This is a genomic window from Paenibacillus sp. FSL M7-0420 (assembly GCF_038002345.1).
GTDB lineage: Bacteria > Bacillota > Bacilli > Paenibacillales > Paenibacillaceae > Paenibacillus_AQ.
Map to the genome: position 1 here is coordinate 6513200 of NZ_JBBOCJ010000001.1, position 57671 is coordinate 6570870.

Consider the following 57671-nt stretch of genomic DNA (forward strand, 5'->3'; position numbering starts at 1 on the left):
GCGAAGGGAAATGTGTCGAAGCCACCAGCGCCTGCAATTCAACAAGAACGGGTCTTGTACCCTCCATGCTGGCTACCACGGCTGACCCGGCCACTCCGAGCGGGCGCTCGGACAGGAACAGCTCCGACGGGTTCTCAACCTCGGTCAGCCCGATTTCCCCCATTTCAAAAATCCCGATCTCATTGGTGGAGCCGAAGCGGTTCTTCACCGCCCGCAGCAAACGGTACGTATGATGGCGCTCCCCTTCAAAATAAAGGACACAATCCACCATATGCTCCAGCATACGCGGTCCGGCAATAGCGCCTTCCTTGGTTACATGCCCTACAAGCACCGTAGCAATTCCCCGGATCTTGGCGATCCGCATGAATCTTGTCGTACATTCCCGCACCTGTGCTACACTGCCCGGCGCACTGGTTACCTCCGGCATAAATACAGTCTGGATCGAGTCAATGACCAGAAACTGAGGCTGAATCTGCTCAATCGCTTCCTCAATGCTCTCCATGTTCGTCTCACACAGAACGTACAATTCCGCAGACAGCGCTCCGAGGCGGTCGGCCCGCAGCTTGGTCTGCCGCACAGATTCTTCCCCCGAAATATACAGTACGCGCAGCCCTTGTGTAGTCAGGGCATGCGAAGTCTGCAGCAGCAGTGTCGATTTCCCGATTCCGGGGTCGCCTCCGACCAGCACCAGCGAGCCGGGAACGATCCCGCCGCCAAGCACGCGGTTAAGCTCACCGATGCCCGTCAGAATACGGGGCTCCTTGTCACTTTCTATATTTATGATCGATTGCGCCTTTTCTTTACTCTGAAAAATAGGTGCATTCATGCCTTGTGTTTTGACTACGCTTTCCGTTTCCTCTACCATCGAGTTCCATTCCTGGCAGCCCGGGCACTTTCCGAACCACTTCGGTGATTCGTAGCCGCATTCGGTACAGAAAAATTTTGTTTTAGGTTTAGCCATGTGTACTCCTTACCGTCCGAACTTGCTAAAATTGCGGATATTTTACTCTTATTCAAAGTTTACCATTTCTACACACTGAACGGAAGGACACTTAAGATCTAGTTTTCATTTGCGTCTTCTTTTGGGCGTGTTAGGGTATGTCTGAAGGGTGGAAACAAATAAAGCTCCCGCCCCTCTATACGGAGGAGCGGGAGCTTTGTTTCATTTTCCGGAGCAATTATTCAGTTTCGACTGTTTTCTCCAGGGAGACCTCGGCCGGTGCTTCAACGGTGGTTACGACCAGTTCGCCGTTCACCTCATCAATGTTCAGGGAATCCCCCTTCTTGATGTTGCCCTTGAGCAGCTCTTCGGAGAGGCGGTCTTCGATATGCTTCTGAATCGCCCGGCGGAGCGGACGGGCACCGAAGGCCGGATCATAGCCCTCTTTGGCCAGGAATGCTTTGGCGCCGTCAGTGAGCAGGAAATCTACATCGTACTCACGCAGACGCTTGCGCAGCTCCTCGGACATCAGAGTCACGATCTCAGCGATATGCTTCTCATCCAGCGAGTGGAAGACAATGATCTCGTCGATCCGGTTCAGGAACTCAGGCCGGAAGCTCTTCTTCAGCTCTTCCATAACCTTGCCCTTCATATTGGTGTAATCGGCGCCTGCATCTTGAACGGCCGTGAAGCCAAGCGTCGAATTCTTCTTAATCGCCTGTGCCCCTACGTTCGAGGTCAGGATGATCAGGGTATTACGGAAATCGACTACGCGGCCTTTGGAATCGGTCAGACGGCCGTCCTCCAGCACCTGCAGCAGAATATTGAACACTTCAGGGTGGGCCTTCTCGATCTCATCCAGCAGTACAACCGAGTAAGGCTTGCGGCGCACCTTCTCTGTCAGTTGTCCGCCTTCTTCATACCCTACATACCCTGGAGGCGCTCCGACCAGCCGGGAGGTGGAATGCTTCTCCATATACTCCGACATGTCGATGCGGATTACCGCATTCTCATCACCGAACATCGCTTCCGCAAGCGCCCGTGCCAGCTCAGTCTTACCCACCCCGGTAGGTCCGAGGAAGATGAAGGAGCCCATCGGACGTTTCGGGTCCTTCAGACCCGCACGCGCCCGGCGGAGTGCCCGGCTGACCGCCTTAACGGCTTCGTCCTGGCCGATTACACGTTCATGCAGCAAGGCTTCCATATTCAGCAGGCGGTCTGTCTCTTCTTCCTTCAGCTTGCTGACCGGAATGCCAGTCCAGCTGGCCACCACCTGTGCGATATCCTCAGGTGTAACCTGGGAATCGGTGCGGCCCTGCTTTTCTTTCCACTGGTTCTTCGTAGTATCCAGCTCTTCACGAATCTTCTGCTCGGTATCGCGAAGTGCAGCAGCCTTCTCGAACTCCTGGCTTTGTACTGCGGAATCCTTCTCCTTGCGGATATCATCCAGACGCATTTCCAGTTCCTTCAGATTCGGCGGGATGGTGTAAGAATTCAGTCTTACCTTAGAGCCTGCTTCATCAATCAGGTCAATCGCCTTGTCCGGCAGGAACCGGTCAGGAATGTAGCGGTCAGACAGCTTGACTGCTTCCACAATGGCTTCATCTGTAATCTTCACCCGGTGATGGGCTTCGTACCGGTCACGAAGACCGAACAGAATCTGTACAGCTTCCTCAGGGGAAGGCTGATCCACTGTGATCGGCTGGAAGCGGCGCTCCAGCGCGGCGTCCTTCTCAATATATTTGCGGTATTCATCAAGCGTTGTGGCACCGATGCATTGCAGCTCACCACGGGCGAGGGCAGGCTTCAGGATGTTGGAGGCATCAATCGCGCCTTCCGCACCACCCGCTCCGATCAGCGTGTGCAGCTCATCAATGAACAGCACGATGTTGCCAGCCTGGCGAATCTCATCCATGATTTTTTTGAGGCGGTCTTCGAATTCACCGCGGTATTTCGTACCAGCCACTACAGAGCCCATATCGAGGGTCATGACACGTTTGTCGCGCAGCGTCTCCGGAATTTCATTGTTGATGATCTTTTGAGCCAGACCTTCGGCAATCGCCGTTTTACCAACCCCAGGTTCACCGATCAGCACCGGATTGTTCTTGGTCCGGCGGCTCAGCACCTGAATGACACGCTCAATTTCCTTGCTGCGGCCGATCACAGGGTCGAGGTTACCGTCCTTGGCATAGGCCGTCAGATCGCGGGCCAGGCCGTCCAGCGTTGGCGTGCTGACGTTAGCCGGAGCTCCGCTGTGGCTGGAGGTGGCTTCACTGCTGCCCAGGAGCTGCAATACCTGCTGGCGGGCCTTGTTCAGGCTAATGCCGAGATTGTTCAGCACACGGGCGGCTACGCCCTCTCCCTCGCGGATCAGACCGAGCAGGATATGCTCTGTTCCCACATACGTGTGACCCAGCTTGCGGGCCTCGTCCATGGACAGCTCGATCACCTTCTTGGCACGAGGAGTATAAGCGATGTTGGTCGGTTGTTCCTGACCTCTGCCAATCAGTGTTTCCACTTCATCCTGTATCTTCTCCAGACCCAGACCAAGTCCGATCAATGCCTTAGCGGCAATGCCGTCTCCTTCACGAATCAGTCCGAGTAAAATATGCTCTGTCCCAATGTTGTTGTGTCCCAAACGTACGGCTTCTTCCTGCGCCAGCGCCAGCACCTTTTGTGCGCGTTCCGTAAATCTTCCAAACATCATATCTCCTGCACCTCCACGGATAATAAATATCTATAATTTAATGTTGTGATCCCAGTGTCTCCCGGAGCAGCTTCGCCCGGTACATATCGCGTTCAGTAGGCGACAGCTCGTCACCGAACAGCTTTTGCAGAAAGCCCGGCTGAGTCTTGACATTCAGCTCATTGAGCACTGAAATCGAAGGCCCTTCCAGAATCCCCAGATCTACACCAAGCCGCAGATCGGAGAGCCGCTGTGCCGATTCTTTCAGTTCCATCACAGCAGCATAGGCCAGAATTCCGTAGGAGCGCTTGATACGGTCCGTAATCCGCAGAGCGGAATCGACCAGCAGGCGTTCACGGGCGTTGCGTTCATGCTCTATAATCTGGGTGACTACGCTGTGAAGATTCTCAATAATCTCATTTTCGGTCTGTCCGAGCGTAATCTGGTTGGAGATCTGAAAGATATTCCCTACTGCTTCGCTGCCTTCACCGTAAATTCCTCTAACGGTAAGCCCCACCTGATTAACTGCGGACAAAATGCGGTTGATCTGATGCGTCATGACCAAGGCCGGCAGATGCACCATAACCGAGGCTCTCAGCCCTGTTCCCACATTGGTGGGACAGCTTGTTAAGTAGCCTCTGCGGTCATCGAAGGCGTAATTGACAGCAGCCTCGAAAATATCATCGATGGCGGTTGCCCTTACCCAGGCTTCTCTGACCTGCAGCCCCGGGAACAGGCATTGAATGCGGAGATGATCCTCCTCATTAATCATAATGCTGACCGACTCGTCCTCATTAAGAATGACTGCCCCGCCTTTGGAATCATCCGCCAGATTAGGACTGATGAGGTGCTTTTCCACCAGTACTTTTTTGTCCAGCTCACCCAGCTCATCCAGTCTCAGCAGCTCGAAGCTGCCGAAGTCGGCCGAAGCTTCACCCTGAAATACGGGGGCAAGCTGCTCCAGCACCTCCTCGGACTGCTCTCTTGAAGCGAGCAGCGGGAACGGAAGATGCTCCAGATTACGGGCGATACGCATACGGCTGCTGATGACAATCTCCGAATGGCTGCCGCCGCAGCGCATCCAGTCACTCAGTGCTTGTTCGGTAAACCGGAGACTTGACATGCCCGGATCCCTCCTATATATCAAAGACTTTACTCTTGTGGCATTTCTTTTTCAAGCTTGCGGATTCTGTCCCTCAGCTCAGCTGCGGTCTCGAACTCCTCCTGCACAATACTCTGCTGCAATTCCTGCTTCAGCTCATCAATCTGGCGCTTGCACATGATCTGTGCGCCCGCCCGCTTGGGCAGCTTGCCAACATGCGCTGTACTGCCATGCACCCGTCTGAAGAGCGGGTCGAGCGTACTGTCGAAATACTTATAGCAGGAGCTGCAGCCGAACCGTCCCAGCTTGCTGAACTGTGAATAGGTCATGCCGCAGTTTTCACACTGCAGACCCTGCACATTCTGTGCTGCTGCCTTGCTCTTGCCTGCGCCTTCCAGATCCAGAAGACCGGAAAGCAAGCTGTGGATAGAGAAGCCTCCCGCAGTTCCGGGAATCAGTTCACCCTTCTCCCGCGCACAGCTTTCGCAGATATGAAATTCCGTCTTCTCCCCGTTCACAATCTTCGTGAAGTGGAGTGTAGCCGGTTTGACGCCGCATTCCTGGCATAGCATGAGCGGTGTCCCTCCTTACCATTTGACAAATTATTTGCCCAATAAAGAGATTAGCATAGCCTTCATAAGCTTGGCACGAATCTCATCCCGGTACGGCAGATTAACCGTCAGGCATTCCCGGGAAACCGCAGACCGCATCAGACACGCTTCACGTTTGGAGAGGAAACGGGCCTCCTCCAGCTGATAAATCAGCCCTTCGGCAGAATTCTGATCAATATCATTCCCTATCGTGGAGTTCAGATGTGCGTATAAGGCCACATTCTGAGGCAGCTCATAGCGTTGAATGCGGATATATCCGCCGCCGCCGCGTTTGCTCTCCACCACATATCCCTTTTCCAATGTGAACCGTGTACTGATGACGTAATTGATCTGTGACGGGACACAGGAGAACTGGTCCGCCAGATCGTTGCGCTGAATTTCCACCGTACCTTCGGGACTTTCATGCAAAATATTCTTCAGATATTGTTCAATAATATCGGAGATATTACGCATCACTCATCCTCCAGTGTGTAAGCATTGGTAAAACCTGTGCTGCGCCAACGCCTGCCGCCCAGAGACATGCTCTTAAGAACTTAACCCTGGCAATGCATTAAGAATCGGCTGCAATAGCCTCTGCACTGCACCTTTTCTCTAAATGTTACATTCTTGAGAACGATGATCTCCGGCCTGCGTTGACTTTGACTTTCTTTGACTTTTTCATATTATAACATATTCTCACTGAATGCCAAGGGGTTACTCTTATTTTTTACGTTTTGGCTGTATTGTATTCCGGTTGCCTGCTTCATTCACTGAATGGAGGCGTTATGTAGTAGGAAAGCTCCTCCCCATCCAAGGGAAGAGGAAGAGCCGTTCTCTGTCAGAAAAAATCGAATAATGCCGTCTCGGCCTGCGGAATCAGCGCTTCAAGCCAAGCTGTCGCCTCCGCAGTCCCGGATAATTGTCCGTACTTTGCCGCCTGAAGCGGACGTTTGTATCCCATCAACAGCACAGTAAGCGTGCCAATACTGCATTCAAGGTCAGCCTCTGACCGCCCGCCCTGAATCCGGTTAAACGTCGCTTCCCCTTGCTCCGACACAGTCCACCGCCATAACCCGTTGTTCCATGACGCATGCTGATCTTCAACATAAAGTACCCGCTCCCGGTCACCCTCCAGCACATTGAAGGTCATGTTCTCCACAAAAGCCTTAGCATTGACGATACGCGCCATGAAGTATGGATAATTCTCCTGTGCAATCCGCGGATCGGGAAGGAGGAAGGGAAGAATATCGTCAGCAGGCACCAGCTTCAGCTGTGCAGCCGTAATCATGGAGTCATGATTGGCCAGGAAGGTCCACAAGCCCTGGCGGGCAAGCTCGTTTCCATAGATGAACTCATCGATGACCAGCTCCTGCTGCACTATTTTATACAGCACATAGCCCTCCGGTTCACCCTGCTCAGAATAAAACACACAGGAATGCGTATCATCATCAAGCACACTTTCCTTCCACCAGGTTTCAGTGCGCTGGAGAGTCCCGTTATACCTCATGGCGAATTGCTCGTACAGCTGCTGGAATACTGCAAGATCCGGGATATCGCGCTTCACGCTGCCCTTAATCTCCTTCTTGTGCGGGAACTTCCCTACCGGAAGGGTGTATTTCTTATACTCACAGTAGATCTCCCAGCCGAATTTACGGTAAAAGGGAATCAGGAACGGATGCAAAAAGGACAACGTCTGACCGGCTTCGTTCATCGTCTGGAGCGCATGGGTCAGCAGATGGGCAACATAACCCTGCCTGCGGTTCTCCGGCCAAGTGGCTACACCGGCGATGCCCCCCATAGAAACGGGCTTGCCTTGTATATATACCTGTAACGGAAGAAGCGTCAGCTTCGCACCTATGCTGTCTCCTTCAAAAATTCCCCAGGTTTGTTCCGGTTTGAAGTTCTCCCTGGCGCGTACTCTATCTTCCGCAGAAACCTTATACTTAAAAGCATACTCGGACAAGCTCAGGCTGTCCTCAAATTCTCCGGCACGTAATTGCCTGATTTCCATTCTGTTCCCCCCGTTACATTCTATAAATTAGCTCCAGATATTTGCTTAATAGAGAGTATAACAAGCCAAGCCGCCGGATGCTAATAAAGGCTGGCCATCCGTTGCAAAAAGAATAGTTATCCACAGCTTTTGCACAGCAAAGCAAAAAACCGGAAAGAGTTTCTTTCCGGCTCAAATGAGTTATCCCCGATTACATTTTATCTATCCACAATATTCACTTTTTATCCACAAAATCGGTGTATTACTTATGTTTTCACTTGACTCATCCACAATATTGTGCGTGATTCCCCCATGATCCGGGGATCATTCTGTTCCTGTAAAGGTATCCACATGTGCGCAACTTTTCTGTACTTCCAGAAATCTATCCACAGCTTTTCCACAGCCCTGCCCGCACGCAAAAAAACCACTGTCGATTGCTCAACAATGGCTCATGTGTGCTTGGCAACGTCCTACTCTCCCAGGACCCTTCGGTCCAAGTACCATCGGCGCTGGAGGGCTTAACGGTCGTGTTCGGGATGGGTACGTGTGGAACCCCTCCGCTATCGCCACCAAACGGGCATTTACAGCGTAAATGCTTCAGGAATTTGATTCCTGAAAACTGAATCCGAAACGAATTTGCGTCTGCCCTTCTTACGGGGCCCCCGGAAAGTACTCGGAATCCGCTTCGTCAGCGTCATCTTCACTTTTTGGGGTAATTTTGGATAAGCCCTCGACCGATTAGTATTGGTCAGCTCCATGCATTGCTGCACTTCCACCTCCAACCTATCTACCTCGTCGTCTTCAAGGGGTCTTACATACTGGGAAATCTCATCTTGAGGGGGGCTTCACGCTTAGATGCTTTCAGCGCTTATCCCGTCCGTACGTAGCTACTCAGCCATGCTCCTGGCGGAACAACTGATGCACCAGCGGTACGTCCATCCCGGTCCTCTCGTACTAAGGACAGCTCCTCTCAAATTTCCTGCGCCCACGACAGATAGGGACCGAACTGTCTCACGACGTTCTGAACCCAGCTCGCGTACCGCTTTAATGGGCGAACAGCCCAACCCTTGGGACCTACTTCAGCCCCAGGATGCGATGAGCCGACATCGAGGTGCCAAACCTCCCCGTCGATGTGGACTCTTGGGGGAGATAAGCCTGTTATCCCCAGGGTAGCTTTTATCCGTTGAGCGATGGCCCTTCCATGCGGTACCACCGGATCACTAAGTCCGACTTTCGTCCCTGCTCGACTTGTAGGTCTCGCAGTCAAGCTCCCTTATGCCTTTGCACTCTGCGAATGATTTCCAACCATTCTGAGGGAACCTTTGAACGCCTCCGTTACTCTTTAGGAGGCGACCGCCCCAGTCAAACTGCCCGCCTGACACGGTCCCCGTACCCGCTAAGGGCACTAGGTTAGAACCTAGATACGATCAGGGTGGTATCCCAACGGCGCCTCCGCAGAAGCTTGCGCTCCTGCCTCACCGGCTCCCACCTATCCTGTACAGATCGTACCCAAATTCAATATCAAGCTGCAGTAAAGCTCCATGGGGTCTTTCCGTCTTGTCGCGGGTAACCTGCATCTTCACAGGTATTAAAATTTCACCGGATCTCTCGTTGAGACAGCGCCCAAGTCGTTACGCCATTCGTGCGGGTCAGAATTTACCTGACAAGGAATTTCGCTACCTTAGGACCGTTATAGTTACGGCCGCCGTTTACTGGGGCTTCGGTTCACAGCTTCGGGTTACCCCTAACCGCTCCCCTTAACCTTCCAGCACCGGGCAGGCGTCAGCCCGTATACTTCGCCTTGCGGCTTCGCACAGACCTGTGTTTTTGCTAAACAGTCGCTTGGGCCTTTTCACTGCGGCCCCCTCGGGCTATTCACCCTACCGAGGCACCCCTTCTCCCGAAGTTACGGGGTCATTTTGCCGAGTTCCTTAACGAGAGTTCTTCCGCGCGCCTTAGAATTCTCTTCTCGCCTACCTGTGTCGGTTTGCGGTACGGGCACCTTCTCCTGACTAGAGGCTTTTCTTGGCAGTGTGAGATCATGACCTTCGCTACTATAATTTTCGCTCCCCATCACAGCCCAGCCTTAATGATGTGCGGATTTGCCTGCACACCAGCCTCACTGCTTAGACGGACATCCATCAGTCCGCGTCACTACCCTCCTGCGTCACCCCATCGCTCATAGCGGATTACGGTGGTACAGTAATTTCAAACTGTTGTCCTTCGACTACGCCTGTCGGCCTCGCCTTAGGTCCCGACTTACCCTGAGCGGACGAGCCTTCCTCAGGAAACCTTGGGCTTTCGGCGGATCAGATTCTCACTGATCTTTTCGTTACTCATACCGGCATTCTCACTTGTATGCTGTCCAGCGCTCCTTACGGTACACCTTCAACCCACATACAACGCTCCCCTACCCCAGATGCAAAGCATCTAGCCATAGCTTCGGTGGTGTGTTTAGCCCCGTTACATTTTCGGCGCAGAGTCACTCGACCAGTGAGCTATTACGCACTCTTTCAATGGTGGCTGCTTCTAAGCCAACATCCTGGTTGTCTGTGCAACTCCACATCCTTTCCCACTTAACACACACTTGGGGACCTTAGCTGATGGTCTGGGCTGTTTCCCTTTTGACAATGGATCTTAGCACTCACTGTCTGACTCCCGGCAAGAAGTAAATGGCATTCGGAGTTTGACTGAGCTTGGTAACCCTTGCGGGCCCCGCACCCAATCAGTGCTCTACCTCCACCACTCCATTCACCGAGGCTAGCCCTAAAGCTATTTCGGGGAGAACCAGCTATCTCCGAGTTCGATTGGAATTTCTCCGCTACCCCCACCTCATCCCCGCATTTTTCAACATGCGTGGGTTCGGGCCTCCAGTGCGTGTTACCGCACCTTCACCCTGGACAGGGGTAGATCACACGGTTTCGGGTCTACGTCCACATACTCAATCGCCCTATTCAGACTCGCTTTCGCTGCGGCTCCGGCTTCTCACCTTAACCTTGCATGTTAAACGTAACTCGCCGGTTCATTCTACAAAAGGCACGCCATCACCCATAGAAAGGGCTCTGACTTTTTGTAAGCACACGGTTTCAGGTTCTATTTCACTCCCCTTCCGGGGTGCTTTTCACCTTTCCCTCACGGTACTGTTTCACTATCGGTCGCCAGGTAGTATTTAGCCTTAGCAGATGGTCCTGCTGGATTCATACGGGGTTTCACGTGCCCCGCACTACTCGGGATCCGTCTCGGAGAGAACACAGTTTGGGCTACAGGGCTTTTACCTCTATCGCGGGCCTTTCCAGACCTCTTCACCTACCCTATTCCTTTGTAACTCCATGTGAGACGTCCCACAACCCCAAGAGGCAAGCCTCTTGGTTTAGGCTGTTCCGCGTTCGCTCGCCGCTACTGACGGAATCACTATTGTTTTCTCTTCCTCAGGGTACTTAGATGTTTCAGTTCCCCTGGTCTGCCTCTGCGTATCCTATGTATTCAGATACGAGTAACTGCGAATTACCACAGCTGGGTTTCCCCATTCGGACACCCCCGGATCAAAGCTTGCTTACAGCTCCCCGAGGCAGTTTCGTTGTTCGCCACGTCCTTCGTCGGCTCCTGGCGCCTAGGCATCCTCCGTGTGCTCTTAGTAGCTTAACCTCGATTTTTCCTTTAGGAAAATATCGGACAATGAATTTCTTCAACGCCTTTATTTCCATCCAGATCATCGCTAGCATCGCCATTAATTCAAAACTTGTTTACACAAGTTCAGCTTAAAGGAATGTTCTAAAACGCAAATTCGTTTCGGTATCCAGTTTTCAAGGATCAAGTTGCTGTTATTATGAAACAATCACGACTGTGATGTTCGGAATAACAGACGATGTATCGAGTATTTCAGACATAACAAATAGATGAAGTTTGTTGGTGGAGCCAAGCGGGATCGAACCGCTGACCTCCTGCTTGCAAGGCAGGCGCTCTCCCAGCTGAGCTATGGCCCCGCAAATTCCATCAAAACCGAACAAATGGAAACGCTCAAGGCTTTACGAAGTAAAGCCTGCTTCAGGAAGCAAGCTTCCTAAAGACTTTTATTTGAATGTCTTCATTGCAGAAGACGATTCTCCATAGAAAGGAGGTGATCCAGCCGCACCTTCCGATACGGCTACCTTGTTACGACTTCACCCCAATCATCTACCCCACCTTCGGCGGCTGGCTCCCTTGCGGGTTACCCCACCGACTTCGGGTGTTGTAAACTCTCGTGGTGTGACGGGCGGTGTGTACAAGACCCGGGAACGTATTCACCGCGGCATGCTGATCCGCGATTACTAGCAATTCCGACTTCATGCAGGCGAGTTGCAGCCTGCAATCCGAACTGAGACCGGCTTTGCTGGGATTGGCTCCACCTCGCGGCTTCGCTTCCCGTTGTACCGGCCATTGTAGTACGTGTGTAGCCCAGGTCATAAGGGGCATGATGATTTGACGTCATCCCCACCTTCCTCCGGTTTGTCACCGGCAGTCACTCTAGAGTGCCCAGCTCAACCTGCTGGCAACTAAAGTCAAGGGTTGCGCTCGTTGCGGGACTTAACCCAACATCTCACGACACGAGCTGACGACAACCATGCACCACCTGTCTCAACTTTCCCCGAAGGGCACCTGATGCATCTCTGCTTCGTTAGTTGGATGTCAAGACCTGGTAAGGTTCTTCGCGTTGCTTCGAATTAAACCACATACTCCACTGCTTGTGCGGGTCCCCGTCAATTCCTTTGAGTTTCAGTCTTGCGACCGTACTCCCCAGGCGGAGTGCTTACTGTGTTAACTTCGGCACCAAGGGTATCGAAACCCCTAACACCTAGCACTCATCGTTTACGGCGTGGACTACCAGGGTATCTAATCCTGTTTGCTCCCCACGCTTTCGCGCCTCAGCGTCAGTTACAGCCCAGAAAGTCGCCTTCGCCACTGGTGTTCCTCCACATATCTACGCATTTCACCGCTACACGTGGAATTCCACTTTCCTCTTCTGTACTCAAGTCACCCAGTTTCCAGTGCGACCTCAGGTTGAGCCCAAGGTTTAAACACCAGACTTAAATAACCGCCTGCGCGCGCTTTACGCCCAATAATTCCGGACAACGCTTGCCCCCTACGTATTACCGCGGCTGCTGGCACGTAGTTAGCCGGGGCTTTCTTCTCAGGTACCGTCACTCCGGCAGCAGTTACTCTACCGGACGTTCTTCCCTGGCAACAGAGCTTTACGATCCGAAAACCTTCATCACTCACGCGGCGTTGCTCCGTCAGGCTTGCGCCCATTGCGGAAGATTCCCTACTGCTGCCTCCCGTAGGAGTCTGGGCCGTGTCTCAGTCCCAGTGTGGCCGTTCACCCTCTCAGGTCGGCTACGCATCGTCGCCTTGGTGGGCCGTTACCCCACCAACTAGCTAATGCGCCGCAGGCCCATCCCCAAGCAGCAGATTGCTCCGCCTTTCATTCTCTCCTCAGGAGAAGAAAGAAATTATCCGGTATTAGCTACCGTTTCCGGTAGTTATCCCAGGCTTGAGGGCAGGTTGCCTACGTGTTACTCACCCGTCCGCCGCTAAGTTTGAAAGGAAGCAAGCTCCCTTTCAAACTCCGCTCGACTTGCATGTATTAGGCACGCCGCCAGCGTTCGTCCTGAGCCAGGATCAAACTCTCCAATTAGGTTTTTCCGAGCGGATACTTCACCCGAATCACTTCGAGGAAATAACCATCCGAAAACTATCGAAAAGAGCGATTGCTCATTTTGAAACTGACGATTCATAAATGAATCTTGTAAAAATTAAAGCGTTCCATTTGTTCAGTTTTCAAAGAACTTGCTCCCGGCATTTCAATCTTATGTATCTTGCACAGGAATTAGATCATATCATTTTATTACGTTTGTTGTCAACTTATTTTTCTTCCGCCGCTCAATTCAGCGTCGATGTCTCATAAGCACAAGAGATAATATATCACGCGTTCCAAACGTTTGCAAGTCTTTTTTGAAACAAAGATTAAGCACCACTTTTTTTGAGTTAATAATGAATAGTTGACCGCTCCCCTGCACAAATTGATTCCCATAATGCTTCATTTGTCGCTACAATAGAATTTATCTTCGTATCCATAGATAACTTACTTATTAACTGTTCCTGAAAGGAGTTCAAATGTCCAACAAGACCCTGCCTCAAGCTCCACCCGGCTCTTTGGGTGAATCACGCAATCTGCAGCAGGCTACCATCTACCGCATTTTGCTTGCTGTCAGCTTTGTTCATTTATTCAATGATTCCATTCAGGCACTGATTCCGGCGATGTTCCCTGTACTAAAGGATAACCTGGTGCTCTCTTATGCCCAGATCGGCTGGATTGCGTTCGCGCTGAATCTCACCTCCTCGGTGATTCAGCCTATTATCGGCTTCGCCGCTGACCGGAAGCCGCGTCCGATCCTGCTCCCGCTGGGGATGTGCTGTACCTTTGCCGGGGTCTTCCTGCTCGCTTTTGCCGGCAATTATGTATTAGTGATTGTGTCCGTAATGCTTGTGGGCTTCGGATCAGCAGCGTTCCATCCGGAAGGCATGCGCGTGGCTCATATGGCTGCCGGTCAGCGCAAGGGGCTGTCGCAATCCATATTTCAGGTGGGCGGCAACGCCGGCCAGGCCTTGGGTCCTCTATTAATGAAGTGGGTATTCATTCCCTTCGGACAGATGGGCGCTCTCGGCTTCACCGTTATCGCCGCTGCCGGGGTGGCCATCCAGGCCTATGTGGCCCGCTGGTACCGCGAGATGCTGGATGCCGGATACACGTTCCGCAAAAAGTCAGCGGCACGGTCCATCGACCCTGCCCGCAGCAAACGTATTCTCATTACAACCGTCATTCTGGTCTTTATCGTATTCGTGCGATCCTGGTACGGTGCCTCCATCGGCGGTTACTATGCCTTCTATCTAATGGACAAATACGGGATGACGCTGGATAAGGCTCAGATCTATATCTTCATCTATCTCGCTGCGGGCGCTGTCGGCACCTTCTTCGGGGGCCCGCTGGCAGACCGCTTCGGCCGCCGTAATCTGATTCTGGTGTCGATGATCGGGACGGTGCCGTTTGCGCTGGCCCTGCCTTTTGTGAACCAGTTCTGGGCCGCCGTGCTGCTGATCATTTCTGGGTTCATCCTGCTGTCCAGCTTCTCCGTAACCGTAATCTACGCACAGATGCTGTACCCGGGCAATATCGGTACGGTCTCGGGTCTAATAACCGGCCTTGCTTTCGGGCTTGGCGGAATTGGTTCTGTCGTGATCGGGCATCTGATCGACACGATCGGAATCGCCACGGTGTTCGTGGCCTGCGGCTTCCTGCCGCTGCTCGGCCTGCTAGCGCTGCTGCTGCCCGGTGACAAGAAGCTGGAGGAATGGGCGGCGGAATAAGCAAATCTATTCATAGCATGGAGAGAACCTTGGAGAACATAGCAGCTGCAAGCCCGCTGCCGGCAGTCATGTAGTTGTCGGGATCAGAGCGGTCGAAACCCATCCATACTGCCGCTGTCCATCTAGGGGTATAGCCTACAAACCATAAGTCCCGGTTGGCCTTGCCGGGAACTCCCGGCAGGTCCAGCTGCGTGGTTCCTGTCTTACCGGCCACCGTAACGTTCATTTGCGCCCGTCTGCCCGTCCCTTCATTCACCGCCTGACGGAGCATCGCTGTCATATCCGCTGCGGTACGTACCGAAATGGCCTGCTGCGGCGCAGCGACATGTGAATACACCACCTGATTCTGCGAATTCCTGATACTACGCACCAGATACGCCTTGTTAAGAATGCCTCCATTTGCAAAGACGGTGTAGGCTTGAGCCATCGTGAGCGGAGAAACCCCGCTATGCAGACCTCCAAGGGCAATAGCCAGATGGTTGTCTTCTGCAGCGAGTTCCATTCCCAGCCTGGCTGCAAACCCACGGGCATAGCTGACCCCCACCTGCTTCAGCAGCCATACCGCTGGGGCATTAATGGACTGCTGCAGGGCAACCCTCATGCTCACCTGCCCACGATATACACCGTTCAGATTAGCCGGACTGTAGCTGCCATAGGTTGTTTTAATATCAGGCAGGAGACTGTCCGGCGTATATTTCCCGCTCTCCAGCGCCGGTCCATAATCTATAATGGGCTTGAGCGCGGAGCCTGGCTGCCGGGAAGGAGTTACGGCTCTGTTCAGACCGCCTGTACGCGGGCTTCGCCCGCCCAACAGTGCGGCCACTTCACCGGTCCGCTGGTCCATGATGACCATGGCTGCTTCTGCTCTCTGGTTTTTGCCATCCGGCGGAAATGCCTCTTCCTGTGAGAAGGCCCGCTCCATAGCCCGCTGCGCCTCAATATTCATGCCCGTCACCAGTGTATAACCGCCTGTGCTTAGCTCCTTTTGCGATAATCCTGTCTGCCGCATCGCTTCCTGAATTGCCGCATCCATATAGGACGCCCCGACAATCTCAGTCTTATCCTTAATCGGAGGTACGTAGGTGCTCTTCATTGCTGCCGTCATCTGCTCGGTTGTTATCAGCTTGTGCTGCTGCATAATCCGCAGGACCAGATCCCGTCTGCCTGTTGACAATTCAATGTTGTCTGCCGGGTTATAGATGGAAGGCCCTTTGGGAATAGCCGCCAGTGTCGCGATCTGTCCAATCTCCAACTGCTCCAGATCAGTTATACCAAAATAACGCTCCGCTGCAGATTTCACCCCATATTGCCCTTGCCCCATATAAATTTGATTAAGATACAGCTGCAAAATCTCATCCTTCGATAACTGCTTCTCCAGCGCCAACGCTATTGAGGCCTCGTTCAGCTTACGCAGCAGATTCTGCCCCCGGTTCAGATACAACCCCCTTGCCAGCTGCTGAGTGATGCTGCTTCCACCCTCCGATACCCCCATACGTAAGGTATTGTTGACTAATGCGCGGGCTATTCCCTGATAGTCCAGACCCTTATGACTGTAAAAGCGGCGGTCCTCAACAGCAATGAAAGTATCGATGAGCAGCTGCGGCATCTCTCCAAGTCCTGCTTTGATTCGGTAGCCTGTCTCAGGTAGCGGTATTCTCCGCAACATTGTTCCGTCAGAGGCCATAATGACACTTGATTCCGGTAAAATCATTTTCTCCGGATAACGATCCAGCATCAGCTTTCCATAATGACTCATATAAATAATTCCTGCTAGCATGAGAATAGCAAGGATGACTGTCAGATCAAAAACGGCATAGCAAATACGCAGCAGCGATCTCCGTCCTGTTCTCATACCTGCCGAGTCCAATGCTCCAGAAGCTTTTCCATTCCCAATGCCTCCTGCTTAGCCATCGCCAGCTGCTGCAAAACTGCAGCAGGGATATTACAGACCTCTTCCTCTGACTCCGCCACTGTCAGTTCCAGCATGCGGATCAACGCCCGTGTCCGCAAAATAAGCGCCATGAATTCTTGTGCATCCGGCTCCGGCATTAGTATTTGCGGTGCAGGGGCCGCTGCTGGCCGCAATCCGGCCTGATGAATCCGGCGCAGACTGGCAGCCAACCGTCTGAATTCCCCACCCGATTGCACCTCAAGGTCCGCAAGCTCACAGGCGCCGTGAACCGCCAGTTGTTCCGCGGCGCGCAGCAGCGCGGTAGTATCGTTGGCTGCTTTTTGTGAACGGAGCAGGAACAGCCCTGCACATACAACGGTGAACATCATGACAGCCGCCGGTCTTGCGCCGATATGATTGATGATCCAATGCATGAAACGGACAAACAGCACAGCCGATTCCGGCGTATACCAGGAGTAGAACATAGTAAAAATCCCCCGCATAAGCAGCAACAGCCCTGCACTAAGCAGAACGCTACCGCAGAATATGTAGAGGTAAAGTGTGCGGATCGTGTGTATTTTTGACATCAGCCAACTTCTCCTGCCTCCCCGGGTCTCATCCCATAGCCCAAGGATATCGGCTAAATCTTAAGAAACACCATTGCCATTTCTTAAGAAATACTGAAGATTGTCAGGAGGATACCGGAAACCGGGTAACAAAGTCAGTCCGGGATCTGGTGCTGTGAGCCGTAATCTCCCCATGGTGCCTTTCCACAATTCCCTTGGCAATCGCCAGACCCAATCCCGAGCCCCCGGTAACCTGCGATCTGGAGCGCTCCGCCCGGTAGAACCGCTCAAAAATATGTGGAAGATCCCCCTCCGCAATCATCTCGCCGAAATTGCTGATCCGCACAACTGCATCGTTACCTTCACAGCTGAGTCCAATCTCAAGCCTTCTTCCATCCTTCCCGTACCGGATCGCATTGGCAATCAGATTCTCATAAGCACGCACCAATTCGTAAGGTGCCGCTTCAATCCACAGCGATTCGGTATCATCCTGCAGTTCATAAGTCATGCCTGCACGGGTCAGTGCCGGAACCGATTCCTCCGCAAGCTGGCGCATAAATGCCTTGAGATCGAGCCGTTCCAGCACTAACGGCAGTCTGCTGCTGTTAACCCGCGTGTATTCAAACAAGTCGTCAATCAGCTTGCGCAGCACCAATGACTTCTGATAGGCAATCCCTACATAGTAACGTATCTCCGCCTCTTCCCGGCAGCGGTCCTGCTCAATATACTCCAAAAAGCCAAGCACCGAGGTCAACGGAGTGCGGAGATCATGCGATACACCGGTAATTAGCTCGTTTTTGGACTCGACAGCCTTGCGTTCTTCCAGCAGCGAATGCTGTAGCCGCTCAGACATAATGTTGATGTTCTCCGCAAGTACCCCCAGCTCGTCCGACGTTCGGACCTCAATCCGGTGCGATTCATCAAGCTTCGTGATCTGCTGGATACCGCTGGTGATCTCTTCGAGGTACGAGACGATTTTACGCGTATAGATGAAAAAGAAGATCAGGAAGCTGGCAATCCCGACAGCGGTCATCAGCGGCGCTGAACCGATATGGTTGATCATCCATTTCAGAGTACGCGAATACAGTGCGGAGGGCTGCGCCGGCTGCAGATAATTTAAAGAGTTAACCAGCCGATAGCCCGCCAAAAGCAGAGCTGCCCCCGACAAAATACTCAGCACAAAGGCCCAGATAAACTTCCAGCGGATGGTGCTTATATATTTGGTGTTCACTACAGTTCCCCTCAGCTTTCAGGATGGATGATCCAGTTTGTAGCCAATGCCCCATACAGTCTGCACATAACGGGGCTGCTTTGCGTCCAGCTCGATTTTGTCGCGGATATTGCGGACATGCACCATCACGGTGTTGCCACCATCCAGAAAAGGCTCATTCCACACTTTCAGATAAATCTGCTCCATACTGAGCACCTGTCCCTGATGCCGCGCCAGAAGTTCCAGGATAGAAAACTCGCGGGGTGTCAGCTTCACCTTGCGATTGTCCACACTTACCTCATGCCGAAGTGTATCTATCAGCAAATCTTCAAAGATCAGTTCGTGCTCATTCGTTCTGGCAGAAGTGTCCCGATTCAATTTATGGTAACGGCGCAGCTGCGATTTGGCCCGCGCCACCAGTTCCAGCGGATTAAACGGCTTGCCCACATAATCGTCTGCACCGATGCTGAGTCCAAGGATTTTGTCCATATCGGCATTCTTGGCGGAGAGCATAATAATCGGCATGTTGCGTTCTTCACGAATCTTCATGCAGGCGGCAATCCCATCCATGTGTGGCATCATCACATCGAGTATAATGAGATCCACCTCTTCCTTGCCAAGGCATTCAAGCGCCTCCCTTCCGTCAAATGCCTTAAGCAGCCGGTACCCCTCATTGCGAAAATAGATATCCAGCAGTTCCACAATCTCCACTTCATCATCCACCAGCAGTATCGTTTCTTGGTTCACGGGCATTTAATCCTTTCCTTAGCTCTTTCCATTAGTCTATAAGAAAAAGTTCAGGGAAGGCAACCATACGGTCGGGCTTGATCGGGGTAATATTATTCAGCGGTGTTTTTTTGCGGTACAATTAGTTAAAACTTAAATTAATATGGTGTTGGACACTTATTCATCAACGGGAGGGACTGCAGGTGAAAAAATTATTGACCGGCATCCGTAAAGGATACGGAAAGAAGCTCGTCTCGATTCACCTGTGGAATGCCTGGCTGGTCTTAATCCTTGCCGTTAGCGGTCTGATGCTAGTGGGCGGCTTCTGGAGAGAGCTGCTGGGCGAGGGCAGAGTGTGGCTGAAATGGGGCCATATCGTATTTGGACTGGCGCTGTTGATCCCTGTGGTCTACTATCTGTTCCTGGCAGCGAAGCACTGGAAGCGGCTGAAGGGTAAACCTGCGCAAAAAGCCAACGTCCTCTTCGTGCTTACGCTTTTGATCGGCTGGCTGATCTCAGGGGTTGTGCTCTGGCAGTTCAGGCTTGCCGGGCCGAGAGCAGCGAATACTGCGTTATTCATTCATGATCTGCTGACCTGGGTCGGCCTTCCAGTTATCATCTATCACTCCATTACCCGGGTGAAATGGTTGAAGGAGCCCCAGAAGCGCACGATTGTGGCAGAAGCTGTCCCCCTTGAAGAGGCCTCTTCACCCGCAGGACGGGCACGGCGCGCGGCTCCTTCTGAAGCCCAGCCTATGTATTCACGCCGTGGTTTCATCAAGGCTGCGGTAGGCGCAGGGCTTGCTGTCACGCTCGGCCCTACTTTTGTCCGCTGGATCGGTAAATCCCTGCAGTTCCCGGGTACAGCCGACTATACGGCAACCAATGCCAATGCATTGATTCCAGATCCTATTCCGCTGGCGGAATCGGCACCTCCTATCGGCGGGGGAGCCGAGGGCAGCTTTCGCGTATATACGGTCACGGCCATTCCTGCGTTCGACAACTCCAACTGGTCTTTTACCATTGATGGGCTGGTGGATAAGAAGCTGAGCTGGAACTGGGAAGAGTTCGTCAAGCTGCAGCGCGAGGTACAGGTCAGTGATTTTCACTGCGTGACCGGCTGGTCTGTGTACAAAAATACATGGGAGGGCCTCCCCCTCTCGAAGCTGCTCGATATGGCCGGTGTGCAGCCTGAGGCCGTCATGGTCAAGCTCTACTCGGGAGACGGTGTCTATACGGACTCACTCACTCTGGATCAGGCGAGGATGGACGATATCATGGTGGCCGTGATGCACGATGGCAAACCTATCCCCAATCAACTCGGCGGGCCGGTTCGACTGGTGACTCCGCAAATGTATGCCTATAAGTCCGTCAAATGGCTGAACCGGATTGAGTTAATCAATGAAGATTATACCGGGTACTGGGAACAGCGGGGATACGATAAGGATGCCTGGCTGCCGGGTGCGAAGCGGGTGTAATGTAGCTTTTGTCCTCTATTCAGTACAAAAACCTCCTTTCCCAATCCGGGATTTGGAGGTTTTTTGGTTCTTGCTTAATGGATCACAGGCTGGTGAAGGAAGCGTCGTACAGGCGGAACATGGTTTTGTAGCCGGACTCGTCAATCTTGATTCCAACATCCAGGCGCCCCGATATCTCCAGCGGACCTGAGGTGTACCGGAGCTTACTGCCTTCAGGAACAAATACGATCATAATCTTGTTCCAGTAGGTCTCATCCCCATTATCAAACGGACATTCGGCACCCGGTTCGGGAATAAGCAGAAACCAGTTTTTCTCAAAAGAAAGGACCTCACCCATGAAGCCCTTAATGGTCACCTGCTGTCCGCTGAGATCCCAGAAGTGCTCTGAGGGCCGGGTCTGATCGTCTCCATCAAAAAAACCACTCCAGTCTATGGCCTTATTCCCTGTGGAGGCAGCACTCACGGTAGCCGCTGCCGCTGGTGCCGCAGACGGAGACAGTGACGGTGACACGCTTAATGCCGGAGCAGATCCAGCCTTGACGGGTTCCGCTACAACGCTGCTCCCCCCGGTATCCTTAACCGCTGCCGCTGGGCGTGGGCTTTGTACAGAAGAAGAGGCGGCCGGGCTCGGGGTAGTAGTTACAGTCTTTCCGGAGGGCTTCCGGGTAGCCGTCCCTACAGGTGCAGCAGTAGGCGCGGGAGACGGCTTGAACGTAACCGTCACCTTAGATCCGGCATCCGTACCTTTGGATGGAGCAGCGGATGCAGCAGCTCCGTCTTTGGCTACTGGAGCAGTGGCCTGCGGAGACGGGTATGAGGATATCTGTGCTTCCTTCGCGACTTCCTCAGTGCTCTGCGGAGCTTCTGACACCGCCGTAAAGGACTCCCCGTTTCCGTTAGTAGCAGCATTCTGGCCACATGCCTGAAGCAGCAGCATACCTGTCACAGCTCCTGACAGCAGAAGCATTCTTCCTTGTAGTCGTATCAATTGAACGTACCTCCTATGATTTGAACAAGGCGAGCGGATGCATCCGGTACATCCGGAAGGCCGGTCCAAGCGAGGACAGCAGACCTATAGCCAGCGCACCAAGCACAATAAGCCCATGCTCCGGTGTCCAGTGGTAGGGCTCGATTTGAATACCCGCCTGCGAGAACAGCATATCCTTAAGCAGATAAGCTCCGAGATGTCCGATTACAAGCCCCACGATAAGTCCGGTTGCTGTTACCAGCAGGCCTTCTGTGGTCAGGGAGAGCCATACGTAGGCCCGTGATTTTCCGAGAAGACGCAGTATTCCGACATCCTTGGTCCGCTCCGAGGCTGCTGCAACAAGAGATAATAGAATCGCAATAGCTGCGAGCAGCACACATATGGCTGTCAGCATCCCAAGCAGCCGGGAGCCCTGATCCACTGCATTCAACACCTCGGACACAGCCTTGCTGGTATACGCCGCCTGGACACCATTGCTGCCATCGAACGCCTGCTTCAAATCATGGGCCCCCAGCAGACTGGCCGGCTTAACGAGCACCGCCGTAATCTCCCGTTCCTCAGGCGCGAGCCCGTGTACAGCCCAGGCATAGTCCACCGTTGTAAAGACCGCACGGTCATCTGGAGTATGGAGCTCTGGAAGAATACCCGCTACCCTGTATCGAAAATCCTCATGGGCATGCCCGCCTGACTCTCCGGCTTCATGTTCCTCCTCATGACCCTCCTCGTGCTCAGCCGCTGCGGATTCGTGGTCTTCTCCCTGCACAAGTCCATGCGCCCCCGCAAAGGTATCGCCTACCTTCAGTCCTAGTGACTGGGCAACATACGAGCCGATAATCGTATCACCGGTATGGGCATACATCTTACCTTCCTGCAGCCTGCTGCCGCCATAGCGGGTGAAGAAGTAACCGGAATCTATCCCGACAATCGGATACCCCTTGTAGTTATCGCCCGTGGTCATCGCAAAGGCGGCTTCCACAGACGGGTCCTGCCGTGCCTCATCCAGAACAGTGAGCGGGATATTCCCGGTTGGTGCGCCGATATGATAAAAGGTATTGAGCACCAGCTGCGTCTCACTTCCCGCTGCTCCTATGACAAGGTCAAAGGGTCCATATCCCTTCTTGGCCCCCTGCTCCACACTCTGCCGGGAGAGGACAAGCAAAACGATAAAAGCAACGGTAATCGCCACTGCACACACGGTAAGAAGAGATAGGAATCGCCGGTGCAGTACATTGCGGAGAGTGAGCCGGAACAGACTCATAGCGAAATCCCCTCCTTGTCCACCCCACTGAGCGAAGAGCGCTGCCGGGATAATGCCTCCCGCCGCACTTCATTGATATCCTGAATGTTCAAGCGGCGTGGAAACCGTTCAGCCATATTGAGGTCATGGGTTACCACGATTAAAGTGTGTCCATGCGCCGCGCTAAGCTCCAGGAGCAGAGAGGATATCTCATCGGCTGTCTCCCAGTCCAAGCTGCCGGTCGGTTCATCTGCCAGCAGAAGCGGCGGGTGATTGACCATGGCCCTTACAATAGCAACACGCTGCTGCTGCCCGCGTGAGAGCTGGGAAGGCAGATGCCTTCCGCGGCCACCCAGACCTACCTGCTCCAGCCAGCCGTCCACTATGCGCCGTCTCTCCTTTTGCGGAAGCCGGGCCGTCATGGCAATCTCGACATTCTGCCGTGCGGTCAGCGAAGGAATCAGATGGAAGTCTTGAAGCACATAGCCGATAGCAGAAGCACGAAAGGCATCGCGCTTCGCCTCAGTTAACTCGTGAAGCGGCTGCCCGTCTACGGTAATTCTGCCGCTGTCTGCACGCATAATGCCGCTGATCAGGTGCAAAAGCGTGCTTTTACCGGACCCGCTGGGTCCGGTAATGGCTACGCACTCTCCCTTTTCAACCTTCCAAAGGGGGATATTGAGAATCGGTACAGCTCTGCCGTCCACTTTGAATTGTTTGGTCAAATTCTGAATCTGAAGCAATAAGAGCCACTCCTATCTGAGCACAATGCGTTCGGATAACGCATCCCAGGTTAAGGTCGTGCCCTTCAACTGGTTGAATGCACTAAGCGGAAGGTAGAGTACGTTGTTATCCACATCCACCGTGTATGCGGCCGCTTTGCTGTTCAGCTTCGCTGTTTTAGCGGTCAGATCGACCTCGATCGTATTCTTTCCAATAGTGAGTTTGGCAGCAGAAGCATTCCCTGTATAGGTTCCTCCAAGCGCCTTAACCAGAGCCTGAGCCGGGTAGAGCACCTCATTGTCGCGGCTGATTTTGAATTTCGGATAGACATACTTCGACTGCAGCTCTGCGGAACGCTTGTTCAGATCCAGTCCCAGTATTCCCGCTCCCATAGTTGCGATCTGCGTATTGTCAATCTGTCCCTTCACCTTGTCAGCAATCGGGCCATACGCCCACACCCCAACATCCACTGCAGAGTGGCCGTGACCCGACCAGCCGACCAGCAGGCGCTTGGAGATCACTGCATTATATGCGCCCTCCCGTTTGTACGAAGATCCGTCACCATTCATAATCTGGGTAACTTCCTCCTCCGTCAGATCCGTGATCCAGGTGTTTGCCGTTACGATCTTGCGGATCTCTTCCGGTGTCTGCGCTGCTTCAAGATCTGCTGCCAGACTCTCGGAGGAGTGCTTCTGCTTGTTCCACAGATCGATGTTGATCTCATAGATATTGTCACGCGAGAGTGAGAGACCGCCTGTCTCATGGTCAGCAGTAACCACTACGGAGGTGTTACCGTTTTTCTTCGCAAATTCAACTGCTGTCTTGAAGGCGGCGTCGAAGTCAAGCGCTTCCTGCACCAGGGTCGGCAGATCGTTGGCATGACCGGCATGGTCGATACGCCCGCCTTCAATCATCATGACGAAGCCGTCTTTATCGGCGGACAGAATATTCAGTGCCTTGGAGGTCATCGCCGAGAGGCTTGGAATTTCCGGAGTGCGGTCTGGCGTGTAAGCCACATGGGAGTTACCGAACAAGCCTAACACCTTGGTATTCTTGGAAGTAAGTGCATTTAAGGCTGCGGTATTCTCAACCACCGTATAGCCTTTGGCTTTGAAGTCAGGCAGCAGGTTCTTATCCGTACGCTTGCCCTTCTCATCCTTGGTCAGGAAAAACTGCTTCCCGCCGCCCATGAGCACATCTACACCGCTCTCCAGATACTGTGAGGCTATCGCCGATTCATTGTCACGGTTACGGACATGGGAAGCATACACGGCTGGTGTGGCGTGGGTGATCCGGGCAGTGGTCACAAGACCTGTGGCCTTGCCTGCACTCTCGGCAGCTTCAATGATGGAAGCAAAGGGCTTGGAGATATCCTCGTTTGAGACGCTGATGCCTGCGTTATAGGTTTTATGGCCTGTAGCAAATGCAGTACCGGCAGAGGCGGAGTCTGTGACGATCCCGGATACGATTTTTCCGCTGTCCTCTCCCCGGTCTGCATATGTAGTAGCTTGTCCCACGTAGTATGGATCGAGATTCAGGTGCTTGACTCCCTTGGTATATTGCTGAAAATATCTTGCCGCAGACACTTGAGCCGGGCCCATGCCGTCGCCGATCAGAACGATAAGATTCTTAGACTGGGCCTTGGCAGCGCCCCCGGAATTAGCCGGGCTCTTGGCCGCCCCTGCAAGTGTTGCTCCTGAGACTACGGCTGCCGCCAATCCTCCAAAAATCATGCCCCTCATTAACTTGTTCATCATATACCCCTTCCTCATTGTGACGGTTCTAATCCCAAGCTTACCTTGGAAAGATTAACTAACTGTCAAAATAAGTATGGAGTTGTATTAAATTATCAAGTGTTCATGTGAAACATATAAAGGCTACTCATATAAAAAGCCCTGTATCCCTCCGCCGTCAGGCAAAGGAAGTACAGGACTCCTGTTCTGTTACATTCAATATCCGTTGATAATCCTTATTCTACATCTCCAGCAGGCGGATCAGCTCGTCTTCATCCTCAATGACTTGAATGCCGAGCTGCTGAGCCTTGGCCAGCTTGCTGCCCGCCTTCTCCCCGGCGATGACCAGGTCAGTCTTCTTGGAGACGCTGCCGGATACCTTGGCTCCCAGAGCTTCCAGGCGTTCGGCGGCTTCCTCGCGGGTCATTTTTTGCAGGGAACCGGTCAAGACAACTGTTTTGCCGCTGAAATAGGTATTCGTATTGACTACACGCGGAGCTTCAGGAGCCTTGGCCTCTACCCCCAGCGCCCGCATACGGTCGATGCTAACCACTACGAACGGGTCGGCAAAATAATTCACGATGCTCTCCGCCACAATCCCTCCGATATCCGGCAGTCCGGCCAGTTCCTCCGCTGTAGCAGACATGACGGCTTCCAGGCTGCGGTAATGGTCGGCCAGCATTCTTGTCGTGGCTTTGCCGGTATTAGGAATGCCGAGTGCATAGAGGAAGGATGCCAGATCTCTCCCTTTGCTGTCTTCAAGTGCCTTCAGCAGATTCGCCGCCTTCTTCTCTCCGAACCGTTCCAGCTTCACCAGTTGGTCGAAGGTTAGCTCGTACAGATCCGCAGGCTCCCGTACACTAAGCTCTTCATGCAGCTGAGCCGCCGTCTTCTCACTGAACGTCTCAATATCCATGGCATCTCTGGAGGCAAAATGCGTAATCCGGCTGACAATCTGCGGCTTGCAGTCAAGCTTGTTGTTGCAGAACAGATGAGCGCCGCGCATCTCCAGCGGGAACCCGCAGGCTGGACATTCCTCAGGGAATAGTATCTCCCCGCCGTCACTCTCTTCTGTCACCTTACCCAGAATCTCCGGGATAACATCATTGGAGCGGCGGATGAATACCCGTGTACCCAGAGCAAACTTCAGATTCTTGCGCTCAATATCGCCTACGTTGTTAAGTGTGCAGTTCTGCACCGTAACACCGGCTAATTCTACAGCTTCTACCCGCGCAAGCGGAGTGACCTTGCCTGTACGTCCGACATTCCAGCTTACAGATTCCAGAATGGTTGTGGTCTCTTCCGCCTCGAATTTATAGGCTACGGCCCAGCGCGGGAACTTGTCGGTATAGCCCAGCGCCTCACGGATGCGGAAGTCCGTGACCTTAATAACCGCTCCGTCAATCAGATAATCCAGACCGGAACGGCTCTCTTCAATCTCTGCCAGCTGCTCGGTCACATCATCGAAATTGCTGAAATAGTTGAGGTAAGGGTTAACCTTGAACTGGTTGCTGCGCAGGAAATCCATCATCTCCTGATGATCGGCGAACTGCACGCCCTCTGCATACCCCACATTATAAAAGAAAGCATTCAGCCTGCGGTCGGCAGTCATCTTCGGGTTCAGGTTGCGCAGCGCACCCGCCGCACCGTTGCGTGCATTCTTCAGCGGCTCTGCTGCGCGGGTATTATAATCCGCCAATACAGACAAATTCATAATTCCCTCGCCCTGCACTTCAATAACGCCTTCCTTGAACGGAATATTCAGCGGAACGGACTTGATCGTCTTCACCTGAGCCAGAATTCCCTCACCTGTCACCCCGTTGCCACGGGTAGCTGCTTGTACAAGCGCCCCGTCACGATAGGTCAGGTTCAGCGTCAAGCCATCGAACTTCAGCTCCACGGCATAACACGGCTCCGGCAGCGGATTGTCCGGGTTCTTGGTGTTATAATCATTCACCAGCTTCAGCACACGGGTGTTCCAGGTACGAAGCTGTTCAATGTTCTGTGCCTTATCCAGACTCCACAGCGGTGCCAGGTGGCGGTGCGGTGTGAACCCCTTCAGCAGCTCCCCGCCTACCCGCTGGGTCGGAGAATGCGGCAACACAATTCCGCTCTCCGCTTCCAGTGCTACCAGCTTATCGTAGAGAACATCGTATTCCTTGTCGCTGATCTGCGGGGTATCCAGCGTATAGTAGTGATAATTGTATTGATTCAGCTCGGCAACAAGTTCTTCCATCGTGAACATAATATCCATCCGGCACATCCCTCCGTCAAATGGGTTTCCTACGGTTAGCGTGATCCAAAAGCACTGCCGTTAATCGCAAGCTTGATTTATTCAACTTTGGTGATCGGCGCAAAGCCGGCCAGCAGGCGCTTGACGCCTACCGGGGCCGGGAAAGCAATCTGCAGCTCCGTATCGTTTCCGCTGCCCTTCACGGCTACAATGGTGCCGATGCCCCATTTGCCGTGGGACACCTTGTCGCCCGCCTTGAAGCCTCCGGCCTCGGCAGCCGCCCCGGCCCCGCCCGTCGTGCGCTGCGCGCCTCCGCTCGTCACCACCACCCGGCCCGCGCCAGGCACCGCGCTTGCCGAGCTGCCGCTGCCGAAGCTGGCGGACCCGCCGCCTCCCGGCGCGTTCCCGGCAGCAGCGGTGCGGCTGCCGAAGTTCCCCCGGCTGCCTCCGCTTCCGCCGAAGCCTCGCCCGCCATAGGCACCGCCTGCCTCCGCGCCTCCGCGCCGGAAGCGGTCCGATTCACGGACGGTATCTTCCTTCAGCTCCTCCGGAATCTCCTCCAGGAAGCGGGACGGCGCATTCGCGTTCGTCCGCCCGAACAACGTGCGCATCCGTGCGCAGCTGAGGAACAGCTGCTTCTCCGCACGGGTAATGCCCACATACGCCAGCCGGCGTTCTTCTTCCAGTTCATCATTGTCCTGGAAGGCGCGGCTGTGCGGGAACACCCCTTCCTCCATCCCGATGATGAAGACGGTCGGGAACTCCAGCCCCTTCGCGCTGTGCATCGTCATCAGCACCACCGCATCACTGCGTTCTTCTTCATCCTTGACACTGTCGATATCCGCAACCAGGGCCAGATCGGTCAGGAAGGAGACCAGTGACTTGTCTTCATTGTTCTTCTCGAATTCCATCGTAACGGACAGGAACTCGTCAATGTTCTCCAGGCGTGAACGGGACTCCAGTGTATTCTCATTCTGCAATTCAAGGCGGTACTGGGACAGCTCCAGAATCTTCTCCGTCAGCTCTGTCACCGAGAGGAATTCCACCATCCGGTGCAGGGCTTCGATCATATCGTAGAATTCCACCAACGTGTTGCGGGTCCGTCCGGCGAACCCGAGATCATCCACCGTCTGCAGCGCCCGGAAGATCGAGACGCCCTGGGCAGCAGCCGCTGCCGCCAGCTTACCGACAGTGGTATCCCCCAGCCCGCGCTTCGGAACATTGATAATCCGCGTCAGACTGATATCATCATCGGGATTGGACAGCAGGCGCAGATACGCCAGCAGATCCTTAATTTCCTTACGGTCGTAGAACTTGATCCCCCCGACGATCTGGTAGGGAATATCCGATTTGATCAGAATTTCTTCTATTACACGGGACTGGGCATTCGTACGGTACAGAATCGCATGGTTCTGGTAGGCCTGTCCCTGCTTCACATTCTTGCTGATCTCCCCGGTAACGAAATATCCTTCGTCATGCTCAGTGTCACCACGGAACACCTTAATCTTCGCGCCTTCATCCGAGTCGGTCCACAACTTCTTCGGCTTGCGGCCCGTATTGAGGGCAATGACGCCGTTGGCGGCATTCAGAATGTTCGAGGTGGAACGGTAATTCTGCTCCAGCAGAATCGTCTGGGCTTCAGGGTAATCCTCTTCGAAGTTCAGAATGTTCGAGATATCCGCCCCGCGCCAGCGGTAGATCGACTGGTCACTGTCTCCGACCACGCAGATCCGGTGGTGGCCTTCAGCCAGCATCCGGCAGAGCATGTACTGCGCCCGGTTCGTATCCTGGTACTCATCGACATGAATATACTTGAACTTCTTCTGATAGAAATCCAGTACATCCGGCTTCTCCTTGAACAGCTCGATCGTCTTCATAATCAGGTCATCGAAATCCAGGGAGTTATTGCTTCTCAGCCGGTGCTGGTATTTGGTGTATACCTTGGCCACCAGACCTTCAAAATAATCGCCAACCTTCTGCTCATACTGCGCCGGTGTAATTAACTCATTCTTGTTCGTGCTAATAACCGCTTGAACGGCCTTCGGCTCGAACTTCTTGGTGTCGATGTCCAGATCCTTCATACAATTGCGGATAACGGACAGCTGATCTGTCGAATCCAGAATGGAGAAGTTCGACGTGAAGCCAATCTGATCAATATCCTTCCGCAGAATCCGCACACACATGGAGTGAAAAGTGGATACCCAAATATCCCGGCCCTCCGGCCCAACCAGCTTGGAGACACGCTCCTGCATCTCCCGGGCGGCCTTATTCGTGAACGTAATCGCCAGAATCGCCCAAGGCGGTGCCTTACGGTTCGCGATCAGCCAGGCAATCCGGTGGGTCAGCACGCGGGTCTTGCCGCTGCCTGCGCCAGCCATAATGAGCAGGGGGCCTTCAGTTGCTTCTACAGCCTGACGCTGCGGGGGATTCAGACGGCTTACGGCGTCTTGTATGTTAACAAGTTGCATGTGTTACATGCTCCTTTCTGAATATAAGCTACGCTCATGATCTATCAATTCTCCCAGTCCATCTGCGGGGTATTCCGCACAGCCTGGACCGTCAACAGCGCTTGTTCCACATTGCTATAAATAATATTGCCGACCACTACTGTATCACATAGTGCGGCTACATGCTTGGCTTCCTCTGCACCTGCAATTCCGCCTCCATAGAAAAGCTGGCTGTGCTCAACCACTTCCCTGACCTCGCGCACAATCTCCAGATCTCCATAGCGTCCGCTATATTCAAGGTAGACCACCGGGAGGTTCATCAGCTTGTCTGCAATCTGCGCGTAGGCCCCCGCACCAGCCGCATCCAGCGAGCAGTCCGCACCGGTCAGGCGCGCAACCGAGGAATCGCTGTTCAGCACAATATAGCCCTCTGTCAGCAGCAATTCCCATGGGATCAGACTGCCGAAGCGTTCAATCGCCCGGCGGTGATGGCCGAGAATCCATGAAGTATCGTCAGTGTTGAGCACCATGGGAATCATGTACAGGTCAAAACCGGGCACAGCGGCCTCCAAATCCGAAATCTCCAGCGCGCAAGGCAGGTCATACTGCCGGATTCTCGCAAGCAGACTCATTGTATTCTCATAAGTCACGCCGGTAGAGCCGCCTACGATGATCGCATCGGTTCCCGACTGGCAGACAGCGGCCAGCTCCTTGTCACCAAGCACACGGTCCGGGTCCAGCTTGAATACATGCCGCCACGGCCTGATCATTTGCCGCATCTCGTTCATCTTTGTCCATCCTCATTGTTCATCTAAGTGAATATACACACTCCTGTGCACGCAAAATCCGTATCTCTAGTCTAAGTCAGTACGAAGGGGAGTGTCAATTTAAAAGAGAACAAAATGCGAACATTTTTTCGCATATTTGCCTTGGACTTCTCCTCGATCAGCGGAGACCCTTGATCCGGTTCAAGTCGTTTTCCGGGACAAAATCAGTATAGAACCCGTCAACCCCCAGCCGGGACAGCTCCAGAATTTCCTTCTCCTCGTTCACGGTATGCACGTAGACTCTGGCACCCGCTTTTTTCAAGTTACGCACGAAGCTCTTGGTAGCCCTGGTTGTCGGCATCGTGATGTCCACGCCGGTCTGCTTGACGAATTCAATGACCACCTCGTCGCTGTCCTCTGTCTGGTATAGGGTATAGATGATTTCCGGAAAAGCGTAAACCTGCTTCACCACCTCCAGCATCTCCCGGCTGTAAATCTGCGGAACGATCCGCTCCAGCAGCGCAGGGTCCTTCTTCCGGGCGGCTTCTACAATGAGCTGAAATTGCTTCGTTACCTGCTGCGGCTCCAGCTCCTTCGTATCCGTTACAATATAGGTATCCGGGTAGATCTCCATCAGATTGACGATTTTCTCAATATCCAGCGGAGAGTAGAGTTCCAGCACCGGGCTGTTCATCACTTCATCGTGAGTCAGCACCTCTCCCTGCTTGTCAGGAGGAAGAACCTCCTGTTGACCCAGCTTTTTACTCATCCCTGTAGTCCATTCATGACGGGCCACGAGCTGTTCATCACTGGTCAGCAGCAGGTCCGCCTCAAAGATCCGGGTCCCCTGCTCATAGTTCGCAATAAAAGCGTCCTTGGTATTGGTATACGCCTTGTCATTGATTCCGCCCATGGCATGGGCAATGACCCTGTGGGCCGCGAAGCCTGTAGCTGGCTGTTTTTCTTTTCCTCCAAGCATCAATACAAGCAGAAGTGCAACAGCCCCGATCATAGTAATAGAAGCAATAAGTTTTGTTCTCTTCATGATGGCAGTCTCCTTTGCAAGTAGTAGAGAGTGTCTGCTAAAAAAGCAAAAACGGCTGTGTCATCCTCAAGGGGCAGCAACCGTTTTTTAGCGGAGAATATAATATAGATAAGACCGTGTATTAATAAGCGTTCTTGAAACCGTTACGAATCGTCTTGGCAATAATCCGGATGTCGAACAGCAGAGACCAATTCTCGATATAGAAAATATCATGCTTGATCCGGTCCTCAATCGAGGTATCCCCGCGCAGACCGTTGCTCTGAGCCCAGCCGGTAATCCCCGGCCGCACATGATGCTTAACCATATACTTCGGAATCTCGCCACGGAACTGTTCTACAAAGAATGGGCGCTCCGGACGCGGACCGACCACACTCATCTGCCCGAACAGCACATTGAAGAATTGCGGCAGCTCATCCAGACTCGTTCGGCGGATAAACGTTCCAAAGCGGGTCCGGCGCGGATCTTCCTTCGTGCTCCAGCCTGTGTCCACTTCACCATCCGTCTGCATTTTCATGGAGCGGAACTTGTACATCATGAAATTACGGCGGTTCAGGCCCACCCGCTCCTGCTTGAAAATCACCGGTCCCGGTGAAGTCAGGCGCACTCCGAGTGCTACAATCAGCATCACCGGAGACAGCATGAGAATGGCGAACAAGGCGAACACAATATCAAACGCACGCTTCGCCATTTTGTTCCCGGCCATATCCAGCGGAATATCGCGTACATTAATCATCGGCATCCCGGCAAAGTTATCGAAATACGGACGGGCCGGCAGGTAATCGAAGAAGTCAGGAATAATCAGCGTCCGCATCCCGGCTTTCTCACAAGTTGCAATAATAGCCGGGTATTTCGAGTGGGCATCCAGCGGCAGCGCCAGAATGACCTCATCGACAGGGAGCATCTCCAGCATAGCCTCCAACTGATCCACTGTGCCCAGAATCGGCTTATACCGTTGCTCTTCAATACCATCCCACTGATGGAAGTCATCCAGGAAGCCAATCGCCTCATAGCCCAGCTCCGGGTACTGCTCCAGGTTGTTATAGAATCTTTTACCCAATGTGCCTGCACCAAGAATCAGGACGAACTGGCGGTTGAAGCCTTTTTCACGCAGCGACTTCAGCATCTTCTTCAGCACATAACGGTATAGCATAATGGATAGAATATTGAAGCCCATGTAGATCGCCAGGTATTGCCGGGAGACATCAATCTCCCTCAGGAAGAACATCAGGCCCAGCAGAATAAAGATCCCCATGGCATGAACCTGAAAAACCTTCAGGAATTCATCAATAAACCGCTTCTTGCGCTTGGGCAAATATAGAGACACTACAATACCGATCAGTACGGCTATGGCCCCGTAGATAATACTCCAGTACCCATAAGATTCTATAGGCAGCGTCCGGTAGGATTCCAGCAAGCCGCTCTTGAACTTCAGCCACCAGGCCGCAAGGAAGGACAACTGGATCACGATAAAGTCGGCTACCATATATAGTTGGGTCAAAAATTTTTGATTCCGGCGAATCATAATCTCACCTCAGCCTTCGATTCATTGCGGATACCAGCTTCCCCGGGAACATTCAGACTCTGTGCGGGTGTAGGTACCTTACGCGGGGCAATCAATGCGTTGCGCAGCAGCGATAGAGTGAACTTAACGCCGACGCCCGCATAGACCGCTCCATTTATCATACTGTTGTAGCGGCTGCTATAATGCTTCTTATGAAATAAAATCATGGCCCGGTGAAACTCATACACAATCTTCAATGGTCTGCGGCGCGCACTGCCACCCTTCAGATGTACGATGGATGTCTGCGGATAATAATAGATCCCCCAGCCCGCTTCCTTGATCCGGTAACACCAATCCAGATCCTCTCCATACATGAAAAAGGTCTCATCCAGCCCGCCCACCTGCTCAATCGTCTCCCGGCGCAGCAGCATGAACGCTCCAACCAGACAATCTACCGGATATTCGTCATCCGGGTCCAGATAGCCGAGCTGATAGCCGTTGAACTTCGGACGGTCCGGGAACAGCTTACTGAAGCCAAAGGCATAATAAAAGGACGCAGACGGTGTAGGAAACCCTCTCCGGCAGGCCTTATCCAGCGACCCATCCGGCAGAATCACCTTACACCCGGACGCGCCAAGATCCGGACGGCTATCCATGAACTCAAGCATCGTCTCCAGCGTATCCTTACGGATCACTGTATCCGAATTGAGCAGCAGCACATAACGCCCGGAAGCGACCTCCATCCCCTGGTTATTCCCCTTGGCAAAGCCTACATTCTCCGAATTGGCGATTAACAGCACCTCCGGGAACTCCTTGCTTATCGTCTCCACCGAGTCATCCTGGGAGTTATTATCTACTAGAATAATTTCATAGGAATACCTTGTCTCCGAATCATACACCGACCTCAGACAATCCATCGTCAGGCGGCATGTGTTGTAATTTAGAATCAATATACTAACATCTACATTCACTGCTATACTCTCCTGACAAATATAGTAATCTATCGACAATTATTATAACACAAAAACCCCGCTGATAGGCAGGGTCTGTTCAGGGAGGTTTTTACAAGCTAAAGGATATAAATGAGAATCTCTAATCGGTCATTGGGGTAAAATCCCGCTTCTAGACGGCGTTGTCCAGATATCAATTTAAAAAATCATTAGTAACTATGATTCTATTTCCTGGTCGGTCTACCCAATATAATTTCTTGCCTACTAGTTCAACCCCCTGACCTGCCCCATATGTTGGCGCTTTAAGCCTTTCAATAAATTCAAATGAATTTCCATTGAATTTATAATGGTCCAAACCTTGTGTATATTTCTCACCGTATTTGTTAGAACCATGAAGATTACCATACAGTTCATTATCTTTGAAAACTATACCTTGATATCCTCCCTCGCCCCCAAACTGTGCAGACAGTGCATAACTAGCTTGATATTCAAAATTACTATTGTATCGCTTAATTTCATTTATATCATGATAAACTACCCAGAAGGACCCCTTATATGTTGCTAGTGACTCTGCAGTGCCCTTTCCGATATCATACTCCTCTACAAGCTTTAAATCAGGTAAGCTATATTTAACAATCCGACTTACACGTTCTTCTTCCGGTGGAGCAGAGTTGAAATTATAAACTGTAGCATACAGATAAGAGCCAGATACAAAACAATCTCCAAAGGACATGAACCGCCCTTTTCCATCTCTGCCTACATAAGCATTCTTTTTTTCTATTATATATTTTCCTGAAACATCATATACAGAAATCGTGTTTGACAGAGTGAAATTTATATCCCTATCAGACGTCACATAAATTCTTTTCTGGTCAGCTCCCACTCCCTGCCATGCTCTAAAATTTTTTTTCATTTGTATAGATTTAGTAACGAGGCCATTTCTACTACCAATTGTTGAAAAAGAAAACAAAGACGTCAAAACAATTATAAAAACAAACGCTTTTCTGATATTTATCACTCCCAGCTCATGAATCTCACAATTATTCGTTATTCTTGATTCAATAAATGAATCTTCAGCAAAAATGATTCCTAAATATTACACTTAAACATTAGTTACAATAAATTCCTAAAAATAATAAATCAAGAAAGCTCCCTAACTCATGCACAGGTTCTATAAATATTCACTTCTCAGGTGAGCAGTCAGCATTAAATTGAAAAAGCATAAACATTATCATCTCCCTCAAAGATCTGAAGGCTGATAATGCCGCTTAAATTTGTATATTATCCCCTATTTCCTGACACATGACCCTCTCCTGAATAAACCGGCGCTTACGCTTCAGGGCAGTTCTCTGTGCAAAGAAGGAGGTCCAGGCTCCTAATAGCTTAGGCTCTTTCAATAGCGAGTAGCCATGTGCGGCGATCTCATAAGGCAGAGAATTTAGCAGAGTGAGCAGCAGCGTGCGGGAGGGCTCGTTCTTGTAGATCATTTTATACCGGTTAATATAGGAGATCCGCTTGATGAACATCGCTTTGCCGCTCCGGCCTGACGTCTTCCAACCCCGCTCATGGTAGCCTATCGCTTCTGCATCATAGTAGGCCTTCCAGCCGAACAATTCTGCACGCCAGGCCACATCCACATCTTCCTTATACGCAAAAAAATCCGCGTCGAAAAACTCCCCCTCCACGCTGATATCCTCAATCATCCGCCGCGCGTACATCGCCGCTGCACCGGAGACACCGAATACTTCACCAGACTCATTCCACTGGTCAGCAGGCTCTCCTGCCCCGCGGTCAAACGCCCGCCGCGCCTTATTCATCCGCAGTCCGGTACTGTCCACCAGCGAATGATCCGCCTTCAGCAGCAGCTTGCCTGTGGCACTCCCAATCCGGGAGTCGGCCTCCATCCGGGCGACCAGCCTGGAGATATAATCAGGGGCCAGCGCAAGATCCGGGTTCAGCACCAGCACATAATCGGTCGTAGTACCGGCAATCGCCTGATTGTGTGCGGGGGCGAAGCCGGTGTTATCTTCATTTTCCAGGAGGACTAGGGTTGGGCTGGGGGGGCTCTCCAAACTTCCTACATAGTTGGCTAATGCTGCGTTATATGATGAGATTACTGCTTCGTCAACGGAGTGTAACGGATCGATAAGCATACGCGCTGATCCCTGGGTAAGCTCATGATAGAACGCCCTCACCGTCTCCGCCGATCCGTCTGTAGAAGCATTATCCACCACCACAATCTTTTTAACCGGATAATCCTGGCTGAGCACAGCCGACAAGCAATCCGCAATATCATCTGCGCTGTTATAAGTAACAATATGCACACTGACCGTTTTAAGTTTCATGGGGTACCTCGAGTTCCATATATTGATTAGTCGAACGTGTTACTCCCCATTATAACGAAAAAAGAGGTGCCGGGCTATGGAAGGTTGTTGAACCGCTCTCATCAAGACTATCGAATTACAATAAGAAACCCCTAACCATTAAGATGGATTAGGGGTGCTTCAACATATCTTGCAGCTATTTCAGCTCCAGCAAAAAATCTCTCAGCCCTTCACGCCATGGACGGATATCCTGGAACCCGTTGGTACGGATCGCCAGATGCTCCATCACCGAGTTGCGTGGACGAGGCGCCGGACGGGGAAATTGCTCCGTCGCACAAGGTTCAAGCTTCGCTGTAAACTTCAGCCCCAGAAGTTCCTCTGCTTCCGCAAAGATGGCCTGGGTGAATTCATACCATGTGCAAGACTCTGTGTTCGAGGCGTGGTACACTCCATACTTTTCAGTCTGGATAAGCTCAAGCAAGAATCTTGCCAGGTCCACCGTGTAGGTAGGTGAGCCCTTCTGGTCATCGACAACCTGCAGCAACGGCTTTTCCTGCCCCAGCTTCAGCATGGTTTTCACAAAGTTATTGCCGTATTTGCCGTAGACCCATGAGGTACGTACGATGAAATACTTAGACGATAGCGACTGGACTAATACCTCTCCAGCCCGTTTGGACTTCCCGTAGATACTCTTGGGATCGGTATTATCATATTCATGGTAAGGCTGTTCCCCCATGCCATCGAAGACATAGTCCGTACTGATGTAGACCAGCTTAGCCCCTGCCTTCTCAGCAGCCAGCGCCACATTCCGGCTTCCTGTAGCATTAATCAGGTACGCTGCATCCACATCACTCTCAGCTGCATCCACTGCCGTATGAGCCGCACAATGAATGACCACATCGGGAGCGAACGCACCAATCGTCTGCTGACACTGGTCCAGATCGGTAATATCCATCTCCTGACGGTCACAGCCCTGCACCTCATAACCCTGCCCTTGAAGCAAAAGCATAAGATCCTGCCCCAGTTGCCCGCCAGAGCCTGTGACAAACACCTTCATCTTCGCCATTACAGGGAATCCCCCAGACGGGTACCGTACTGGAGAGCGGCATATTTCTGGTATTCGCCAGACTGAATGCGGGTCCACCATTCTTTGTTGTTCAGATACCATTGAATAGTTTCCTTAATGCCGGTTTCGAATGTGTGCTTAGGCTTCCAGCCCAGCTCATTCGTAATCTTCGTTGGATCAATGCCATAACGGCGGTCATGCCCGGGACGATCCTGAACATATGAAATCAGCGAATCTGGCTTGCCGAGCTCTTGAAGCACAGTATTCACGATATGCACATTCGTCCGCTCATTGTTGCCGCCGATATTGTACACTTCACCATTCACGCCTTCATGAATAACCAGATCAATTGCGCTGCAGTGATCCTCAACATACAGCCAGTCACGGATATTCATTCCGTCACCGTATACAGGCAACGCCTGATCAGCCAGCGCACGGGAGATCATCAACGGAATCAGCTTCTCCGGGAACTGATAAGGACCATAGTTGTTCGAGCAACGGGTAATGTTAACCGGCAACCCAAAGGTTTCATGATAAGCACGCACGAGCAAGTCTCCGCCTGCTTTACTTGCAGAATACGGGCTGTTCGGCGTCAGCGGTGTCTCTTCCGTGAACAGGCCTGTAGCGCCAAGCGATCCATAGACCTCATCCGTGGACACTTGAACGAACTTAGACACACTATATTTCTTAGCCGCATCCAGCAGCACTTGAGTGCCCAGCACGTTCGTCTTCACGAACACTTCAGGCTCCAGAATACTCCGGTCTACGTGAGACTCGGCAGCAAAGTTAACCACTACATCTACACCGTCACCGATCAGCTTATCCATCGCCGCTACATCAGTAATGTCCGCCTTCACAAACGTGTAGTTCGGATGATTCTCAACAGATTTCAAGTTCTCCAGATTCCCCGCATACGTCAACGCATCCACATTGACGATCTGGTAATCAGAGTGTTGCTGCAGCATGTAGATTACAAAGTTGCTGCCGATGAAGCCGGCTCCGCCGGTGATTAGGAGTTTCATTTGTTGACCACCTTTGACTAATAATGATGATTGAGAGGCTATAGCTCCGAGAGGAAACCGCTGCAAGTCAGTGTCCCAAACGCCAGATCATTTCATAATATGCCACGCTCATGCTCAAGGGAATAACATTCGTTCACTTTGTATTGCACTTGGGTGTTGAGAAGAGTGTTTAGAAATTAATCCGTTCCTTCTCAACTACCAACGGCCGCTTTAAGACCTGTGTATGAATAGAACCAATATATTCGCCAATTATTCCTATAAAGAAAAGCTGAACAGAGGAGAATAAGAATAACCCTATGATGAGAGGCGCTGTACCTAGAGAAAAGTAATTCCAGAATATTATTTTAGCCAGTAAATAACCTACTGCTACCAGCAAGCTTAAAGCAGACATAGTAAATCCTAGCATTGCAGCCAGTCGCAACGGTATTTTAGAATGGTTAGTAATACCAAGCATCGCAATGTCATAAAGTGTATAAAAGTTGTTTTTAGTTATTCCACGTTTTCTAACAGGTTGCACATACTCAATTTTATAGCTTTCAAAACCAATATCAGAAATCAACCCTCTGAAGTAAGGATATGGATCATCAATCTCTTTTAGAATTTGAATAATTTGTTTATCATATAATCCAAAACCAGTATTATTCTTAGTCAGTTCAATCTCTGAAACACGATTAATAAAATTATAATACATCTTTCGTATTGCAAACATGGCCTTACTCTCATGACTTTGCGTCTTCACACCTAGAACAACCTTATATCCCTCTTCCCATTTATTCACAAAATCTTTAATCATTCCAGGAGGGTCCTGAAGATCCGCTACAAGTAAAATAGCAGCATCTCCCCCAGCCTGAAGGAGGGCATGATACGGAGATCGTATATGTCCAAAATTACGTGAATTAACAATGATTTTTGCGTTTGAGTCTTCTTTTGCAATATCTTTTAGAATTGCCACTGTCTTATCTTTTGATGCATTGTCAATAAATATATGCTCATAGACATAACCTGGCATCTCCGCAAAAACCGCCTTTACTTGAGTATAAAGCTCCCTAACATTCTCTTCCTCATTGTAACAAGGCGTTACTATACTAATTGTTTTCATTTTTATTCCTCATTCTTAATTGTTGGTAACCTGACTGGATACTCTCTAAAGAAGTATATCTAGGAAGATAGCCTATAGTTGAGGCCTCTCCATTTAAAGAATAATAGTTACTCTTTGAGCCTGTTATAGAATCGTAAGTGTAGCTAGTGTCAACTTGATATTTCAATCCATGTTCCCTAACAAAATAGTCCAAAATTTCAAATTTAGTCGCTGGCTTGAGAGAATACACATCATATACCCCGTTCTGTATATTCTCGTCCATGCAACTTTGCACAAGAGAAAGAAAATCTTCTGGATGTATATAATCTCTAAGGATATTTTCTGAAGATGTATTGAGTACTTTCCTCATCCCAACATGCTCAATTACATCAGTTAGAAGAAACTTTGAATCCACATCAATAAAAGCGCTAAAAAAACCGAATATCCTAAGGTCGACTATTTTAAACTTTTCTAGACTTCTATGTTTTGCCTCCGTATTCAACTTAGAAATCCCATAGTAATCTTTGAGTGATAAATTATTTATATTCAAATTAAGTAATTTAGTATTTGTTGCAGGTTTTTCAAAATCAGAGCCATATGCGGCCCCAGAACTAAGATTGATATATATAGAATCGGGATTATTTTGTATATAGCGAAGAATCATGTTGTCATATTGTTCTGTAATTTGAAATACACTAAAGGGATTCCGAAGAAGGTCTCCTGGGTTACCTACTCCTATACAATTAATAATAACGTTATAAGTATCTAAATCTTGAAACTGTTTATACTCTCTAAGATGAGTCTTGCCTTGAATGCTATTCTCAAATAAAAAGGAAGTCAGCCTCTCTTGATCCCGAGCGAATAAATATAATTCGTAATGTTCCGAAGAAGAAAGACCAACTATTAAGTTTTTCGCAATATGACCCGTAGCGCCAAATATTGCGATTTTCACACAATCCTTATTAAGCACTCTGAGAACCCCTTTTAAGTAGGAATGTCCATTTCATCAACAAGATCTATTAGCATTATTTTCTTTAACTCTTCCCTATCAAGATATGGGTACATATCTTCAATAGGTCTATTTACAACTAATTTAGGATGTACTTCTGTTTTCTTTTCCAACTTCACCTCAATAAATGCTGGTCCGTTAGTACTCAAGAACTGTTCAAGCTGATGAATATCATCCATTGTATCCATCTGATACGCAGGGATTGTATAAGCCTCAACAATTTTCATAAATGAAGGATTGGGATTCACAGTAGACTGCTGTCTGCCCTCAAAATACAAATCTTGAAATTGTCTTACCATTCCAAGAGAACTATTGTTCATAACAACCATTTTTATAGGTAAATTCAAACGAACAATAGTATCTAATTCTTGTATATTAAGTTGGAAGCCCCCGTCTCCTGCAATAACAAGAGTTTCCTCTCCATTTGCTAAGGAAGCGCCAATTGCAGCCGGTAAGGCAAACCCCATTGCTCCCATACCACCAGAGTTTAATAATCTTTGTTCTCCAGATAATTTGAAAGATTGCGATGCCCACATTTGGTGTTGACCAACATCTAGGCAAACCGCTCCAAACATTTCAGACTTAGACGAGAGTAATTCCATAAAACGGTTTGGTTCAATTTCATTAGCAACTGGAGTAAAAGAATAAGTAGGAAACTGATCTTTCAAAGACTCAATCAACTTCAACCATTTGGAAATATCCGGTTTATTAAAATCTGTAAGTGCTAAATTCATTTTCTCCAAGAACTCAGTAAGATTTGCTTTAACAGCCAGAGTTGCTTCAACCTTACTGTTGAGTTCATTATAATCAATATCAACATGAATTTTTATAGCACCGCGCCCAAACGTATCTGGTCTGGTTCCGGTTTGTCTACTATCTAGTCTTGACCCTAATATAAGTAATAGATCACAGTTGGCCAGGATTAGATTACTATAGCGGTTACCATATGACCCAATTAGACCAGAATATAAAGGATTATCATGTGAAATCACATCAATTCCCATTAATGAGCTTACAACCGGTATTCCCGACTTCTCTACAAACTGTGTAAGTGCTGCTGCAGAATTGCTAACTCTTACACCACCACCTGCCAAAATGAGAGGTCTTTTTGCAGCAGATAACATCTTAATAACATCTGCAATAACAGATTCACTGATTTCTGATTTTTTAGAAAGTTCATTAAAATATTCTTCACTATCATAGAAGCTGGCTAAAGTTTCAGGTTCAATTTGTGCTCTCTGAAGATTCATTGGAATATCTAATAATACTGGACCCGGACGTCCATTTTGGGCTAAATATATTGCTTTTTCCATTTCGTATCTTATTTGATCTGGATCAGTAACCATAGCAGCATACTTCGTTAAAGGTTTCGCTACACTAACAATATCTGTTTCTTGAAACCCAATTTGTCTGACAGGTCTATCGAACTTATATTCATAAGTGTTTACTTGTCCAGTAATGAACAAACACGGAACTGAATCGAAATAGCAACTACCTATTCCAGTAAGTAGATTTAATGCTCCAGGCCCACTCGTTGCCATTGCAACTCCAAGCTTTCCGTTCATTCTGGCATAAGCTTCAGCCGAAAATGCACCCGCTTGTTCATGGCGAACAGATATGCATTCCATATCATCTCTGAAGGAGACAGAATCCAACAAGTGGACTATAGCCCCTCCGATAAATTCAAAAACATGAGATACACCTTCTTGCTTAAGGCAATCTATTACATAATCGGATAGTTTCAACTAACCCCACTCCTTACAAAGACTCTTGGTAGTCCTTTATCTGTTTTACACAAACGTCAATTAGTTTTTCACCTTTCTGGTATGCAATCGTGAACTCTACAATTTTGTCAATCGCCTGCCTCAGGTTCCAGCGCGGGTGCCATTCCAATTCAGCAGCAGCCTTGGAACAGTCCAGTTTTAGATATCGCGCTTCGTGAGGTTGAGCACTGGTATCAACTTCAAAGCTGGCTCCCTCCCATATACTACAAATCTCCCGAACAATCCATTCAACAGGTTTGGCATCATCATCTAGAGGGCCAAAATTCCATGCACTAGCGAATTTCTCGCCATAATTATATAAATTCTCTGCTAATAAAAGATAACCACTCAAAGGTTCAAGTACATGCTGCCATGGTCTAATAGAATTTGGATTTCGAATAATAATTTTTTGATCAGTCAGAATAGACCTAATGATATCTGGCACTAACCTATCAACTGCCCAATCCCCACCACCAATTACATTACCAGCTCTGGCTGAAGCAACAGCAATCTTTCTACCATCAAGATGATTATTTAAAAAGGAATTTCGGTAAGCACTAGTCACTAGCTCAGAGCATGCCTTACTACTAGAGTAAGGATCATGCCCACCCAGTGGCTCGTTTTCTCTATATCCCCAATGCCATTCCTTGTTTTCATAACACTTGTCAGTTGTAACATTAACTACAGAAACAACACTTGGACAATTCCTGACGGCTTCCAGTAAATTGACTGTACCCATAACATTCACTTCATAGGTTTCGACTGGACTCTTATAAGACTCCCGCACTAACGGCTGAGCAGCCATATGGATAACAATTTCAGGTTGAGCCTGGAGCATAGCTCTCTTCAATCTTTCGCCATCTCTAATATCAGCTATCACACTGTTTTTCAATAGATCCTTTATATTGCATAAGTCAAATAAATTAGGTGTAGTAGAAGGCTCTAAAGAATATCCTGTAACTTCAGCGCCCAAGGAACTTAGCCATAAACTTAGCCAAGATCCCTTAAAGCCCGTGTGACCAGTCAGAAATACTTTTTTACCGTTCCAAAATTGCTTGTTTATCATTTTGTTCTCACCGGCTTTGCATCCCAAGTCTTCCATGGAGCCTGCCCGCTACTCCAAAGATCCTCTAAATGGTTTTTGTCTCTCAGTGTATCCATTGGTTGCCAAAATCCATGATGCTTAAAACCAAACAATTCCCCATCACGTGCCAATCCTTCCAAAGGTTCTTTTTCAAAGAAAGTCTCATCACCATCAATGTAATTAAATACTTCTGGTTGTAACACGAAGAACCCTGCATTAATCCAAGACCCGTCACCTTTAGGCTTTTCTTGGAAACCCTTTACTTCGTTGTTGGAATCTATATCTAATGCACCAAAGCGGCCACTTGGTTGCACAGTAGTTACTGTTGCGAGACGTCCATGTAAGTTATGCTGATTAACAAGTTCTGATATATTCACATCAGATACTCCATCGCCATAAGTCAGCATGAAGGGTTCATTTCCAATGTATTTTTGTATTCTCTTCACTCTTCCACCAGTCATTGTATCAATTCCGGTATTCACAAGAGTTACTTTCCAAGGTTCTGCTGTATGGGTGTGTGTCACCAACTGATTATCACTTGTGAAATCAAATGTTACATCTGATTCATGTAAAAAATAATGAGCAAAGTATTCTTTGATATAAAACCCTTTATAACCAAGACATATCACAAAATCATTAAAACCATAATGGGAATATAATTTCATGATGTGCCATAAAATTGGCTTCTGGCCTATTTCAATCATAGGTTTCGGTCTGAGATGAGATTCTTCGCTGATTCTAGTACCATATCCACCTGCAAGAATAACTACCTTCATTTCATTAGCCCCCGAATTATTTTTTATCTAATACGAAACTTCTAATTTTACTAACTACATAATCAATTTTTTCTTTGGTTAATCCTGGATAAACTCCAACCAAGAATGTATCATGCATAATTTTATCAGTATTTTTAAGATCACCACTTATACGATAATTCACATTTTGAAATGCTGGTTGACGGGTTAAGTTACCGGCAAACAACATGCGTGTCTGAATCCGATTGGCCTCCAAATACTCTACAATTTCATTCTTCGTGAATTTCGCACCATCTTGTACAGTTAACATAAACCCGAACCAACTTGGGTCTGAGTTTTCAGTTGCCCTTGGCAGAATAAAGTGCTCTCCCAGATCCTTCAAACCTTCAAACAATCTTTTGAAATTATCTTTACGTGCTTGAGTGAAAGTTGGAACCTTCTTAAGTTGTTCAACCCCAATAGCTGCCTGCATCTCTGTAACCCGCAAATTGTAGCCAATATGTGAGTAGGTATATTTATGATCATAGCCGTAAGGTAAAGATCCTAGTTCCCAACCAAAGCGTTTATTGCATGTATTATCACAGCCAGATGGACACCAGCAATCTCTGCCCCAATCTCTGAAGGATTCAATAATTGATTTAAGCAAGGCGTTATTGGTGTATACTGCCCCACCTTCACCCATAGTCATATGATGCGGAGGATAGAAGCTTGATGTACCGATATGTCCATGTGTGCCAGTTAATTTACCATTAAATTTAGAGCCAAGAGCATCACAGTTATCTTCAACCACCCATAGATTGTATTTAGCAGCAATCTCCATAACCTTGTCTAATTCAAAAGGATTCCCCATAGTGTGAGCGACCATAATTGCCTTGGTTTTTGGTGTGATCGCTGCTTCAATACGATCCACTATGATATTGTATGTTCCCAATTCTACATCGATAAAGACCGGAATAGCACCATTCTGTACAATAGGCGTTACAGTCGTTGGGAAACCAGCTGCTACTGTGATTACTTCGTCTCCTGGTTTTATCTGACGGTCCTTCAGTTTTGGAGATGTTAAAGCTGAGAAGGCTAAGAGATTAGCAGAGGATCCAGAGTTAGTGAGAAGAGCATACCTAACGCCTAAGAACTCAGCATATTCCTTTTCAAATTGTTTGTTATATCGGCCAGCAGTGAGCCAAAAGTCTAGTGAAGAGTCCACTAAGCTTCTCATTTCCTTCTCATCATATACACGACCACCATAAGAAACTTGGGTTGATTCAGGATCAAATTCTTTGTTTCTTTCCGAGTGGAATAATTCGTAGTAGTTTTCAACCTTAGACAAGATATCAAGTCTCATGATCTTCTCAAAGTCTGCGTTATTAATTTGGGCAAAAGGAGTGATGTTCTCTCTAGAGATGTTTGTCTTAACACGTGTATCTAGATATAATAATCTATTCAGATGCCCATGCTTAATTTCAAAGTTAAACTTCTCTGAAAACTCATTTGTAAGTTTATCAGCTAGATTATAAATCTCGAATCCCTCTCCATTTATCTCAGAAGAAATCAACCCAAATTCTCCTGTTTCTTTAACTGATACAATCATGCCTTGCTTTAACATTACTACACCCCTTAAGAATTTTTGGAGGATCTAAAACTCCAGTATTTATGTCCAAAAAAACTGACTACTGTAGTTAAAAACAGAGCTATCGCTTGTGCAATTAATTTATTCATTCCTATTGTATCAACTAATAATGCTAATAGAAATAAGTTAACAAAAAAAGTAACGATGTATACAAACACAAACTTCATACCACTTTTCGCATTATATCTCTTCTGCTGAAATGTCCATCTATTATTCCATAAATAACTATGAACCACACCTATAACATGTGATAGAATAAGCGCCTGGAGATAATTGTCTTGAATCAATTTTAGATATAGTGTATATACACTAAGGCCCACAATTGTATTTAAAATACCTACTATTACAAATTTAACTGAAGAATTTTTCATAAATCATCAAAACTCCTATTATTATAAGTCTGGCAAATGGTCTATCATACCTTTCCAATTATCAGATATCTCTCGATCCAATAAGACACCGTTACTTATTCGAACTTCACTTATAATACCGTTAAACCCGCGATCCATGTTCATCCAGTTACCTATTGATAATGGCAGCTGACTATTCTCAAAATGTTCTAAACTCAATTCAGAAGTTTCTAAAAAGCCATTTATATAAATATTAGTCTTTCCTTTATTAAATACAACGGTGATATAACTCCATTCATTTGGGACTAATGAGAACTTCAATGGGGGAGCCCATTGATTTCCATTCCCATAATTAAAAGAATAAACATTTTGATTATTATTTTCCTGTTGTATTACAAATCCCTGAAATCCATCTCCTGGATGATTCCCGATTATTATTCCATATGGTTTCTGAACCTTATCCGGTTTTAGGATCACCTCGATAGTAAATTCTTGACTTAACGAGACTGCAGGCAGATACTCCTTCATGCCCACTATACCGTCATTAAATGGTTTAGTTACAAAAAAATTATTACTTATAAGATAATGAATATCATTTTGTCGATTAGGCAACAGAACTGAATTAGAAGATACGCCTTCGGATTTTCGATTTAACAACACCATATTATCATATGGACTTTTATCTATTATCTCAAAATTATCATATAATGCTTTCATTACCTTTAGATTAGCTTGATAATTTTGTTGAGCGTTGGTTAAAAAATTCACGTCTATAAAGACCTTTTTCAAAGAACTATTTTTATTTATTGCTGTATTAATTAAATTGTATTCTTTTATTAAAAACAATTCAGACATTCCTGGAATATCGATTATAGGCATAGTTTTAGAATATAAATAATCCACTCCTGAATGATAAGATAAAATTAAAATCTTTTCTCCTTCAATTGTGTTTTCTTTAATAAAATTAATACCTGACGTAACTGGCGTCTCAGTTTTATCAAATACTAGAGACCAACGACTTTCAAATAGGTGATAAATATTATTTGTATTCTTCACTAGACTAAGTAATGAAGATCCAATTAATATTATAAAAAGAAATAATGTACTGTACAGCAACCAATATCTCTTCCCGACCTCATTGTTTTTTTTCTTCACTTGACAATATAACATGTATATATATATGACCAATAACATTAATGCAGGATACCAAGTTAGAGTTAAAACATGATCATGACTTCTGCCTTGATAATACGTGAATAGCCCCACTCCAAGAATAGACAATATAAATATCAATCTAACTTGTAATGTATTTACTTTTTGAATAATACTACTCAATGAAATTATTAGCCCAATAATATACATGAGAATAACTAGATTCCAAGGATGTATCATCTTCATAGGTAGCATGAAGAATCCAAAACCATAAAAATATGTTTGATAATTGAAAAATTTTATATAATCCGGCATTACTCCGGATCTCAAATAAACAAATAAGGAAAAAGTTAATAGAACCATTGCTAACCCTGCTAATGAAACGAGAAAGTGTTTTAAACAACTTTTACAAAACAAAGAAAGACCTTTCCAGTTAAGAGCATCATCGAATATCAATGCTAATACCCAGGTTAAGAAAACAATTATTCCTGTGTCCATATTCCACAATACAGCCAATGAGAAAATTAAGGTAAACAAATAATATTTCCAGCTACTTTTCCCCTCAAAAAATTTAAGTGAAAGGTATAATAATAAAGCGGGAAATAACGTTCTTATGGGATAATATTGATAATATGGATCAGGGCTAATAAGCCTAAAATGTATATACCCATAATACAAAACAAATGAGAATGCTAACAAACATATATATTTGTTAAGAATCAATTTATCAAGAACTTTAAATATACAATAGAATGAAAGAGATATTAACAAACTCATAACTAATGTGAAAGTAAATACATTTAAACCCATCAATTTGAATATCGGTTCTAATATATGAGGATATAGTCCATATTGATTTGTAAGATCCACTAGCATTGACTTCCCTAAATAAACTTGGCTAACAGAATGAAATACTGCATTAAAGTGACTTGTATATTGTGCACTATCATTAAATGAGTTGATTGTAAGAATATTCGAAAAACCTACAAAAATTATATACAAAATCACAATCCATTTGATAATCATATTTATTTTTTCATTAAATGCATTGTGAAAAATCAACTTTTCAATTTCTTTTCTTTTTAAAAAAAATTTCATCATCATAATAAATATAATAATTGCTACGAATAAGATTGGAGATTCCTTGATAAAAGAGTTATTAATAAAAAACACATTTCCACTTTGTGTAGTGTAAGAGTAGAGTAAATATATAATTATAAAAGTATTCAATGCAAAAACGATGTAATACACCGTTTTTGATGATAGAATTTCAAATTTCAAAAATACTTTGTCAGAAATCAAATACAAAAAGCTCATTACTATGGGAAAACCTATTACAGATATAAAAAATATTCTTTTCTCTGTTGGCTCTGGCAAAAATGAAGCTGGATCAACAGAAAAAATCTCCTTTATACTTGTCGAAAAGTCGCTTGGAAGGTCTACACTAATGAGTCTGCCAATGAAATAGAACACAATGGTTGTAAGGATTATACTTAATGAAGCAGAAAAAAACGTTCTCTTTGCCTTATACATCTTATTTCACTCCTTTTCAAGCAATCCATGATAAACCTACTTTTAGACGCAGGCATTCCTCCAAAAAAGGCTGTTATTCTATGGTGTCGGATTTCGATTGCTTCGCATTTCCTTCACGCATTTCATTTCCAAATTAGACAAAAAGAACTAAATGTACTGTAACAATTGATAAGAGCGGATCATCGATTTATTCTTATTTAATAGAGTGCTTCTTTAATAAACTCAATTTTCCGCAAACTTGTTCCCCGCTACAATGAAACGTCTTGTATTTAGCATCTACCTAATCTTACAGAAGCTCATGTGGGGCCAACTCTACACAACACACTTTGCCACCATCGGAAGTGTCCAAGTGTACCAGCTTCGAAACTATAAGTCATTATCTGTCAGTTCGTTCATCGTTGTATTTCAAATGCTCGATTTTCTTGTTATCCAATTTCCAGCTACCTTGTGGAGAGTTACCTCACTCGGGGATTAAAGTATATTTAGAAGCTATATGATTTTTATCCAATACTAAGGTATTTGAATATTCTCCCCTATTTTCACTACATATTCACTCAAGTTGTCACTTATTATCAAAGCAACCTCATATTCCCCATCTTCAAAGTTACTTGTATCAAAAGAATAAATATGATATCCAGTATTTAATCCTTCAGAAGAACTATCTTCTCTACTAACTGTATTTGTTTTCAAAAAATACTGTCGCTGCTTACTGATTAACGTAACCTGTATTTTAATTAACGGAGATTCGTCTCCATTAATACCTGCCCATCCGCCCATGCTAAGTAAATTGCCTTCATATGAAAACCAATCCTTAGTGTACTTTACTTCGGTAGAATCAAGAATATAACTTTTATAGAACTCTGACAAAGCAAGATTACTAACCTCATAGGCAGTCGGCCCTAATTTTACAATTAAATACTTCCCAACATCCTTAACATACCCTTCATGAGGAAAGCACTCCATTCCTTCTGCATTATTAAGAATCTCCTGCTCATTTATTTCTGTAAGTGGTTTAATATTATGCCCATGTAAATTCATAAAGCGGAAAATTCTACCGGATTTTTTTAATTCACTTTCGATACCAGAAAATCTATCCCACTGAAAGATAGAGTACCCTTCTGTATCACCAAGCTTTAAATTATAGTTTTCTGGAAGTCCTATAAATACTACTTCTTTTCGGTTATTCCCAGCATTATACCTCTCTAATTCCATAGCAATTGAATTCATTTTCGCTAAGTCCAGTTGATATCTCTGATAGTCTACATAAAATACTTGATTCATGTACTTTGTTTGGTATAAAACGATCAATACTATTAGAGTAGTTGTGATAATACGGAACTTGATTCTAAAATACTCTTTATTACTAAAGCACATATAAATCAATGCAGCAACAAAACCTGTGAATACACTATTAGTAATAAATATCCGATTTACAAGATGAAGATTCCCTGTAATGAAATACATTGAAAACGCAGAAAAAACACATCCTAATCCAGATAAAAATATTGATATTTTTTTATTTTTTATAAAGCACATAGCACTGTATATTAATAAGACAAGGGCAGATATAAAGGCCATATATATCCCCATAGAATGCCATATGTATTTGAATCCAACAAACTCTTTTATAAAACCACTTAGAGAATCCATGAAAGTCCCTACGTTACTTAAATCATACTTGATATAATTCGAGGTATACCCTGAAGGAGCAACAGAAAAAATCTTTTGCAATATAGAGGTAATGATTGAGTTCACGAAGATAACAACAGCAATAAAAAAAAGACCTTTTAGCAATGTTAATAACTCTGTCTTACTTTTAGAGAAATTAACCGAGATAAAACACAACATAAAAACCCCAAACAAAAAATAAACTATAGCTAACTCAGAAAAAGCAAGTGCACAGTTACACAGGAATACAGAAGGCAACATTTTCAAGAAATTTCTTTTTTGCATTGTATATTCAAAAAAACCATTAAGCGCCAAGGGAATCAAACAGAAAACAGTCCCCATTTCTATAGTAGTCAACATAAAAATGAAATTATCTGCAATTAATGGGCAAGATATTGCAACACAAGCAAATACCGTGATTGCTACATTATTAAAATAATTATCAGAGAACTTTTGAATGATATATCCCCAAAAAGTGATCCCAATAGCTATAAGAAGTACACCTAATAAATCCCGCCAAAAAGGGAGGAAATCATATGTATTAATTACGAATCTCGCAATATATCCTCCCCATCTCCCTTGTGCTAACAGCCCCCCATCACTTATATAAAGCTCAAAGCTTTCATCATCCACACCCATTGAAAAATTCGTCAGTGTAAAGCCATATGCTAAAGCTATCGTTAATGAGACTGTTACCCAGTAATATTTATCTCTTATTATTGCATTTCTCAGCACCTATATCACTCCCAACATTAACATACTTGAAGTGCAGTATGGAGGAATGACTTAGCCGAACCTTTGCCATTCCTCATAGTTTCCAAGCATTATTTTGATTAAGTTAATCTCATCTTGTTTCCTCTACTGCCTCTTTAGTAGCTTGTAAATAAGCATACCCATATTTCTTATCAGGTTCTAAATAAGCCCCCTCTCCCCATTCGTTCCACGCATTAATAAATACCAATTGGTCATCTAAGTCCAATTTATTCTTTCCTTCTAAAATAACGTCTTTTAGCCATTGCTTATACAACGCAGGTGTTGCTCCCTGAAAAATCATTCCTTTATTGTTTCTACGAGCAGTATTATCCCACATTGGCATGACAGCCCGATAAAGCTTAGGTAAGTCGTACTTAAAATATTTTCGATTTTCTACCAGGTCTTTATAATCGAATACCTCACCTGAGAAATCTTTACGAATATATTCAATGTCATGTGTAATATTTTTCAGTTGGGTATAGACGGTGCCTGGATGGAACTCAGAGATTGCATCAAATCCTATTCCAAGCAGATCTAACTCAACCATATTTTCCTTCACTGCGATAATATATAACTCACCTATGCCTTGGTCGAGGCAATACTCTCGCCAATACCGAATCACCTCATCAGGTTCAGGCATTAATCCTGGTCTGTAAACCGTTAACATTTTTTTACCTTTTACAGTGATGTAACGGCTATCATCTAAAAATCTAACCATATCGTGAATCACATTTTTATAGCTTTCCAAAGTTTTTGGCTGCTCCATCAATATTCCAGAGTTCGTTCCATCAAAACGCTTAGTCCAGTTTTCATTGGCCCAGCAAAGAGAAAATGGAAAATCGAGGCTCTTATCTTCAAGAAACATTTCAATTGGTTTTTCCAGAAGCCGCTCCCCGTTAAACCAATAATAATAGAAGGAGAAACCAAAAACCCCATACAACTGAGCAAGTTCAATTTGGCGGGCCATGTTTTCCTTGAGCCTCAAATCATAGAACCCTAACTCACCAGGTAAGCGCGGTTGATAGTGTCCGACAAATTGAGGAACTGCACGCGCCACATTATCCCATTCCGTAACCCCTTTTCCCCACCACTTCTCATTATGCTCATCGGGATGAAATTGAGTTAAATAGTAAGCTATAATCTTACTGTCTCCCTCAAACCTGTTATAAGGGAACTCTGTAATAGGTACAAAAGCTTCCTTGTCACGCTCTGGAATTTTCAATATTTGTTCAATATATTGAATTTGTTCTTTTTGAACTCCCTCAATCTCCTTAAACATAACTTGACCATTCTCCTCCTGTATTTCTGAAGGAGGATGTGCAAGCAGACTTGGTTTAAATAATTTTTTAGTATTATACAAAAATCTTGTTTTAAACCTTGGGGTGAATAATGGAAGCTTCCAAAATGCTTTCTTTAAAACTTGATATATTCGTCTATCATGAACTGTAATTAATAGAGGAACATCCAACTCAGATAACTCATTCAGCTCCTTCTGAATACTATTGTTTACTAATTTTTCTATTGGATTACGTCTAACTAAATCAATTGTACGATGAGTTATGGAAGTCCATGTATTTTCCAATGCCTCTTTAGTCAATACTGTAAGATAATTAGCATCCGTACGCAGAGTTTCAGCTTTCTTGACATATTCAATAAACTCAGTTGGGCTGTAGGCTATCAAACAAGATTCGTATTTCAAACATTCAGGAAGTGCATACGTAACAATAGGCTTTTTCAAAGCCATGTATTCAAATATTTTCACAGGAGAAACTGATTTGGTAATGTCATTTAGTAAAAACGGCAGAATGGCTATATCATAGAAAACAGCATATTTACTAAGCTCTGCGTATGGTTTTGATCCAATAAAATGCACATTGTCATAGTCTAACAGTCCACTTTTTCTCAATGATCCATCATGTTCATATCCAATCAGCAATAAAATATATTCCTTGTTCTCAGCTAAATCTTTCAGCATATTATAATCGATCCATTGAGCCAATGCTCCATGGTAACCAACTATAATTTTCCCTTTTGCAACAATCTCTCGAATATCCTCAGGGCATTTGGTAGTATACCTGTCCAAATTCCAATGCTCGTAGTCAACGCCATTAGTTATTAACTCCATATTTTGATTGCGATATGGTTTAATTTGATCAAATAATTTGTCGGCTGTAGCAACTATTGATATTTCTAAATTTTGCAGTATATAATCATGACGTTCTAAGACAAACTTAGGAATATTTCCAGTAATCTGAGGTGTAATTTCATCAATGTATTCGTAAACGATATGGTAGCCCTTATTGATAAACGACTCTAATTCTTCAATTCTAGTAGCAAGATCTATCGATTGGAGGCGTATTATTTTAAGACCACTCACATTATCCAATATTTCAAAGAGTTTTTTCTTAATTTCATAGTTATCTAAATTTATTACACATAACGTTGGAGTAACAAACTCACAAATCTCTATTTCTTTATCTACTAACGGATGAGCACCATAAAATGAAATCCCCCCAACATTACCCGCCTGAAGAGATAAGTGCTGAAATCTTTGAAACAATGGAGTATTCCAGCCCATTGGCACATGGAATATATCAATAAATGAATGTGGAGTATTTTCAATCCATTGAGTGATCTCTCTCCAAATATCATGTTCTTGAACAATTTCAGCTAATTTACCTGACTCTTTAACATTAGCTAATGACTCTGAACCTTTATCGTAAATCTTTTTGATAGTATTCGTTAAACCTATTGTTTTTACATTTTGTTTTGTCTTTAAGATAAGTTTAAAGCATTCTCTAATTAAATTTACAAACTTCTTTTTCAAGTTCTTAACGCTGTCTAATATAATTCTTACGGGTTTAGTAGATCTCCATACCTTAGAATCAACTAAAGTAGTGTACTCTTGAGCTAACATTGAATTTTCATATATTAATCGACTGATTTGATCGTTTAATAGTGATAGTTCATTACTCAAACGGCTATTGTTATCAATTAATTCTGTTTTTTTAATCAGAAGATTCTCACGCTCAATAGCAAGTAATCCCTTGTCATTTAACGCTTCGTTTAGTTCAGTCGCAAGCACTTCACTTTTACTTAATGTTTCTTGTAATTTAACAGCAAGTTTATCACTTTCAGTCTGCAATTCATCAAACTCATACTGAAACTGCTCTTGCATTGCTATCATTTGTTGTATTTTTTCATTAATCTCTCTAAATGCCTGGTTCTCATCAAGAACTTCAACTACTAATCTCACCTGAAATTTCAATCTATTTACTTGTATATCATCCATTAAGTAAATAGGATCAGTTGTTATAAAAAGGTCTACCTCAGAATCATCAGGATAAGAATTAAAGGGTTTTAAAAGCACTGACTCCTCATCAATCACAGAAGAGAGTATTGAACACTTACAAGCATGACCTTCGAGAGGATCAAACCGAATAGCTTTAACATTTTTGTATTCGCTAATATCAAATTCCAAAAAAATTTCATTTGAATTCATATCAAAGTGATGTTGAATCTTTTCCTGATCATTAAATCCGTTACCTGTATCTAGATACAAATTCGCTATTAAATTCTCCGGTTTGAATACCTGCTCTGGATCAAGAAGAGTTATAATTTTCTTTTGGTATATTTCTTTATTAAACATTTTGACATGGACAGAAGAAAAGTAACCTTCCCATTTATAAAAAACATTTATCATTTCGGGACTAATATTATAATTTTCATAAACGCTGTTCTCTTCCATGAAAAATCTAACATGTCTATGCTTTGCATAGAACTCTTTTATAGACCTCCATAAAATGAAGTTCACAGGCAAATCACAATCCAGATTCCATTCATAATCAATTACGATCCATTGTTCGTTATTATAGAACAGATTATCAAATAAGGTGTCAATATTGCTAAACGAGGTAAATTCTAACTCTCCATCATATACTTCTGGACCAAATATTTGTTGAAACTTATCAGAATAAGAATTCGCTTGATTGTTTTCAGTTATTATTATAGTTCTATATTTATTTATAATTGACATAAAATCCTGCAGGTCTCTGTTTTCAACTTTTTCCAGCAATAAAGTTTCAACTGTAGGTAGGTCAAGAAAGTCAAAGACTAGATTATCGTTTACAATATAGCCAGGCAATAAAGAAATGTTATTATTATGTTCTTTCGAATTCTCAAATACGTTTGACATATGTTTTAAATGCTCTTTTGCTTTTTGGGTAAGAGGATGCTTAACAACCACTAATCCACTATCACTCTTCTTGATCATCGTACATATTTTATAGGAATCATCTCTGTTAGCATTAATTTTCACATATAATATTTCTTCAGCAACTGCTCCTTGTTCAAATTCTTTTTGTCCATTGTTCTTTCCAGCAACGATTAGAAATGAATTCGCAAATGAACTTCCTACACTTTCTTTAACTAAAACATTCTGCATTTTAACTTCATCAAAAAACATATAACGGTCAGTATCATAACTGTGCATATCATAAGATAAAGGAATCAATTCAAAACCTTCATCCGAATAAATTGTCTCCGGAAATTTATAATCAGGGTATGGATAATAAAATTTCTTCAAAGCTAAGCCACTTTCTTCTAATAGAAAACTTATTTCACTTTTTGAAAACGTTCTGATATTCTTTTCGTTAACATAATCATTTAATCCTATAAATAATTCTCCAAGATGATCTTCTTTTGCTCCAGAAAAATACTTCATTCCTAGTCTATTTTCAATTGCAATTATAACCTCTCCATCGATCTTCAAATGTTTTGACAAACGTCTTATAAAATCCTCATAGGGTTTATCACTATTAATAAATCCACCTGCATATTCTAAAACTCCATTTACAATAACATAATCAAACTTTTCATCAAATCTCATATTTTCAAAGTTTCCAACAAATATATCCAAATTTTCTAATTCTTTATGTCGTTCGTAATTAACATTAGCACGTTTGTACGTTAATTCTACAGATGCAACATAGTTTGCCTTATCACATAATAATCTAGTTATTGCACCGCAACCTGAACCAACCTCAAGTATTCTGCAATTCTCCTTGAAGGGGTACCAGTTCAAAATATTTTCTCTCAAATGAGAAAGATGATAAAATACAGGCCAATCAATATTATTTTGTCCATTTAGATCATGGTGTTTATTATTTACTACAAAATCTAATATTTTATCTTCTACAATCTCACCATCTGTATAATTAGTCTCATTATTGTAAAACTGCAAATTAAATTTTGCCATTATAGCCTCTCCCTCAAGTTTTCTGCAAACATTATTGTCCGGTACGCTTTCTAATAGATGATTCACTGGGGCCGCCCGTATCAAAATGAACTTGAATATCTGTTATTTCATCATTAATAATCAGAAATGAGATGATTCGAGAGTACGTATCTATCTCCGTCAAAAATACTCTACCGTCAAAAAATGAAAAACTATATGGCACACCTTTTAAATCGACAACTTCTCTCAAATCTTCAAAATCAGAAGTTTCTAGGTCATTTAAATCCTTTACTCTAATCAATTTCGGTGCAACTTCACCAGCACCATTTTGATAAACAGTGATATAAAAGAAAGAACCAATTTTCAAAATATCATTCATTCCTCTTAACTCAAAGGGAACCTTATATTCACAAATTTTATTGAACGGCGAATTAATATAATCTGCCACTATAATCTTACCAGGGCCTGATACAAAAAAAAGTTCCCCATCAATTATACGAATATTTCTGATGTAGGAATTTTCCTGTAGATATCCTAATCTTATCACCTTATCAATCCAAACTTTGTCCCCGCTATTATTTAAAACAAAGACATGCTGTGACATGGCCGATATCCCAAAAAACATCTGAGCTTGAGCATCATACAATATTCTATTAGGACTTTCTCCTACTCTATCTAATATTTGAGTCTGAATAAACTTGTCGCCTTCTTTAACGAAAGCTCTAACTTCATTTCCTGCAGCATCATCTACCAAAAAAACATTTCCATCGCTTGAGATTGAATGGGGATTCCCAAGAGTATCGGAAAGTGTATTCCAATTAATTATTGGTTCAGTTAAGTTCCTACTGTAAATAACGCGTTGGTGCCAGCAATCCACGATAAAGTAACAGTCATCTATTTTTTCAATATGTGTAGGAGTATATAATTGTTCTTTCCATTCATTCGTTGTACTATTTTCCTTTACTAGATGTTCTTTCTGTTCCTTTATTAAATATTCTTGTCTAGAAGACTCTATATACTCACTGCAAACCTCCTGTGCATTACCAA

General features: G+C 46.4%; 37 protein-coding genes, 1 tRNA gene and 3 rRNA genes (2 of these 41 running past the window's edge). 2 read left to right on the forward strand and 39 right to left on the reverse strand.

What is annotated here, in order from left to right; genetic code table 11:
- The 10 genes from radA to MKX51_RS28090 all read right to left on the reverse strand — a co-directional run.
- Positions 1-961: the 5' portion of a DNA repair protein RadA gene (gene radA, locus MKX51_RS28045; protein WP_036692317.1), read on the reverse strand. 407 nt of this gene lie to the left of the window's left edge; 961 of the gene's 1368 nt are visible here — the first part of the coding sequence; it begins with the start codon at positions 959-961; its stop codon lies off the left edge, out of view.
- A gap of 217 nt (positions 962-1178) precedes the next feature.
- The gene (gene clpC, locus MKX51_RS28050) at positions 1179-3647 is read right to left on the reverse strand and encodes an ATP-dependent protease ATP-binding subunit ClpC (RefSeq protein WP_340946714.1); all 2469 of its coding nucleotides are present in this window, start codon (positions 3645-3647) and stop codon (positions 1179-1181) included.
- Between the two features lie 37 nt (positions 3648-3684).
- Complete coding sequence (locus MKX51_RS28055) at positions 3685-4749, reverse strand: protein arginine kinase (RefSeq protein WP_036721897.1); 1065 nt, start codon at positions 4747-4749, stop codon at positions 3685-3687.
- A gap of 29 nt (positions 4750-4778) precedes the next feature.
- Positions 4779-5300 (reverse strand): UvrB/UvrC motif-containing protein, encoded by a 522-nt coding sequence (locus MKX51_RS28060; RefSeq protein ID WP_340994626.1) that lies wholly within the window; start codon positions 5298-5300, stop codon positions 4779-4781.
- Between the two features lie 30 nt (positions 5301-5330).
- A complete protein-coding gene (locus MKX51_RS28065) occupies positions 5331-5792 on the reverse strand; it encodes a CtsR family transcriptional regulator (RefSeq protein ID WP_036721901.1) in 462 nt (153 codons plus the stop codon).
- Between the two features lie 364 nt (positions 5793-6156).
- Positions 6157-7329: a GNAT family N-acetyltransferase gene (locus MKX51_RS28070; protein ID WP_340994627.1), complete on the reverse strand. Its 1173-nt coding sequence runs from the start codon at positions 7327-7329 to the stop codon at positions 6157-6159.
- Positions 7330-7765: 436 nt separating this feature from the next.
- Positions 7766-7882 (reverse strand): 5S ribosomal RNA (gene rrf / locus MKX51_RS28075).
- A 144-nt stretch (positions 7883-8026) separates the two neighbouring features.
- Positions 8027-10953 (reverse strand): 23S ribosomal RNA (locus tag MKX51_RS28080).
- Positions 10954-11215: 262 nt separating this feature from the next.
- Positions 11216-11291, reverse strand: a tRNA-Ala gene (locus MKX51_RS28085).
- A gap of 127 nt (positions 11292-11418) precedes the next feature.
- Positions 11419-12979, reverse strand: a 16S ribosomal RNA gene (locus tag MKX51_RS28090).
- Together the 16S, 23S and 5S rRNA genes with 1 tRNA gene alongside form the textbook arrangement of a ribosomal RNA operon.
- 479 nt (positions 12980-13458) lie before the next feature.
- Between MKX51_RS28090 and MKX51_RS28095 the strand changes: the two genes are divergently transcribed.
- Positions 13459-14709, forward strand: a complete 1251-nt coding sequence (locus tag MKX51_RS28095; RefSeq protein ID WP_340946709.1) for an MFS transporter — start codon at positions 13459-13461, stop codon at positions 14707-14709.
- A gap of 10 nt (positions 14710-14719) precedes the next feature.
- Here the strand turns inward: MKX51_RS28095 and MKX51_RS28100 are convergent, their stop codons facing one another.
- The 4 genes from MKX51_RS28100 to MKX51_RS28115 all read right to left on the reverse strand — a co-directional run bounded on the left by MKX51_RS28100 (position 14720) and on the right by MKX51_RS28115 (position 19123).
- The gene (locus MKX51_RS28100; protein WP_340994628.1) at positions 14720-16465 is read right to left on the reverse strand and encodes a transglycosylase domain-containing protein; all 1746 of its coding nucleotides are present in this window, start codon (positions 16463-16465) and stop codon (positions 14720-14722) included.
- A 92-nt stretch (positions 16466-16557) separates the two neighbouring features.
- The gene (locus MKX51_RS28105) at positions 16558-17187 is read right to left on the reverse strand and encodes a hypothetical protein (protein WP_340994629.1); all 630 of its coding nucleotides are present in this window, start codon (positions 17185-17187) and stop codon (positions 16558-16560) included.
- A 103-nt stretch (positions 17188-17290) separates the two neighbouring features.
- Positions 17291-18397, reverse strand: coding sequence for a sensor histidine kinase (locus MKX51_RS28110; RefSeq protein ID WP_340994630.1), 1107 nt, complete (start codon positions 18395-18397; stop codon positions 17291-17293).
- Between the two features lie 18 nt (positions 18398-18415).
- Positions 18416-19123 (reverse strand): response regulator transcription factor, encoded by a 708-nt coding sequence (locus MKX51_RS28115; protein ID WP_036694776.1) that lies wholly within the window; start codon positions 19121-19123, stop codon positions 18416-18418.
- Between the two features lie 182 nt (positions 19124-19305).
- Here MKX51_RS28115 and MKX51_RS28120 point away from each other — a divergent pair, with 182 nt between their 5' ends.
- Positions 19306-20580, forward strand: coding sequence for a molybdopterin-dependent oxidoreductase (locus tag MKX51_RS28120; protein ID WP_340994631.1), 1275 nt, complete (start codon positions 19306-19308; stop codon positions 20578-20580).
- A gap of 82 nt (positions 20581-20662) precedes the next feature.
- Here the strand turns inward: MKX51_RS28120 and MKX51_RS28125 are convergent, their stop codons facing one another.
- The 25 genes from MKX51_RS28125 to MKX51_RS28245 all read right to left on the reverse strand — a co-directional run.
- Complete coding sequence (locus MKX51_RS28125) at positions 20663-21568, reverse strand: hypothetical protein (RefSeq protein ID WP_340994632.1); 906 nt, start codon at positions 21566-21568, stop codon at positions 20663-20665.
- 13 nt (positions 21569-21581) lie between these two features.
- Positions 21582-22826, reverse strand: a complete 1245-nt coding sequence (locus MKX51_RS28130) for an ABC transporter permease (protein ID WP_340946704.1) — start codon at positions 22824-22826, stop codon at positions 21582-21584.
- Positions 22823-23548: an ABC transporter ATP-binding protein gene (locus MKX51_RS28135; RefSeq protein ID WP_340994633.1), complete on the reverse strand. Its 726-nt coding sequence runs from the start codon at positions 23546-23548 to the stop codon at positions 22823-22825. Before MKX51_RS28135 ends, MKX51_RS28130 begins: the two co-directional genes overlap by 4 nt.
- Before the next feature lie 12 nt (positions 23549-23560).
- Positions 23561-25282, reverse strand: coding sequence for an alkaline phosphatase (locus MKX51_RS28140; RefSeq protein WP_340995729.1), 1722 nt, complete (start codon positions 25280-25282; stop codon positions 23561-23563).
- 220 nt (positions 25283-25502) lie between these two features.
- Complete coding sequence (gene ligA / locus MKX51_RS28145) at positions 25503-27515, reverse strand: NAD-dependent DNA ligase LigA (protein WP_340994634.1); 2013 nt, start codon at positions 27513-27515, stop codon at positions 25503-25505.
- Positions 27516-27592: 77 nt separating this feature from the next.
- On the reverse strand, positions 27593-29962 hold the full coding sequence (gene pcrA / locus MKX51_RS28150) for a DNA helicase PcrA (protein WP_340994635.1): 2370 nt from the start codon (positions 29960-29962) through the stop codon (positions 27593-27595).
- Between the two features lie 44 nt (positions 29963-30006).
- The gene (locus MKX51_RS28155; RefSeq protein ID WP_340995731.1) at positions 30007-30720 is read right to left on the reverse strand and encodes a heptaprenylglyceryl phosphate synthase; all 714 of its coding nucleotides are present in this window, start codon (positions 30718-30720) and stop codon (positions 30007-30009) included.
- 166 nt (positions 30721-30886) lie between these two features.
- A complete protein-coding gene (locus tag MKX51_RS28160; protein WP_340994636.1) occupies positions 30887-31753 on the reverse strand; it encodes a phosphatidylinositol-specific phospholipase C/glycerophosphodiester phosphodiesterase family protein in 867 nt (288 codons plus the stop codon).
- A 121-nt stretch (positions 31754-31874) separates the two neighbouring features.
- A complete protein-coding gene (locus MKX51_RS28165; RefSeq protein ID WP_340994638.1) occupies positions 31875-33275 on the reverse strand; it encodes an undecaprenyl-phosphate glucose phosphotransferase in 1401 nt (466 codons plus the stop codon).
- Positions 33272-34225: a glycosyltransferase family 2 protein gene (locus MKX51_RS28170; protein ID WP_340994639.1), complete on the reverse strand. Its 954-nt coding sequence runs from the start codon at positions 34223-34225 to the stop codon at positions 33272-33274. Before MKX51_RS28170 ends, MKX51_RS28165 begins: the two co-directional genes overlap by 4 nt.
- Positions 34226-34397: 172 nt before the next feature.
- Positions 34398-35222 carry a hypothetical protein gene (locus tag MKX51_RS28175; RefSeq protein ID WP_340994640.1) on the reverse strand — a complete coding sequence of 275 codons (825 nt, stop codon included), beginning with the start codon at positions 35220-35222 and terminating at the stop codon, positions 34398-34400.
- 250 nt (positions 35223-35472) lie between these two features.
- Positions 35473-36549 carry a glycosyltransferase family 2 protein gene (locus MKX51_RS28180; protein ID WP_340994641.1) on the reverse strand — a complete coding sequence of 359 codons (1077 nt, stop codon included), beginning with the start codon at positions 36547-36549 and terminating at the stop codon, positions 35473-35475.
- A 175-nt stretch (positions 36550-36724) separates the two neighbouring features.
- Complete coding sequence (rfbD, locus tag MKX51_RS28185) at positions 36725-37585, reverse strand: dTDP-4-dehydrorhamnose reductase (RefSeq protein ID WP_340995734.1); 861 nt, start codon at positions 37583-37585, stop codon at positions 36725-36727.
- Positions 37586-37593: 8 nt separating this feature from the next.
- A complete protein-coding gene (gene rfbB, locus MKX51_RS28190) occupies positions 37594-38616 on the reverse strand; it encodes a dTDP-glucose 4,6-dehydratase (protein WP_340994642.1) in 1023 nt (340 codons plus the stop codon).
- Positions 38617-38785: 169 nt separating this feature from the next.
- Positions 38786-39715, reverse strand: a complete 930-nt coding sequence (locus tag MKX51_RS28195; protein ID WP_340994643.1) for a glycosyltransferase family 2 protein — start codon at positions 39713-39715, stop codon at positions 38786-38788.
- Positions 39702-40664 (reverse strand): NAD(P)-dependent oxidoreductase, encoded by a 963-nt coding sequence (locus MKX51_RS28200; RefSeq protein WP_340994644.1) that lies wholly within the window; start codon positions 40662-40664, stop codon positions 39702-39704. Before MKX51_RS28200 ends, MKX51_RS28195 begins: the two co-directional genes overlap by 14 nt.
- Positions 40665-40678: 14 nt before the next feature.
- The gene (locus tag MKX51_RS28205) at positions 40679-42448 is read right to left on the reverse strand and encodes a thiamine pyrophosphate-binding protein (RefSeq protein ID WP_340994645.1); all 1770 of its coding nucleotides are present in this window, start codon (positions 42446-42448) and stop codon (positions 40679-40681) included.
- A gap of 13 nt (positions 42449-42461) precedes the next feature.
- Positions 42462-43532, reverse strand: a complete 1071-nt coding sequence (gene rfbG / locus MKX51_RS28210; RefSeq protein WP_340995736.1) for a CDP-glucose 4,6-dehydratase — start codon at positions 43530-43532, stop codon at positions 42462-42464.
- Entirely contained in the window at positions 43529-44326 is a 798-nt protein-coding gene (gene rfbF, locus MKX51_RS28215; RefSeq protein ID WP_340994646.1) for a glucose-1-phosphate cytidylyltransferase, read from the reverse strand. Before rfbF ends, rfbG begins: the two co-directional genes overlap by 4 nt.
- A gap of 16 nt (positions 44327-44342) precedes the next feature.
- Positions 44343-45908 carry a lipopolysaccharide biosynthesis protein RfbH gene (rfbH, locus tag MKX51_RS28220; RefSeq protein ID WP_340994647.1) on the reverse strand — a complete coding sequence of 522 codons (1566 nt, stop codon included), beginning with the start codon at positions 45906-45908 and terminating at the stop codon, positions 44343-44345.
- Positions 45909-45919: 11 nt separating this feature from the next.
- Positions 45920-46303 carry a GtrA family protein gene (locus MKX51_RS28225; RefSeq protein WP_340994648.1) on the reverse strand — a complete coding sequence of 128 codons (384 nt, stop codon included), beginning with the start codon at positions 46301-46303 and terminating at the stop codon, positions 45920-45922.
- Between the two features lie 21 nt (positions 46304-46324).
- Positions 46325-48967: a LamG domain-containing protein gene (locus MKX51_RS28230; RefSeq protein ID WP_340994649.1), complete on the reverse strand. Its 2643-nt coding sequence runs from the start codon at positions 48965-48967 to the stop codon at positions 46325-46327.
- A 510-nt stretch (positions 48968-49477) separates the two neighbouring features.
- Positions 49478-51370, reverse strand: a complete 1893-nt coding sequence (locus MKX51_RS28235; protein ID WP_340994650.1) for a glucosyltransferase domain-containing protein — start codon at positions 51368-51370, stop codon at positions 49478-49480.
- Positions 51371-51479: 109 nt separating this feature from the next.
- Positions 51480-56645 carry a glycoside hydrolase family 99-like domain-containing protein gene (locus MKX51_RS28240; RefSeq protein ID WP_340994651.1) on the reverse strand — a complete coding sequence of 1722 codons (5166 nt, stop codon included), beginning with the start codon at positions 56643-56645 and terminating at the stop codon, positions 51480-51482.
- Between the two features lie 31 nt (positions 56646-56676).
- Positions 56677-57671: the 3' portion of an ABC transporter ATP-binding protein gene (locus MKX51_RS28245; protein ID WP_340994652.1), read on the reverse strand. The gene runs 676 nt beyond the window's last position; only the last 995 of its 1671 coding nucleotides appear in the window; the start codon falls outside the window, past its right edge — the gene reads right to left on this strand; it ends in the stop codon at positions 56677-56679.

Excerpts from the sequence above, each read along its gene's own strand:
- rfbF (WP_340994646.1), bottom strand. The coding sequence starts at position 44,326 with ATGAAGGTAGTTATTCTTGCAGGTGGATATGGTACTAGAATCAGCGAA.
- MKX51_RS28155 (WP_340995731.1), bottom strand. The coding sequence starts at position 30,720 with ATGCGGCAAATGATCAGGCCGTGGCGGCATGTATTCAAGCTGGACCCG.
- MKX51_RS28160 (WP_340994636.1), bottom strand. The coding sequence starts at position 31,753 with ATGAAGAGAACAAAACTTATTGCTTCTATTACTATGATCGGGGCTGTT.
- rfbD (WP_340995734.1), bottom strand. The coding sequence starts at position 37,585 with ATGAAGGTGTTTGTCACAGGCTCTGGCGGGCAACTGGGGCAGGATCTT.
- MKX51_RS28055 (WP_036721897.1), bottom strand. The coding sequence starts at position 4,749 with ATGTCAAGTCTCCGGTTTACCGAACAAGCACTGAGTGACTGGATGCGC.
- rfbG (WP_340995736.1), bottom strand. The coding sequence starts at position 43,532 with ATGATAAACAAGCAATTTTGGAACGGTAAAAAAGTATTTCTGACTGGT.
- clpC (WP_340946714.1), bottom strand. The coding sequence starts at position 3,647 with ATGATGTTTGGAAGATTTACGGAACGCGCACAAAAGGTGCTGGCGCTG.
- pcrA (WP_340994635.1), bottom strand. The coding sequence starts at position 29,962 with ATGCAACTTGTTAACATACAAGACGCCGTAAGCCGTCTGAATCCCCCG.
- MKX51_RS28230 (WP_340994649.1), bottom strand. The coding sequence starts at position 48,967 with ATGTATAAGGCAAAGAGAACGTTTTTTTCTGCTTCATTAAGTATAATC.
- MKX51_RS28100 (WP_340994628.1), bottom strand. The coding sequence starts at position 16,465 with ATGAGTCATTATGGAAAGCTGATGCTGGATCGTTATCCGGAGAAAATG.
- rfbH (WP_340994647.1), bottom strand. The coding sequence starts at position 45,908 with ATGTTAAAGCAAGGCATGATTGTATCAGTTAAAGAAACAGGAGAATTT.
- MKX51_RS28140 (WP_340995729.1), bottom strand. The coding sequence starts at position 25,282 with ATGAACAAGTTAATGAGGGGCATGATTTTTGGAGGATTGGCGGCAGCC.
- MKX51_RS28165 (WP_340994638.1), bottom strand. The coding sequence starts at position 33,275 with ATGATTCGCCGGAATCAAAAATTTTTGACCCAACTATATATGGTAGCC.
- MKX51_RS28065 (WP_036721901.1), bottom strand. The coding sequence starts at position 5,792 with ATGCGTAATATCTCCGATATTATTGAACAATATCTGAAGAATATTTTG.
- MKX51_RS28060 (WP_340994626.1), bottom strand. The coding sequence starts at position 5,300 with ATGCTATGCCAGGAATGCGGCGTCAAACCGGCTACACTCCACTTCACG.
- MKX51_RS28130 (WP_340946704.1), bottom strand. The coding sequence starts at position 22,826 with ATGAGTCTGTTCCGGCTCACTCTCCGCAATGTACTGCACCGGCGATTC.
- MKX51_RS28240 (WP_340994651.1), bottom strand. The coding sequence starts at position 56,645 with ATGGCAAAATTTAATTTGCAGTTTTACAATAATGAGACTAATTATACA.
- ligA (WP_340994634.1), bottom strand. The coding sequence starts at position 27,515 with ATGGATATTATGTTCACGATGGAAGAACTTGTTGCCGAGCTGAATCAA.
- MKX51_RS28225 (WP_340994648.1), bottom strand. The coding sequence starts at position 46,303 with ATGAAAAATTCTTCAGTTAAATTTGTAATAGTAGGTATTTTAAATACA.
- MKX51_RS28105 (WP_340994629.1), bottom strand. The coding sequence starts at position 17,187 with ATGTCAAAAATACACACGATCCGCACACTTTACCTCTACATATTCTGC.
- MKX51_RS28070 (WP_340994627.1), bottom strand. The coding sequence starts at position 7,329 with ATGGAAATCAGGCAATTACGTGCCGGAGAATTTGAGGACAGCCTGAGC.
- MKX51_RS28195 (WP_340994643.1), bottom strand. The coding sequence starts at position 39,715 with ATGAAAACAATTAGTATAGTAACGCCTTGTTACAATGAGGAAGAGAAT.
- MKX51_RS28180 (WP_340994641.1), bottom strand. The coding sequence starts at position 36,549 with ATGAAACTTAAAACGGTCAGTGTGCATATTGTTACTTATAACAGCGCA.
- rfbB (WP_340994642.1), bottom strand. The coding sequence starts at position 38,616 with ATGAAACTCCTAATCACCGGCGGAGCCGGCTTCATCGGCAGCAACTTT.
- MKX51_RS28095 (WP_340946709.1), top strand. The coding sequence starts at position 13,459 with ATGTCCAACAAGACCCTGCCTCAAGCTCCACCCGGCTCTTTGGGTGAA.